The sequence below is a fragment of the Lactobacillus sp. W8174 genome (assembly GCF_016100975.1).
Lineage (GTDB): Bacteria > Bacillota > Bacilli > Lactobacillales > Lactobacillaceae > Lactobacillus > Lactobacillus juensis.
This window is the reverse complement of the sequence record NZ_JACFRN010000002.1, coordinates 197,669-255,339: the sequence shown is the minus strand read 5'-3', so window position 1 is coordinate 255,339 and position 57,671 is coordinate 197,669. Positions and strand designations below refer to the sequence as shown.

The following is a 57,671-nucleotide window of genomic DNA, read 5'->3' as shown; positions in this document are numbered from 1 at the left end:
GTGAAAACATGGGGAATTACTCAGGTACGTTAGTACAGATTGACGGTAAAGCCAATGTCCAAAACGGTGGCTTTGAAATTCAACTGGTTGGTGATGCGGGTACTGGAGCAATTAAACTGGTTGATGTTGCAAAAACTGGTCAACTAATTGTTAATAACCCTACTTCTCTGGTTTTGGACGCTCATTTGAATACAAACGACGCAACCAGCGTTATAGGTGATAACAAAATCACAGTCACCAATGTGCGACAGTTATTAAACCTTAATGATATTTTAGGTCAAACAAATGGAAGTCAGAACAATTTAGTGTTACCCCCTTTTCACGTTCTACAGGTTGAAAAGGCTAATAAAACAATCGCTGTTAATAAACTGGAATTATTAAATGGCATGAGACAATTTGACCTTGAACAAGTTAAAAAGGACAACCCTAAACTTGGTGAAATCCTTAATAAGCTACAAAAAATTAGTAAACTCCTTGCAGATAACAATCATAAAACTTATGATGAGCTCTTTGATGCTGTCATTGAAGCGGCTTTTTCCAATAAGGATAATCCGGGCTACAATAACATCAGATTTATACCGGCTAACCCAAGTGGTTTCTTAGACATAGACCCGGCAAACGTTACAGTAACTGATCAAGAAGATGGTTCGAAAATCATCAAGGGGCAGGTATTAAACTATGTTCCTTCAAATGACGGTCCAGCTAGTGACGGCTTTTTCCAAAGTGTATTACCAGGTGGTACTGAGGCCTATGTTTTAGCCAGTTTCAAGGATAGTGGCGTTTACAAAAATGGTCAGGCTATTATTGATTCAGCAATACCTAACCCTTATGCAGACACTATTGACACATACCGCGGCGAAGCAAATGACTTGGCACTTTTACCGACTAAATTTGCCGCTCAAGTTGCTGCAGATGGCACTTTTACCATTACACTTCCTCCTGAAATTACCACCAAGATGGCTAAAGACGCTACCATTCAGCTAACTCCTCATGCGAACTTTATTGATTATAGTCCATTAGACATTGCTGATGGTATTCGCCCTACTATAGTTAGTCTGGGGATCAAGCCTTTTAGTGAAATACAACAAGAGGCTGCTCAGGCAATTAAAGATGCAATTAGCACAGCTAAAGCCAATAAGCCAAAAAGTTTAACTGAAGATCAGGAAAAAGCATTTACAGATGCAATGAATGAGGCTGCCAAGTATGCTGCCAATATTCGGGATGACAATTATGAGTCTGATAAATCAGTTTACGGAGTACAATCTTCCAAAACTGCGATCAGTGAAGTAAATACCAGGAAAAAGACGGCTTTAGACATAGTGGCAAAGGCTGTACAAGCAGCTAAAGGTCAAGCAGACTTTGAAAAAGCAAAATCTGATGCAATTACGAAGTTAACTCAACAGGCCAATGATCAAATTTCTAAGTTTCCTTCACAAGCACAAACAATAATTAATGCAAAAGATCAAGCCATAAGCAATGTACAAGCACCTGAAACAAATAACACTAATATTGAACAAGTTGTCAATGATGGTATTACTGCTATTAACCAGGCGGGCAAAGATTATCGTGATAATGTTAAAACCGATATTAATCAATCTATTACAAAAGCCGAAAAGGCAATTGATGAAGTCGCTAAAGACGAAAATGTCAAATCGCCTGTTGACGAATTAATTACCGGCTTAAAAGACAGATTAAAAAGACCAAAAGAAATTGTCGCCACTGATGGTGATCTTGATCAAGACGATAATGAAAAAGCCATTGATAACCACCAAAAAGAAGCAAAGGATGCAATTCAAGGTGTACAAGATACTGTTGATGCTATCAAAGCTTTAGAAGAAGCTGCTAAAAAGCAAATAGCTCAACATGCAGATGATAAAGAGGACATCCAAGGTGCTTTAAATCAAGCTATCAAAGATATTATTAACAGCAGTAACCCTAAAGATGACGTTAACAAGGGCCTTGACAATATTAATGGTACACATGCCAACAAGGAAAGAGAAAAGGCAGCAAATGATATTAGTGAAGCTGCTGCTAAAGCGATAGAGCGGATTAAAAACTCTGGTTTATCTGAAAATGAGCAACAGCCATACCTTGATGAAGTAAAGCAAGTGGTTGCTGATGCGACAGCTACCACTGGTGATACCGGTAAATCTATATACGGCACTGATGACGATGAAATTATCAATAAGAGAAAATCTGCTGCTGAGAGTTTAATCAATAAAGCTGCTGCTAAGTCTGAAATTGTTGGTTATACCAAAGGCTATGAAAATATCTTAGGCAAAGTAGAAAAGGCCGAGACAGCTATGAAAGATGCATTAACTGCAATTGATAGAATTGAAGATAATGCTGATAGCAGCCAGAATATTACTCAAACTGTAAAAACGGCAAAGGATAATATTTTAAATGCATTTAAAGAAGGCGCTAAAGCTCAAGTTAAGGCTGATGCAGATACGGCTAAAGGTAATTTAGGAGTTGCCAAAGAAACTAACATTGATAGCGCAGTCACCAATGCTGGTAAAACGATTGATAGTCACAGTTCCGCTACTGACATCAAGCAAGACATTATTGACGGTAAAAAGAATGTTTTAGACGCGTATAAATCTGCTGCTAAGAATCAACTGGAAGCAGCCAAAAAAGCCGTTGTTGATAAAATTCAAAAGAACCCTAATTTAACGGCTAAAAATAAAGATGAAGCTGTAAACAAAGCTAATGACTTGCTTACTGGAGATCAGGGCTATAATGGCCGCATTGATAAGGGAGAAATTCTAGCAGATGTTGATGAATCTACTAAAGAAGGTACTGCTGCATTAAACGATTTACTTAATGAACAGAATCTCAAGGGTCAACGCAATCAGGCTATAACAGATATTCAGAATGCTAAAGACAAAGCCATCTCCACGATTACAAATGATAATAATCTGAGTGCTGAAGACAAGACCAAGTATCAAGATTTAATTAATGCTGCCGCTGATACTGGTATTGCTAATGTTACTCAAGATGATAATGAAACTGCAATTGAAACTGATAAAAACAATGCTATTAGTAATATCACAGACTATCTGGAGAATGCTGCTAATGCTGGTACAAACAATTTAGACCAACAACGCCAAGCAGCAATTACAGAAATTGAAAATGCAGCTAAAGCAGCTAAAAATAAAATTGATAGCTTTGACGATACTGATTTAAGTCCAGAAGCTAAACAACATTATAAAGAAGCTATTGATAAAGACTTTAATAATGCCAAAGCTTTAATTAATGCCGCTAAAGACATCGACGGTGTTAATTCCGCCAAGCAAGCTGCTAAAGACAGTATTAACAAGGATTTGGCTGCTGCACAATTGATAGTTGCAAAATCTCAGGCAAATAAGGCTTTGCAAGCTGAAAGAGAAAAAGACTTAGGTATTATCAACCAAGCTTTTGAAGACAACAAAATTGATGGCGACCAAAAAGATGCTCTAACTAATAAGATTAATGGTTTCTATGAAACAGCCGTAGGCAAAGTCTATAACGACTTCACCACCGAACAGGTAGTCAAAGATAGAGATGACGGTATCGATGCTATGGCCAGTGTTGCTGGAAGTATTGCCGACGAACAAGCAAAGTTCTTAGAACAACAAAAAGATGATGCTTTAACTAACGAAGATACTGGACTTAATGCCCTGGCAGAAAAAATTCGTGCAGCTATCGAAAAGGATCCTAACCTCTCTGGAAAAGAAAAGAATGGCTACTATGACGAAATTGATAATGCCTTAACAACAGCAAAAACTAATATTCAAAATGCTGATACTAAAGAAGAAATTGATTCTGCAGCTAATGCTGGTCGAGAAGCACTAAATAAGATTCGCGATAAAGCAGCATTACAGTCTAACAGAAACGCCGCTCTGAAAGAATTACTGGGTGTTTATAACGAAGTCAACGATAAAATTTCCGGCTTACAGAATGTCAACAGTACGACTAAAGAAGGCCTAATTAAACAGTTAACCAATTACTATGATGATGCAGTTGCCAAAGTAAAGAACGCTGCCATTGATCAAGTTGATACTGAGAAACAAGAAGGCATCGATAATATGCGTAAGGTAATCAGGGATGCCCAAAGCCTTGATACCAATATTAATATTGCCAAAGAAGATATCGATAATCATGCTAAGCAAGCAATTGATGAAATTAATCAGTCTTCAATGTCGGATGCTGACAAGACAGAGACTATCTCAAAAATCAATAATGAAAGAGATAAAGCTAAACAGAATATTGAGTCACAAAAGACTAATGAGGCAGTTGACAAGGCTAAAAAAGATGGTAGAGATGCTATTGATCAAGTCGTAGCAGATGCAACTACTGCCGATTTGGAAGATGCCAAAAATAACAGCGAAGATACTATCAACAGCGCTGCTCAAGAAGCAATTAACAGGCTAAATTCCTCCTATAATTCTCTGAGCGCTGAAGAAAAAGCAGACGCTAAATCACAATATGATAAGGCAATTACGGACATTAATCAGGCTGCTAATAGTGCCATCAGCAAATTACAAAACGTCAAAACCAAAGAGGATGTCAATAAAATCACTACCGATGCTATTACTGCAATCAATAAAGCTGAAGCTAGTGGCAACTTGGCAATTACCAAAGCCCAAGCAAGAAAAGCTATTAAGGATGTCGCAAGCGAAGTCAAGAGCAGTCTAAAAGATAAGGCAGATCAAGAAAGTGTTGACTCAATCGTTGGGACTGCTAATACAGCAATTAATGCCGCCCAAGATAGTGGCACAGTTTTGGGTATTCGGGATACTACTATTAAACAAATAAGGGCTATTAAGGCAACAGCAGAATCCAATGATGCTGACAAAATTAAAAAAGCTAAAGAAGAAGCTATCAATGCACTTACCGATGAACTTAACGGTAAGCATAAAGCAGATGGTTCCCTTGATCCTGATGCCCCCGGAATTTTAAATCAAATTGATCAAATCAAAGGTTTAAGCAAGGAAGAAAAGGACAAGTATCAGAGTCAGGCAACAAACGCATGGAAAGAAGCTGTTAACCAGGTTAACGGTCAGCAAAAGGTTACCGACATAGAATCTGCTACAATAACTGGAATAATTAACATTGATAAAGCTTTGAGCGATGCTCAATTGCAAGCCGCTAAAAATAATGCTAATAAATACCTAGATGATATTGCTAAAACAGCTGCAGATGAAATCAATAAAATAGACCAATCAGCTTTAAGTGATGAAGAAAAAGCGAAACAGATCGATTTAATTAATTCAAATAAAGATACAGCTAGCAAAAATATCAACAAGGCGCAAACTCCAGCTGATGTAGAACAAGCCAAACAGGCTGGCGAAGATGCGATTAAAGGCATTGTGCAAAATGCTAAAGATAATGCTACTTTATTGCAGGAACAAAATGCCGCATACAATGCACTGGTTGAGCAAGCTAAGAAACTGAACCAGCGCTTAAACGATGACCTGTTGCACAATAAACTTGATCAAAATCAGGTTGATGAGTTAAGCAATGCTATTAGCGCAGCTTTAGGCTCAGCTAAAACAAATATTTCTGCTGCTACTGATCAAGATAAAATCAATGCTGCTAGGAGTAAAGGTGAGTCTGCTCTTAACAACATTAGCAGTGACATTGATAAAGAAGAAGCCTTAACCAAAGCTCTAAATGATCTGCAAACTGCTGCCACTAACGCCAAGGCCAAAGCTGATGAAGCTGAAGACAGCGATGCTGCTAACCAAATGAAAACGCAAATAGATCAAGAGCAAAAGAAAGCTGCTGCAAAGATTAATGCCGCTAGAAATAATAAGCAAAACACTATTACGCAAATTCAAACAGCTGCAAATGATGGCATTGCCACAATTAACAAATTGGGTGAAGACTTTGATAAGAAAAATCAAATCGTTAAGGGTTTGAAAGAATATGCCACAAATGCCAAGAATGAGATTGATGGTTTAGGCTTAGCAGGCAGTGATGTCGCTACTGGTTATAAAGATATCGATCAGGCATTAAATGATGGCATTAGTTCAATTTATGGCGGTACAAGTGATAAGCTGTCGCAGTTAGAACAAGAAGCCAAAGCTAATATCGACCAGGCCAAGTTGCCTAGTCAATTAACTGCAGAAAAGAATAAGTTGATTAACAAGTTTAAGGACTATGTTAACAGTAAAGGAAAAATTGAAGATGTTGCAACCAACCTAGAGCAAAATCAAATTGATGCACTTCAAAAGCAACTTGACGAAGCCATCAAGAGAACCATTGATAAAATTGCAGGTGTTAAACTTGAAAATAATTACGAAGATGCACTAGCACAAGCTCAACATGCCGAGAAAGGAACTGCCACAGATGATTTCGGTGAAACAGAAGTCGACCGTATCTTCCAAGTTGCGCAGGAAAGTGCAGACATAGTTAAGGCTAAACAAGATGCAATCTCTCAGGTAGAACAAAAACAAAAAGAAGCTAATGATGCAATAGACAAATCAGGTTTATCGCCAGAGGATCAACAAAAGCAGAAAAAGCAAATTAAAACTATTGTTGACCAAGCGAGAACTGATATTAACTCCATTTCACAATCTGAAGAAAATGCTGAAGAAAAGATAAATAACAGTAAAGAGCAAGCTATTTCCGATATCAATGCTATTAAAGATCAAGCAGCCCTAGCTGGTAAAAAGACAAAAGCTGAAGGTATTCTAAAGGATAAACAAACTAAGGCTCATACCGTAATTGATCAATCTCAATTAACTGCCGAGCAGAAGAAGGCAGCTAAAGCTGCAATTGATGATGCTTATCAACAGAGTTTCCGGGATATAGAAAAGGCTACAGCGATTAGCGACATCCCAGATGAAGCAAATATTGGTCAAAATATTGATCGTCTTTTAACTAAACCTGAAACTGGTACTGAACCAGAATGGTTTGATCATGAACAAAAGAATGCCCTTGAAGGTGCTGAAGGCGTAGATGGCCTTAACAAAGCATACGGCAAATTAAAAGACAGACTGAAAGATAAACTGTCTCAGGAATTGATAGATCGTATTGACAAGCAAATAAAAGCCATTAACGATGCTACTGATATTCCAACTGCTAGTGCAGCTTATGATGAAGCAATGACTATCATCAACAAGGAAAATGCTAAAGCTGACATTGATGAAGAAGCTGATAAAGTTAATAAGGAAATTGATGGGAATGATAAACTATCTACTGAATCAAAAGACAGACTAAAAGAGCAAATCAAAGATGATAGCCAAAAAGCCAAGGATAAAATTGATGCAATCAATGCTCCTAAAGGTGATACATCTGGCAAGAAGGAGCAGATTGATAAAATCACAGAAACCGCTAAAGATGATATTAACAGCGCTGGTAATGCCGCTAAGGATGAATCCAACAATTCGCTTAAAGAAGAGGCAAATAATGAATTAGCAGATAAACACCAAAAAGCAGTCGATGAACTAAAAGACAAATTTGGTGAAAATGCCGATACCAGCAGCGTTGATAAAGCCTACAAAGAACATTCACGTGTCAATGGTAATTCACCTGAAGATATCGCAGCAGATAAGATAGCAGCTGAAAAAGAAATAGCCAAGGGTTCAGTAACTGATACTGCTACCAACGCTAAGAATCAAGTTGATAAATTAAAGCATCAAGATGGCAGCAATTATACTGATACTGAAAAACAAGTAATAAAAGATCGCATTGATCAGGAAGTAGCTAAAGCTAATACTGATAAAACCGGCACAATCGATCAAGCTCAAGACTCAAATGCGGTAGAAACTGCCAGAAAAGATGCAGTTGACAAGATAAGCAGTATAATTGTAGCCGATAGTAAAGAACTTGATGATGTTTTAAACAACAATAGAAAAGTACAAGAAGAAAGACTAAAAGCCGCCTATGATTCCGCTGTTAAAGCTCTTAAAGACAGGTTTAAGGATAAAGCAAACACTACCAGCATTGATAAAGCATACGAAAATGCTAAAGATGCCCTCAGTGATCCTGCCAACGCGGATAAACTTGCCGCAACAGAATTAGCAGGTGAAAAAGAAATAGCTGCTGGAGCACTGACAGAGGCTCAAAACGCTGCAACAAGTGAAATTCAGTCCTCAGACAAATATACTGAGCAGGAAAAAGAGACTGTTATTAAACAAATTTCTATTGATATGACAAAAGCAAAAGATGCTATCAATCAGCCTAAGGTTAATGACAGTAAGACAATTACCAAATTGCGTGATGATGCTATTAATCAGCTTTATCTCGATGCCACTGATCCTGAAATGATTGATCATATTCTTCATGACAATGACAACAGTCAAGATAATGACAATAATCATGGCAATGACAACAACCATGATAATGACAATAATCATGGCAATGATAACAACCATGGCAATGACATTAATACTGGTGGCGGTTCTACCTCTGCTCAAGTTACTCCTAACCCTGTTAATACTGGCGACAAAGAGGAGTCAAAACTTGATTTAAATCACAGCGAAGAATTAGCGTTAATGCATAATGCTTACTTATATGACGAAAGTGGCAAGCGTGCAAACAGGATTGTATTAGGCGCTGGCTCAATCATTACTTCATACGGTACAAAAGAAATTAACGGCAAAAATTATTACGTTCTAGTTGACAAAGGTAATAAGAACAAAGTTTACTATGTCGCTATTGGCAATGTCGTTTCAACCAGTCAGAAATTAAAGCATAATGCCTACGTTTACAATAAGCATGGCAAACGTGTTAAGAAAGCAGGTGTGTTAAGAAAAGGCAACAACATTAATACTTATGGTGATGCAGTAACCATTCGGGGCAAGAAGTACTTTATTATTGCTCAAAACCGTTTTGTTAAAGCTGCAAATATTGTAGTCCAAAAAGCTGCTGTTGCAGCTGTTACCGCAGCCCCGATCAACGAGCCAGTGACTGAAAAGCCACAACCGGTGGTCGAAAAAGCTATTATGCATAATTCATATTTGTATGATGAACAAGGAAAGCGTGCCAATAAGTTAGTCATTCTTGCTGGTTCAAGTATAAATACTGTTAACAAGAAATTGATTAATGGTAGGTCATTTTATGAACTGGAAGATGGTCTATTCATCGCTGCTGCTAATATCGATTCCAAAAAGATCAAATTAAAGCATAACGCTTATATCTATAGTCAGCATGGCAATCGGATTGGTAAAAAAGTTTTAAAGAAACGAAAAGCAGTTAAAACTTATGGCGATCCTGTCAAAATAAACAACAAGAAATATTATATTATTGCTAAAAATAAGTTTGTTAAAAAAGCTAATTTTAAATAATTAAGTTTAGTTTAACTAAATAGCTCCAGAAGTCTGAAACTCTGGAGCTATTTTTTGATTATGCTGTAAACAAAATAAGCTGGAATCATCTTCCAGCTTATTTTAATCTTATTTCCAGTTCGGATTATCAGACAGAGGCAATTTATGCCAATAATCGGGCTTATTTACCTGACGACCACGAGCAATCGCCATTTCATATTTGGCCACATCTTTGGTAATTGTTGAATCTGCTGCCACAAAGGCATGATCAGCAATATTAACGGGTGCAACTAAAGTAGCACCGGAGCCAATAAAAGCACGATCACCTACATTGCTATGATCTTTTTTGACACCATCATAATTAGCAAAAATAGTACCGCAACCAACATTGACATCTTTACCCAAAGTAGCATCCCCAACGTAAGTCAAATGACCTACTTTAGAATTCTCGCCAATTTCAGCATTTTTAATTTCTACGAAGTTACCAATATGGGCGCCTTTTCTAATGATTGCTTTTGGACGTAAATGGGAATTAGGACCAACGTCTGAAAAATCATCCATCTCAGCTTGTTCAACTGTTGAAGAAGTTACAGTAACATTGTTACCAACTTGGGAATCAATAATCCTGGAGCCAGAAGTTATTACACAGTCGCTCCCAATTTCAGTATTGCCTTTAATCACGACATTGCCTTCAATCAGGGTATCACAGCCAATTTTAACATCCGCATCAACATAAGCTGTATCGGGATCAATGAAAGTTACACCATTTGCCATATGCTTTTTATTGATCCTTTTTTGCATAATTTTGGTGGCCTGAGCCAAAGCAGAGCGGTCGTTAACCCCCAAGCTTTCGCTGAAGTCCGGCATTTTATATGCACCAATTCTTTGCCCTTCGTTACGCAAAATTTCCAGAACGTCAGTTAAATAATATTCTCCTTGCGCATTGTGATTATCAACCTTTTTTAATGCACTAAATAACAACTGATTGTCAAAACAAAAAACACCGGTGTTGATTTCGTCGATTTTTAATTCACTTGGTGTGCCGTCTTTTTGTTCAACAATTCTTAAAACATTATCTTGATCGTCTCGAATAATGCGACCATAACCATAAGGATTTGGAGCTTGGGCTGTCAAAACAGTAGCCGCATTGCCTTTGCTTTGGTGGTAATCAAATAATTTTTGAAAAGTTTGGCTTGTAAATAATGGCGTATCACCTGTAATTACTAAAGTAGCGCCCTTTTCTGCTGCTAGCTCATCTGCAGCAGTTAAAACGGCATCACCTGTACCAAGTTGCTTTTTTTGTAAAACAAACTCAGACTTATCGGCAAGAACTTTTTTAACTTCTTCTGCACCATTACCCACAATTGTAACTATTTTGTCTGGCTTTATTGCTTGCGCTGCTTCAACAACGTATTCAACCATTGACTTGCCACATACTTGATGTAAGACCTTGTACAATTTTGATTTCATACGGGTCCCCTTGCCCGCTGCCAGAACAATTACAAACTTTTTCATTAATTTTAGCCTCTTTTATTTTCCTAGATTATTATTATATTTTAGTATATCATTTTATAAACTAAAAGCGGTCAAAATCTGTGTGCGCAATTAACGAACCTGGCTCTGCCACAATGACTTTCTTTTTGTCGTCAATTCTTTTAATTTTTACTAAAGAAAGATGACCTTCAATTAATTTAACATCATCAAAATCTGCTTCACATAAAACGCAAACACCAGCAATGTTACCATTAAATTCTCTAACTAATTGCTGCATTCCTGTTAAAGTGCCGCCTGCCATCATATAGTCATCTATCAGCAAAACATTAGAATTTTCTTTTAACACTCTAGTTGGCAATTCCATTTTAGAAACACGATCAAGTGAAGAAGAAATATAGTTTACTGAAACTGTCGCACCTTCTGTGACTTTTGAACGCTTACGTGCAATGATAAAAGGCACATTTAAATAGCGGGCAACTGCCTGTGCTAAAGCAATACCCTTAGTTTCAATAGTCATTACAACATTAATGTCAGAATATGCATACCTGGTAGCAATTAACTTGCCAATCTTATCCAAGTCTTGTGGATTGCCAATGATATCGGACAGATAAACAAATCCTCCCGCTAAAATACGGTCAGGATCCTCAATGCGATTTGCCAATTCATTTAAATATTTCTGAGCATGCTTTTTACCCCAAAAAGGAATATAGCGCACTCCCCCAGCTGCGCCAGCGACGGTTTCTAAGATACCATCTTGATTATTTGCTAAAGTATGTTTCAAAATCGCAAGATCTTCCGAGATCGAAGACTTTGCTGCACCATATCTTTTTGCAAAAAATGGCAGCGGAATTAAGTCATGTGGTCGTTCCATCAAATATTTAGTCATATCAACTAATCTCTCTGAACGTTTCATAGAATTACCCTCCTATTGTTTGTCTTTTGCCAGTTACTACTATACACTCAACCATAAAAAAAGGCACTAACATTTTACCAAATGTTAATGCCAAAAAGTAATTTCTAGATAATCGCTTTAGTCTTACTGCACAGCGTCATCAAATTTTAATGTGATATTTTTGGTTAACAAATCCGTATAACTATAAGAAACATGTTCAAAATTATTTGAATCTTGATCCAAATCAACTACAAAAACTGCGGGAAAAGTATTCTTTAAAATTCCACGTCTTTTTGTAACTTTCTTACGTCCGGCTCTTGCAACTACAGTCAACGAATCACCCAAATGTGAATCCAGCTTACTCTTAATGGTCATAATAGATGTTGGCAATGAAAACAACTCCTTTGGGTTGAATTATACCACTTTATTATTATTTTTTCAATTCTTTTTAAAAAGTACCACAGAATATTTTCGTCAATTTTTAACTGGCACACTTGCAGCAATTTGGACAAATTGCTTAAGAGTTAGCTGTTCTGGGCGAATTTGAGAATCGACTCCTAATGACTTAATTAAATGTATTCGATCATCATTGTTTGGTATGAGTACTTTCAAATTGTTATTTAATGTTTTCCGCCTTTGTGCAAAGCACATCTTAACTACCCAATTAAAGTGCTGAGGATCAGCTATATCAATTTTATTTTCCGCAGGTAAAGGCTTTAAAACCACGACACTGGAGTCAACTTTTGGTCTGGGAATAAAAGAAGAACTTTTTACAGTCATAAATGACTGAACAGACATTTCTGTTTGAACAGCGATTGTTAAAGGGCCATATTCTTTTGTCCCTGAATGAGCACTCAAACGATCTGCTACTTCTTTTTGCATCATCAGCGTCAAGCTGGCAAATTTTAATTCAGAATTATTAAGGAAGAAAATTATCGGCGTGGTAATGTAATAAGGAAGGTTAGCCACAACTTTGATTGGCTTGCTTAGATCAAAGAAATCACCCAAATCCTGCTTAAAATCAGCTTTTAAGATGTCTTTCATTTTAAGCTTAAACCGGACACTCAGTGGTGCTCCAGCAATTTTTGTCGGTAGTTCGTTGTGCAATATTTCAGGAAGTTTTTCATCTATCTCATAAGCAAAAACCTTCGCTCCTGCCTTCAGCAATTGTTCGGTTAAAGACCCAATTCCAGGGCCAATTTCGATTACCTGGTCATCTTTTTTAATGTCAGCAGCTTGCACAATACCTTGAAGAGCATCCAAGTCTACTAAAAAATTCTGACCCAAACTTTTTTTAGCTTTCATAAAATAGCGATTAATAATTGCCTGAGTTCTAACAGGAGAACCAATAGGAATCTCAGTGTTCATCTTGAACCTCCTCAACAGCTTGCTTAAGTTCAGCAAGTGAAATACCAAAAGTTTGTAAACGGTGATAAAACTGCTTGCCATTGCCATAGCCAATACGGAGTTTATTGCCAACTAATTCACGCAATTTACGAGAATTAGAGCCACTTGCTAGGCCTAGTTTTTGATATTTTGCTTTCGTAAGATCACTTACCGGCTGTTTTTTTTCATGTAAATCACTCAGGGCTTTTGTTAAAGCCTCTTTTGATGCATGTTCAACGCCAAGGGAACCTTTTTTATGCGGCTCTCCCTCTTTTCGAGTAATAAAAGCCTGTTTAGCTGTTGGTACTGCCTGAGTCACTATGCGCCTTATCCGTTCACCATTTAAGTCAGGATCAGTCAAGACGATAATATCTCTTTTGTGAGCTAATTTCTGCAACTGTATCAGCACTGTTTCAGGCACATCGGAGCCGTTAGTTTCAATTGTTTCAATGCCCGGAAAAAACTGCTTAAGCCGAATAGTATCGTCTTTTCCCTCAACAACTACAACAGCATTAAAATGTTTTTTAATTAAGTCCATAGACCCTCATCGTATTTGCATATGTTGCCTGAGCAACTTCTTCTAGCGGAAGACCTTTTAATTCAGCAATTGCCCGGGCCACATAATAAACATTTGCAGGTTCATTTTGCTTGCCTCGATACGGCTTAGGAGTGAGATAAGGTGCGTCCGTTTCAACTAATAAACGCTCCAAAGGAGTTTTTTGAGCCGCTTCATGCACTTCCACCGCTTTAGTAAAAGAAACAACCCCTGAATAAGAAAAATACACATTCAAATCTAAGAACTTCGTCAGCCATGAAATATCGCCATTAAAGCTGTGCAAAATTGCACCATATTCTAAATTGCTGCTTTTTAGTATTTCGTAGCAATCGCTAAAAGCATCCCTAGTGTGAATATCAACTGGCTTTTTTAATTCATGGGCCAGTTCAACCTGCCTGGCAAAAACTTCTCTTTGTTTGTCACGAGGAGATTCATCCCAATAATAATCAAGGCCTACTTCACCTAAGGCAACCACACCAGGCAGTTGTAACTGCTCGATCAATAAATCTTCTGCTTTTTGGTCATAATCTTTAGCAACATCAGGGCAATAGCCAACCATCGCATAAACTTGAGTAAAACGCTGACTTAAATCAATCGCGCGCTTGTTAAAATCAGGATCCTGCCCTGCACAAATTATTTTGGTCACACCCAGTTTTTGTGCCCGGTCAAGATAAAACTCTTCTTTACCGCGAAAGGGCTCATCTTGTAAATGGGTATGGTTATCAATTAACTCCATTAACTTAGTTCTGCCCCGATTTCGTGCTCGTCACCAACCAAGGCTAATTTGACTGCACCATTTTTCTCACTGGACAAAAGCATACCTTGACTCAAATGACCCAGCATCTTACGTGGCTTAAGATTAGTTACGGCCAAAACTTTTCTGCCAAGTAATTCACTGGCATTAGGATAATATTGCCGAATACCACTTAAAATCTGTCTTTCATCGCCATTGCCAAAGTCCATTTGGAACTGCAGCAATTTCTTAGACCCTTGAACAGGCTCAACAGATAAAATTTTGCCAACTTGAATTTTAACCTTAGCGAAATCGTCAATTGAAATTTCTTTATCCTGACCTTGTTCGCTACGGCTTTCCTTCTTAGGTTTAGCTTTTGCCATCTCATCTTTAATGTATTTAATTTCTTCTTCAGGCTTAACTCTTGGGAAAATTGGTTTTGGATCAGAGATGACTTGAGTTTTCCAAGCACAGGCACCAAACTCTAATTTCTTTTGTTCATCATTGTTCCAGTCTAGACCTAATTGTCTGAACATTTCAACTGGGGTTCTGGTCATAATTGGTGCAATTAATAAGGCAATAATTCGCAGGCTCTCTGCCAAGTTTGACATTACACGAGCTAGAGCAGCAGATTTTCCTTCCTTGTTTAAGTTCCAAGGCATAGTTTCATCAATATACTTATTAGCACGATTAATAAACTTCCAAATATCCTCGATTGCCTGAGTAAAGTGCAAAGTATCCATTTCTTTTTTGTAGCTGGCAATAACTTCTGCTGCTGTTTGGGCCAAATCCTTACCTAAGTCATCCTGCTCTTGCGCAACAGGTTCAACTTTTCCATTTTGATACTGATTGATCATGGATACAGTTCTATTGAGCAGGTTGCCTAAGTCGTTTGCTAAGTCATAGTTAACACGCTCAACAAAGTCCTCGGGGGTAAAGACACCGTCAGAGCCAAACGGCAAAGCACGCATCAAGTAGTAGCGTAAAGCATCTACACCGTAGCGATTAATAATAGATTCAGGATAAACTGCGTTACCCTTCGACTTGGACATCTTGCCGTCTTTCATTAATACCCAGCCGTGACCAATGACGTGCTTAGGTAACGGTAATCCCAAAGCCATCAACATAATCGGCCAGTAAATAGTATGGAAGCGCACAATTTCTTTACCTACAAGATGAATGTCTGCAGGCCAATATTTCTTAAATAATGAATCATCATCTGAACCGTACCCCAATGCAGTAATATAGTTAGATAACGCATCAATCCAAACATAAACAACATGTTTAGGATCACTTGGTACTGGAATACCCCAAGAAACAGTAGTTCTAGTAACTGAGAGGTCTTCAAGACCCGGTTTTAAGAAATTGTTGACCATTTCCTTTTCGCGAGAATGAGGCAGGATAAAATCAGGATGATCTTGGTAGTATTGGTAAAGCCTATCAGCATATTTACTCATCTTGAAAAAGTATGAAGGTTCCTTAACAAGCTGCACTTCGTGACCTGATGGGGCCTTACCACCAATCACATTACCATCATCGTCTTTATAAACTTCAGCCAATTGTGATTCTGTGAAGTACTCTTCATCTTCTACTGAATACCAGCCAGTATATTCACCAAGGTAAATATCACCCTGTTTTAACAGTTGTTCAAAAATCTTCTGGACACCTTTTACGTGCTCTTTATCAGTTGTCCGGATAAATTTGTCGTAAGAAATATCAAGGCTTTTCCACAACTTTTTATAAATAACAACCATTTTATCCACAAATTCTTGCGGTTTAACCCCTTGCTTTTCAGCTTTCTGTTCAATTTTTAATCCATGTTCATCAGTACCGGTTAAAAAGAAGGTGTCGTAACCCTGACTACGTTTGTAGCGTGCCATCACATCTGCTGCGATAGTAGTATACGCATTACCAATAGTCAATCGACCAGACGGATAGTAAATTGGTGTTGTAATATAGAAAGTTTTTTTATCAGCCATTTTCATTTTCTCCTTAATTTTTGTTTAATTATATTATATTATACTACACCAACAAAAAAGCGAATTCCTTACGGAGTTCTCTTTTTTAGTAGATATTTAGCATTTTGTGCTTATTTTTAGATTAAAAACTTTTCACCTTTTAAATAAAAATGCTTGATAACTGTAGTCAGTAAAATATATAGAACAAGTATAGCAAATACTACCCACATGAATTCAATTGGCATCTTGCCAAAACCCAGCTTTGTTGCTAGGAATGAAAATGGAATTAAAGTTCCAATTACTCCTGCACCAAATGTAGCCAATGTAACTGCTGGTGCTGCGTGCTGTTTAATAAACGGCAAACGCGGATCACGCAGTGCGTGAATAACCATTTCTTGAGTCCAAAGTGATTCAATAAACCAACCAGTGTGGAAAAGAGCCACAAATGCTACTTTTTGTGTTGCTCCAAGTGCGCTATAATTGCCACCGACTAATTGGGGGCAAATTACAAAGAATAATAGGGCAAATGTCAAAATGTCAAAAACAGATGAAGTTGGACCGAAATAAAACATAAATTTAGGTAGCTTCTTAGTTGACCATGTTCGTGGTTCCTTTAAAAACTTATCAGACATATCATCAAATGGCAGTGCTAGACAACTAGTTCCATAAAGTAAATCGAGAACTAACAGTTGCAATGGCAGCATTGGCAGGAAAGGCAAGAATGAAGAAGCCACCATAATTGACAAGATATTCCCAAAATTGGAAGAAAGAGTAATCTTAATATACTTCATAGTATTGCCAAATACTTTGCGCCCAATTCTTACGCCTTCTTCTAGTACATTCAAATCCTTATGCAGCAAAATAATATCAGCTGATTCCTTGGCGATATCGACAGCTGTATCAACTGAAATTGAAACATCGGCTGCTTTCATCGCTGGCGCGTCATTGATGCCATCACCCATGTAGCCTACTGTATGACCGTTTTTCTTTAGCAGGTTAATGATTTTGGTTTTATCTTCTGGTGATAATTTGACAAAAATGTTGCACTCTTCCACCATTTTAGCTAATTCTTCTGGTTTCTTACCCTCTAAATCTGCACCTGAATAAACTGTATCAACATTTAAACCCACCTGCAGACCCACAGTTCTGGTAACTGCCTCATTGTCACCTGTTAAAATTTTAACGTTGATACCATCATATCTTAGACGTGCCAAAGCATCTTTAGCACTTTCTTTAGGCGGATCAAGAAAGGCCAGATAGCCACATAAAATAAGGTCATTTTCATCTTTAACCGAAAATTCCCCAACAGGAGCAGGATTACGCTTGTATCCCAGCATGATCACGCGCAAGCCGTCATCATTCATGTCATTTACTTTAGCCATTACCTTTTGCTTACGTTCAGGGGTTAAAGGCAGAATCTGACCGTCAACTTCAAGCTTGGTAGCAACAGCCATCATTTCTTCTGAAGCACCCTTTGTTACTAACAGGTGCTCACCATGTTGCTCATCAGAGTTTTCCACCACGACACTCATGCGCCTTCTGGAAAAATCAAAGGGGATTTCATCGATTTTATTGTAATCACGCTGAATTTCATTAATATCCAATTCATCGCCGGCAGCTTCAATAATTGCTTTATCAATCAGATTTTTCATCCCTGTTTGGTAGTTAGAATTAAGGTAGCCTAACTCCAAAATACGCGGATTTTCTCTTAAGTTGAGATCATAATGGCGTTCCAAAACTACTTTATCCTGCGTTAATGTTCCCGTCTTATCCGTACACAAGATATCAGCAGAGCCGAAGTTCTGTATTGAATTCATCTTTTTAACAATGGTGCCCTTTTTTGACATCTCAATTGACCCCTTGACCAGATTGGTGGTCACAATGACTGGCAGCATCTCAGGGGTTAAGCCAACAGCTGTAGCAATTGAGAAAATCAAAGCATTGACCCAGTCACCTTTGGTAATGCCATTAATGATGAAGACCAAAGGAGCAATGATGGCAGTCATGATAATCAATAATTTAGAAACATTTTTGATACCAATGTCAAAGGTAGTATTCTTAACATCATTATGTGAAATATCATGAGCCAATTTGCCGAACATGGTTCTTTCACCAGTAGCAAAGACAATGCCCAACCCCGAACCGGATACGATTGTCGTGCCCTCGTAGAGAATGTTGGGGTAATCAAGATAGTCGCGATCAGCACCAAGCTTAGGTTTTTCTGTAGCAATCTTTTCTACCGGATTTGATTCACCATTTAATGAACTGGATGAACAAAAGAGGTCCTTACTAGTCAAAAGACGCATGTCTGCCGGTACCATGTCACCAGCAGCCAGGCGAATTACATCACCAACAACTACTTCACTAGTATCAATTTCCTGGTCTTTGCCATCACGAATAATATCTGTTGTGACAGAAACCATTTTCAATAGTGAATCTACCGCATTTGAAGACCTAACGTTTTGGACAAAACTGGTAATACCAGAAATTAAAACCATCGTTAGCATAATTGCAACGGTTGTCAGATCTTTTTCACCTGCTGGCACAAAAATATAATCAGTAAACAAAGACAAAGTTGCTAGAACTAGCAATACTAATGTAAAAGGAGTAATAAAAGCTTCAGCTAAAAAACGCAACTTAGAATTATGTTTATTTGAAGCAATAGTATTAGAACCGTATTCCTCCCTATTTTCTTCGGCTTGCTTGCTGGTTAACCCGTTACTGCTCGCATGTAGCCTCGCCAAAGTTTCTGATCTGCTTTCCTTGGCAATTGCCTTTACCAAAGCCAAATCCTTGTTGCTAGTTGTGCCATTTGGTTTTTTCAGCATTATCCCCACTCCTCATCACAGAATTATTCAAACAAACTAAAAAAGGGCCGCCTTTGCTAACCGCTTGGCGTCCCTTTTCAACAGGTATTATTATACTCATCGTTCAGTTTTAACACTACGTGACGTAAGTCTTACAGCTAGCTATCTGGTTTTCGCCTTATATCGACGAAAACTATTTGACCCGTTGGCATCTCTGGATGTTTCCGGGCGATAGCATTTGTTCACGTAGGAGTCTCACCTAACAGTTTATTTGTTGTTTATTTAATTTGCATTGTGAGTGTAATACATAACACATGATAAAGTCAACATTTTTATCTTTTTTTATTTATCTTTTTTTAGGTTCAAATTGTTTTTGAAGAAATAAATCAAACCGCCAATTAATAAAGCAAGCGCCAAGGCTATAGGCAGGGCCAACCTGTGAGGGTGAGAAAGCTGTGCTCGCTCATCACTGGACAAATCATACTTATCCAGTGAATATTGGTAACGTTGATCAATAGTAGTGGCACATGCTCTAAATACAAAACGCAATCCTTCATTAAATTTCTTTTTATTAGTGCTGCGCAATTTATCGGATTGTGAACGAATGATATTGCCGCGCACATCGGCTGAAAATGCGCTGTGCAGGTCTTTACTGGAGTAAATTTGCACATTGCGCTTTTTATTTTTAGTGCCAACAACAATAAAAACCGTCCGCTTATACTTATTTAACTTTGCCGGTGTTAAGTGATCAATCCGATTCACCGTTTTAACAATAATTTGTGGCTGCTCACTAGTCTGAAAATAACGATCATTTTTCGCTAAAATTAATTTACTGGTTTCCCGCTCAAGCAGATTGCTGTTATCTTTAATATTAGGACTTGCAAAACCGGTCATTGTTAGAAAAATACCAATTAAAGCAGTAAATAATGCTAGTTTAGTTTTCAGCGTCTTCCAGTTTATGGGCCAATTGCTCCACATATTGCCGATCGATCTTAATTTGTTCATAAGGAACCCCGCAATCTTTAAAAAGTTTAATCGCAAGTGGGCTGTCATTGTAATCAAAATAATAATTGATTTTTTTAACTCCAGCCTGCACTAACGCTTTAGCACAATTATAACAGGGAAAGTGTGTAACATAAATTTCTGTGTCATCAGTTGAAACGCCGTTACGTGCACATTGGATCAGTGAATTCATTTCAGAATGAATGGTGCGCACACAGTGCCCGTCAACCAGTTGGTGACCAACATCATCGCAATGAGGCTGTCCCGTAACAGAACCGTTATAGCCTGTGCCAATGATCCGATTCTTTTTCACTAAAACACTACCCACTAATGCCCGATCACATGTCGAGCGCTGAGCAATTACTAGGGCCTGCATCATAAAGTACTGCTTCCAGGGAATTCGCTTACGCATTTTTTTACCTCTTAAAATAATTCAAACCGATTGCATCCCTTACCTCCTGTAAGGTCTGGTTTGCGACTTCGTTTGCTTTTTTAGAGCCCTCAATTAACATATCATAGACAGCAGATGTATTCTGTTCGTACTTAGCGCGCCGTTCACGTATTGGAGTCAGTTCTTTTTCCAATACTGTATTTAAATAACGCTTAATTTTGACATCACCCAAGCCGCCTTTTTGGTAATCTTCTTTTAATTGCGCTACCTTATCCTTGTCAGGATCAAAAATATCAAGGTAGGTAAAGACAGTGTTACCCTCAACTTTGCCTGGATCTTCAACATGAATGTGCTGGGGATCAGTATACATTGACATTACCTTTTGTTCAACGGTCTTGGCATCGTCAGAAAGATAAATAGCATTATTTAAGGATTTAGACATTTTGGCATTACCATCTAATCCGGGTAAGCGCCCTTCGCCCTTTTCTGGAAAGTAACCTTTTGGTTCTACTAATACATTGCAGTTATAAACGCGGTTAAAAGTACGCACTATTTCACGCGCCTGCTCTAGCATTGGCTCCTGATCATCACCAACCGGCACCAAAGTTGCTTTAAAGGCTGTGATATCTGCTGCTTGTGACACTGGATAATTTAAAAAGCCAACGGGAATGGAATCATTAAAACCCTTTTGCTTGATTTCAGCTTTAACAGTCGGATTACGTTCCAAACGGCTAACTGTAACTAAATCCATATAATAGGCCGTTAATTCAAACAAGGCAGGTATTTGTGATTGAATAAAAACTGTAGAAATTTCAGGATCGATGCCAACTGCTAAATAGTCCAGCGCTACTTGAATTAAACTTTTTTGGATTTTTTCAGGATTACGCGCATTATCAGTTAATGCTTGTGTATCAGCTATCATGATAAATGGATGATATTCGCCTGAGTTTTGCAATTTAACCCTGTTTTTTAACGAGCCAATATAGTGTCCCACATGCAATTTCCCTGTTGGGCGGTCACCTGTAAGGATAACTTTCTTTTTCATCATACTTTACCTTCCTTAAATAATTAAAATCTTTTTAATGTGATAATTATATTAATTCTACCAAAAATCGTGCAATGATTAAACATGGAGGAAAAAATGTGCAATCAATTTCAACTGCCAAGTTTAGCAGAAATTAAAAAATACTTAGTAAATGACTTAAATTTGCCTCTAGTAGAGCCGGCAAGCAATTTGCCTCAAAATCAGGGCATTTTTCCTAAGGGAATTGCCCCGGTACTAGTCTACACAGATAATCAATTGCAATTGTTGCCTAAATCTTGGGGTTATCCTAGTCCATTTGATCACAAAAAAGTTGTATTTAATGCGCGAATTGAACGCTTTTTTGAAGAAAAACGGTCAATGTGGGATTCTTCTTTTGCCAAATCTCGTTGTATTATTGTTGCCAGCCAATTTTTTGAATCAGGACATAATACTTATTCTGCCGCAAATGGTCATACATACCATGAACGCTTCAGTTTCAAGAATACAAAGGGTGCATTAACACTAATTGCCGGAATTTATCAAAAGGATCATTTTTCAATGGTTACTACTCAGCCAAATAAGACTTACGCTGAAATTCATAACCGGATGCCTTTAGTTCTCCAGGCTGCTGAACTGCGCCAATGGCTATTTCAGAACTTTTCATCCTTAGTTGATCGCAGCCAGTTAAGTCTTGATTCTGTTAAGTTACCACCTAAAAAGTAATAACAATATCTCCAAATTAATTCAAACAGCTTCTCGCTCCTATTTATTATTATGCAAATTGAGACTAGAGCTCTTAAAAAATGACATTACTTTAGGACATTTTTCTTCTCTTAGCAGCTTACTTGTAAAATTTTAAAAAACAAAACTTGGTTTCGAAAACGAAACATGGTAAACTGTTTGAGTAATGCGGGTATAGTTTAATGGTAAAATGTTAGCTTCCCAAGCTGAAGATGCGGGTTCGATTCACGCTATCCGCTTAAATAAAAAGCAATGGCTTTACTAGCTATTGCTTTTTTTGTTTATCAAATTATTAATGTAAGGCTATTATATCTGTTTTGTTTATATAATATTTAAATATACTATAAATATATATTAATTTATTTTGGTATAATTATCAATCATTTAGTGTTAATATAAATTTAGGTATTATTTTTAAAATTAATGTCAGTTTGGTTCTGGTTTTAATTTTGTAAGATCAAAAGGTATAATAATGAATTCAAAATTTAATTTACACGGCAGAGAAAAATTAATATTAACTAGTGTCGCTACAGCAGTTCTAGGTTTAATTGCTATGAATCCTGCTGTCATTAAAGCTGATACTGCAGTAACTAAACCCTTGACTACAAAAAGAGAAGTAATTAATAAGCATAAAAATAAGTACAAAGAGTTTTATCAAAATACTAATAGCTTAAAAAACAAGAATATAGGCAATAATACTAATATTTATGTTGCTAATAATACAGATGTTAACCCATTAAAAAGCAGTGCCACCACTAGCACAAATTCTAGTCCTACTCTTAATACTGCAGACCAACTTCAGCCATCAAGTGTTCAAAACATAAAAGATGCGCAAAAATCCTCAACAGGAACTATGTTAGCTAAGGAAGAGGATCCTGAATCAGTAATGACTGGTGAGTGGGACGGATTAAAAGTAACACTTGATGTTGATGCACGTGTATGCACTATTTCAGGAGGGACTATTACTGATCCTGATCAACTTATTCCCTATATTCCCAATACATTCGGACTCGCTGAAACATTAAAGTTTGATGGTCCGTTGAAAATTATTGGTAAAGCAAACGGGATATTTTCTGACCTTGCTTACACTACTAAAATTGAAGGTTTAGAAAATATTGATACATCTCAAGTTACTAGTATGAGTCAAATGTTTAGTGGATGTGAGAAGTTAAAACAACTTGATTTAAGCAGTTTTGACACCAGAAACGTTAGGAATATGTACGCAATGTTTCAAAATTGTAAAAGTCTTACCAGCTTATCCCTTAAAAATTTTGATACGACCAAAGTTAATGAAATGACTAACATGTTTAATAATTGCACCAATCTATCCAGTTTAGATCTTAGCAGCTTTAATACTTCTCAAGTTAACAGTATGTTTAACATGTTTGGCTATTGTACTAGTCTTTCCAGCCTAGATCTTAAGAATTTTGATACTGCTAAAGTGCTTGAAATGTCAGCTATGTTTAGCAATTGTATTAACTTAAAAACTTTGGATATCAGTAATTTCAATACGCTTTCTGCAAAGAAAAGTTACATGCTAGCCGGAGCTTCTAATTTGAATACTTTAATTTTAGGGCCAAATTGTTCTCTTAAAAATACTGCACTAGATAGACCTGGCTTTTGGCTAAATGTTGGCAGCGGCACTATGGAGCATCCTGAAGGCAGTAAACATTGGACATCCAAGGAATTAATGTCCAAATATACAGGTGCACAAGATCATGATACTTATGTTAGAACAAATTCTGCAGTTATAGAGCACTTTCTGGATGAATCAGGAAAAAGCATAGCTCCGGATAATGCTTTAACTGGAAACAGTGGTGATCCATATTCCAGTAGTGCCAAAGACATTAATGGCTATATTTTAAAAACTAGTCCGGCAAACACCAAAGGAACTTTTTCTGACCAAATTCAAGAGGTTACTTATATTTATGCTAAGAAACCGAAACAAACCGGCTCCCACTATATTGGAGAAGGAGTCGTTACAGTTCATTACCAAGATGAAAATGGCCAGCAGCTTGCTCCTGATCGGGTTCTAACCGGTAACGTCGGAGATGGTTATCTTACGCAAGAAGTAAAATTGACTGGCTATAATTTGACCCAAAGACCAAATAATGCCACTGGTTTCTATACTGATAGGCCGCAAAGTGTCACCTATATTTACTCGCAAAACGTCACAAACCGGACTGCAGTAAGGAGAACAGTTTTTCATAATTCCTACCTGTACGACCAAAATGGTAGCCGTAAAACTGGCGAATACTTTACGGGCAAGACTATTTGGACTTATGGTACTAAAGTTATTCAGGGCAAGAAGTATTACGAATTAGGTCAAAATAACTATATTAAGGCTACTAACGTCTCAGGTGTTAAGCGCAAGCTCAGGCGCAACAGCTACGTTTACAGTAAAGCAGCTAAAAAGTTGCAGCGTAAAGCCTTAAAGAAAGGGCAAAAAGTTAGAACTTATGGCGCAGCCGTTAAGATCCAGCAGAAGTTATATTATATCGTAGGAAAAAAACAATACGTCAAAATGAGTAACTTTTAATAAATATTACAAGTAAAAAAATAAGAGTCAGGAAATTTTTTCTGACTCTTTTTTTAATTTCAATACTTTAAGTCATAATCATTAGGAGGACCCCATTTAAAATTGCTAAATAAATCGGCATCCATAAGGTTTGCGTATAAAGGTATGACCAGGCAAAAAGGGCTCCAAAAATTATATTAATTAGTAATAATGGCAGTGAGCTTTGCCAATTAAGTAAACTAAACAGAAGCCCTGAAGTTAGTATTCCTAGAATTGCAGCTGAAACAGTATTGCTCCTAAAAGCATAATTGAATAAAAAGCCGGTAATTAAAAATTCTTGCAGTATTGGTAAAACGATGCCAATTGCAACTACTAAAAACCAGTAGGTCGCTACTCCTTCATGATGCAAATATGCAATTTGAAAATTATATAATTTAAGTCTGCCATAGGATTGCAACCAGGAAACACTGATACGCAATGCTGTTACCACAGCAGTCAAACTAACGATTAAGCCAAAGTTGCTAAGCCAAGTTCCCGCAAAACTACGGTCAAAAAAGCGTTGTTCCCTATTAAAACGATAAATAAAAAACAGTGAGACCATTAACGAGATAGTTGCAAATAAGATTAGATCCCAAATATGAATTGGTGAATTAGCAGTAACTAACTTAATCACCCCGACAACCATCAAATAGCTAATGAAATAAATAAGATAGCGTATGATGTTGCCTTGCCTTGATGCTGGTGTATTCACAAAAATTACCTCTATACTATTATGTACCTTACAAGTTCCATATTATAGCAAAAAAAGATACCTATATAAAATATCAAGGTAATTTTTCTTAATCTACACTAACATTATTTATATCTTCTAAAGCAATTTTTTGACCGTCAACAATAATGCCGTCTTCACTATAACCATTGACAAAGCCGCAGATATCAGCTGGTAATTGATTATCACTGTTCATAACTTTAACCTGCAGATGGACCATGCGGTGATTGCCATATGCTTTAAGCAGCAGCAAGCTTATGTCTTCTATACTCATAGTATCTTTAGCAGGGTGCTTTACGCTGCGCTTTTGCTTATCTTTATTAATTGCCATAGTATGATCGCTCAAAAAGAAACCCTGCCACTTTTTCATTTTGCGATCTTGGTAGTTTTTAAAAAAATCTTGAACTACTTTATCAAAATCATTCATATGCATTTCCGCCATTGTGTCCACCAACTAGGCTGCTACGCCTTATCGCCGTTGCACCCTTAGACAGACTTGAGGCTTTTACTAAACTGGTAAAACCATATTTTTTCCTAATTTTGTCAACAGTTATATTTATTGTGTGCTTTTTAATTTGCTGCGTCGCGGGAACAAAAAAGGTTAGTTGCTGACAATTATCTGGTGTCAAGCGGCTACAATTAACTCCTAAGGCTCGGACCGTTTCTCCACGCCAGTTTTTACGAAAAAGTGCCAGTATTTCTTCAACCAACAAATCATTATCGTTAGTGGGACAAATTTTTTGCTGCACGTTAAAGCCTTTGCGACTGCCATCTTGTTCATACTTAGAAAAGCCAACAAACAAGCTAATACAGCCTGCTTGCAATCTATGTGCCCTTATTCTGGCACCTACCTGCTCGCCAATTTCACGTAAAACTATTTCAATTTCTCGCTGATTTGTATAATCACGGTTTAAGATCTGAGAATTACCGTAATTTTTCATTATGGGAAAATATTCTTCACTGATAATGCTGCGATCAACTCCCCAGCTAATCGCAAATAACTGTTCGCCAATCACGCCAAACTCATTTTTTAAAATTGCTGGATCGGTGTGTGCCAGTTCATACATATTATTAATATGCAAACGGCGCAAACGGGCAGCTATTCTTTTGCCAATTCCCCAAACTTCTTCCATATCTTTAATTTGCCAAATAGTATCCGGTACATCGATATAATGCCAGTAATCAATCATTGAGCGGCGGTGCTTGGCCGATATGTCCATTGCCAGTTTTGCCAGCAAGGGATTCTCTCCAATCCCGCAAGTAGTATAAAGACCAATCTTATTTTTAATTTCAACTTGTATTTTGCGTGCAACCAGATAAGGATCATCCCCAAACAAACGCCATGATTTAGTCATATCAATCATGCTCTCATCAATTGAATAAACATGGATATCTTCATCGGCTGCATACTTCTGAAAAATCTCCAGTACCTGCATACTACGTTTGATATATAAATTCATATGTGGTTCTGCCAAAATGAGATCCGGTGCATCTTTTTTTGCAGGTAAATCGCGCACCCGCATGACATTGGTTAAGCCATATTTTTTCTTCGCTAAAGGTGAAGCCGCCATAATTAGCCCCGAACCGTAATTTGTATGTGGCTGATGCGAAACAACCGCTAATACAGCTTTCATCGGGTTTAGTCCTAATTGCAATGCCTCACAACTAGCAAAGAATGATTTGTTATCAATCATAAAAATTAAACGATGAGGTTCATAACGATAATCATACATTACTCTCACTTCCTATTGCAAACTTATGTTCGCTAAAATAAATTATACAAACACAAGTTCGAATAATCAAGCAAAAAATTATTTAATCGCTTTAATCGTTACCCGATACTCTCCAGCTGGTGCCACTACTTTCACGGTTTCACCAACTTCTTTTTTCATGATTGCCTGCCCTAACGGTGAATCAAAAGCAATTTTACCGGCTCCAATATCAGCTTCCATACGACCAACAACTTGATAGGTTTCAGTTTCTGGATCATCAGCAAATTTTAAAGTAACAGTTTTACCCAAATCTACTTTGCCATCAGCTGTTTTTTCAATAATTTCTGCATATTTCAACTGTTTTTCTAAGTAGCGCAAACGACTCTGCAGGTGACCTAGATCACGTTTTGCCTCTGTATATTCGGTATTTTCAGACAAGTCACCCAAAGAGCGTGCTTCCTGCAAAATTTTAATTCTTCGAGGTCGGTCCTTTTTCAAATCAGCAATTTCATCTTTAATTTTTTGATAGCCCTGCGGCGTCATTTTCTGATAATAAACCAAAATATTTTCTCCTAATTTTTTATTTTCAATATTATCCACAAGCTATAATTACTGTTATATAGGCTTTAGCTTTTATAAATTAGCACTCCAAAAATAATAGTGCTAATTATTTCCCTTTTATGAATCTGCATACTATAATAATAATTGCAAGGAAGAAATGGAAGTCTTCTGATACAAATATATAAATTTCGAAAGGAAGTTTTTTACTATGGCAAATGATATGATGAATCGGCACAATGATTTATTCGATGCGATGAACGATTGGTTTGATCTTCCAAGAAAATTTTTCGATGATAACGAAGTAGCAAAATTAATGCAATCAGATGTTGTTGAAAACGACAAAGAATATGTAATCAAAGTTGACATGCCCGGAATGGATAAGGATAAAATACACCTAAATTACAATAATGGTATTTTGAGCGTATCCGGTTCAAGAAAGTCATTTAAGGATATGTCTAAGGACAACAGCATTATTCACCGTGAAAGAAGTGAAGGCCACATTTCACGCAGCTTCAGATTACCAAACGTAGTTGCAAGTGACATTCATGCCAAATACGATAACGGTGTATTGACAATTACCCTGCCAAAGCAACAAGCTGGCGCAAGCGATAACTCAATCCAAATTGACTAATTGTCTTCAAATTATCAAAGTATATTAACTCACTGAAATAATAGAAAGTCTATTTAAATTTGTCTGAACTGTTTTTAAAATAAAACTTTTCAGAAACAATAAAATAAACCAACCAGATCACAGTCTGGTTGGTTTATTTTGTTTCTAACTTGTTTAAGGGTTTTTGATCACGCAAAAATAGTATTAAAGTTCTCAGAGACAATTGATCTCTTTTTTAAATAGTTTTAGTCTAATAATAATTTTAATATAGCTGTTCTTGCTGCTTGGTCATTACAAAATACCCAGTCTACTAGAGCAAAGACCACCTCACCTTTTAATCTTTTTCATCCTCAAGATTATTAGCTACTAAATTCAAATAACCAATGGCGCAACAAGTATTTTTCTTAACGATTTAGATAAAACCGCGGCACCAATTTTAGCAGATGCTATTAAAAGCATGTCGCAGAATTATCAACAAAGTGTTCAAAATATTCCAGCATAAAATACAACAGAAAATACTCAAGATATGATTGTAGAATTAAAGCAATTAAATAGTTAGTTGATGAGGAAATAATGACTGAAGAAGAATTTTCGGCTAAGAAAAAACAAGTTTTAGAATTATAAAGCTAAAGCGTGGTCAGCTATTGAACTCGTTTTTCTTTTAGATTAAAATATAAGGTAATTTAAAAATAGATTAAAAAAGGAGAATATATATTATGGCTCACAAACTAACTGTTCAAGAACTAGAAGAGTTTGCGAAAAACTTTAATGAAAAACCGCAAAATCAAGTTGTGGCACGGGCTGCTCAAAAAAGCGGTGTTTTAACAGCATCTTACAATGAACGTGTTCAAGGCGAATTGACCCGCGTATTTTCAACAGAGCTGGATACTGAAAATGTTACTAACCAGCGCCAATCAGGTCGTTGCTGGGAATTTGCCACCTTAAATATTTTACGGCATTATTTTGGCAAAAAATATCACTGCAAGAATTTTACTTTCTCACAAAGTTACAACTTTTTCTGGGATAAAATTGAACGGGCAAATATTTTTTATGACAATATTTTAGCTACTGCCGATGAACCGCTTGATTCCCGTACCGTAAAAGCATATTTAGACAGTGCCGGCGGAGACGGGGGGCAATTCCACATGGGTGCTGCTTTAATTGAAAAATATGGTGTTGTGCCTTCCTATGCAATGCCTGAAAGTTTTAATACCAATAACACTGCCGGTTTAGGTAAAGCTTTGGGCGATAAACTGAAAAAAGACGCTCTGGTTTTACGCAAATTAAAGCAAGACGGTAAAGATGATGAAATAGAAAAAGCCCGTAAGAAGTTCTTAAGTGAAATTTACCAAATAACAGCAATTGCAGTTGGAGAACCACCTAAGAAATTTGACTTGGAATACCGTGATGATGATAAGAAATATCATTTGGACAAAGATTTAACTCCACTAGAATTTTTGCATAAATACATGGGCGATGTTGACTTCAATGATTACGTTGTATTGTCTAATGCACCAGATCATGAATATGATAAGCTATATGGTCTGCCATTTGAGGATAACGTTGAAGGCTCTTATCGCATCAAATTCTTGAATGTCCCAATGGAATACTTGGAAACTGCAGCTGTAAACCAATTAAAAGATGGTGAAGCTGTTTGGTTTGGTAATGATGTTGGTGAACAAAGCGATCGTAAAAAGGGGTATCTTGACAGCGACTTATATCAACTAAGTGATCTCTTTGGTGTTGACCTCAAGATGTCCAAAGCTGACCGCTTACGTACCGGTGCCGGCGCTTCAACTCACGCTATGGCTTTTGTTGGTGTTGATGAAGATGGTGGCCATGTGCGTCAATGGAAAGTTGAAAATTCCTGGGGCGAAAAGAACGGCGACAAGGGTTTCTTTGTTATGAACAATGACTGGTTCAATGACTATGTTTATGAAGTTGTTGTCCACAAAAAGTACTTGACACCAGAACAAGTAGCTATTGCTGAGGGTCCAATTACAGACTTACCAGCTTGGGATTCACTAGCTTAAGTTAATTTATAACTAATAGAAAAAGACGAAATTCAAAAACGAATTTCGTCTTTTTTGTTACAAATATTAATTATTTACTTCGTAGTAATAATTCATCAAATTTTTTAAAGAATAAATCTTTATTTGCTTTAGTTACCAAAGTAATTTCACGTCCATTAGGATCATCTTCCATTCGTCCTGCAGCCAATCCCTGTGTAACCACCTTTACCTTGTGCTTTTCAGAGGCCAAAACGACTTCCGGATAAAGAGCACTAATTGTCGTTAATACATCCCAAAAATAAAGTTGCGAGCTTGGAATTGGGGGATTAACCAGCAAACAATAGCCTTGCGCAACCAAGTCTACAGCTGGATGTTCACGCAAACTGGCCCAATGCATTCTTAATTCATCAGTTAATGGTAATTCTTCACTACTTTCAAGGCCGATAATTTGCATAGGAATATTTGATTTCAGAACCCTATCAACAGCAAACGGATCCCAAAAGGCATTCCATTCTTGCGTACCATCAACATTAACCTGAACAACATTACCATGACCATCAAGAGAACCGCCCATCCAGTATAGCTGCTCAATTTTATCCGCAATTTTGGGATTAGTATCCAGCGCACGAGCCAAGTCGGTTAAAGGTCCCGTCATAACTAACGTGACAGGTTGCTTTGCTGCCAAAATTTTTTTAGCCATGTCTAAATGAGCCGGTTTTTCTGCCATTTTAGTAATCATTTTCCCAGATTCGTTTAATAACGGCAAATAATTAAATGAATATGCCGCTTTACGCCAGGCTTCGGGAAACTGATTGACAGCTCTTGAATCTGATTTGGCAATTTCTAATTGATCGCCTCTTAAGTTAAACCGGTCTGTCATCTTTCGACACACCTCAACAGCCGGGTCAACGTAACCATCCGCATCAATTGCACTGACCCCAATTAATTTAATATCTGGAGCCAATAAAAGTAATAAATATGACACTAAATCATCAATATTACCGTCATGATTAAAATAAATTTCTTTCATTATTTTCCCCTACTTTGACTTAATATAGTTCTGGCCATCTGCTGCTGGAGCAACGGATTTTCCAAAGAACAAAACTAAAACTAAAATGGTAATTACGTAAGGAGCAATCTGCATATAAACAGCAGGAATGTGACTAAAGAATGGTAGTTGATTGCCAATAATACTGATACTTTGAGCAAAGCCAAAGAAAAGCGAAGCTAGCATTGCACCTAATGGGTTCCATTTACCAAAGATCATGGCTGCCAGCGCCATAAAACCTTGTCCAACAATAGTAGAAACTGAAAAATTGCCTGAAATTGCCTCCGCAAAAACTGCTCCGCCAATTCCGCCTAAAAAGCCGGATATGAGCACGCCAGCGTAACGCATACCATAAACATTGATCCCCAAAGTATCTGCTGCTTGCGGATTTTCACCACATGAACGCAGACGTAAGCCAAAACGAGTTTTATACAAAACCCACCATAATAAGATTGATACAATTATTGCCAGCCAGGCAGGTGCAGAAGTGTTTTGAAAGAAAACAGGCCCAATAAAAGGAATATTAGCAAGGCCAGGAAAACTAAAATAACCAAAGCTCTGCGTAATGTTTTCAGTTTGACCTTTGTCATATATAGCTTTGACTAAAAACACTCCTAATGGTGGAGCCATAAGATTGAGGACAGTTCCACTGATGATGTGATCGGCGTGAAAATTAATGGTCGCTACAGCATGGAGCAGTGAAAATAGCAAACCTACAACTCCCCCAACAAGAAGACCAATCCAAGGAGTTGCTTTACCAAAGGTAGAAGCAAAAGTCAGGTTAAACACAATAGCGGAAAAAGCACCCATTGTCATTATTCCTTCAAGACCAATGTTGGTAATACCTGAATTTTCACTATAAACACCGCCTAAAGCGGTAAAAATTAATGGTGCTGAATAGACAAAAGTCGATGACACAATTAACGCTAAAATCGTAACTAAATTCATGAATTTTGTCCTCCTTGAGTCTTTGTGGAACTCACTGTAACGTTATTGGTTTCAGTTTCTTCAGTCACTGTGTCTTTTTGGGTTTCTTTAGCCCTTTTGGTTTTAAACAATAATCCAATTACATATTGAATAGCAACAAAGAAAATGATAGCAGCAATTACTATTGAAACAATTTCATAAGGAATACCGGCAATGGTTTGCATTCCTAGACCGCCAATTTTTAAAATTGAAAATAATAGTGAAGCCAGTAAAATGCCAACGGCTGTCCCACCACCAAGAAGAGCAACGGACAGACCATCCCAGCCGATATCTAAGCTGGTCGTTTGGGTGAAATAGTTTTGATATGTGCCAAGACCTTGAACAACACCGCCTAAACCGGCAAAACCACCAGATAATAACATAGAAAGCATGATATTCTTTTTGGCTGACATTCCTGCATAACGACTCGCCGCCGCATTGGTACCAACTGAACGTATTTCAAAGCCAGTAGTAGTCTTTTTCATTAAATACCAATATAAAAAGACCGCAACCAAAGCAATAAAAATTCCCGCATTAATCCGCGAATCGCCAAACATTGAACTCAGCCAATCAATCTTCAAGCTGCCGTTAGCAGCAATTGTTTTAGTAGTATCAGTATCAATACGCAATTTAGATGACATAACTTGTTGCATTAAATATTGACAGGAATAAAGCACAATATAATTGATCATTATTGTTGTTATGACTTCATTGGTTCCAAATTGTGCACGCAGCCAACCAGCAATACCAGCAACAAGTGCGCCAGCCAGAATGCCTGTTATTACTGCCAAAGGCAGCAAAATTGCCTTAGGCATATTAGGATTAGCCAAAACCACCCAGATAGAAGATAACCAGCCAGCTTGAGCCTGACCAGGCAAGCCAATATTGAAAAAGCCGGCAGTAGAAGCTATAGCAAAACCAATAGCGGTAAAAATCAGCGGGGTAGCTTCACGGATCGTTTCACCTATGCCGTTCATGTTTCCTAACGCACTGGAAAACATTGAAGCATATGCTTGAAACGGATTGTAACTCCAAACCAGCATGATGATTGCTCCGACTAAAAAGCCTGCCAAAATAGAAATGATTGGCACTAAGATTTTCTTGGTTTTTAGTGTAACTTTAAGCAAGTGCATTACCTTCTTTCTTAACGCCGGTCATTAATAAACCTAATTCTTCATCACTAGTATTTTCTGGCTTGACTTCACCAGAAATTTTACCATCGTGAAGCACAATAATTCTGTCTGACAATTGCATAATTTCATCAAGCTCATAAGATATTAACAAAATTGCTTTGCCCTGAGCTCTCTCATTTAAAAGCTGATTATGAATATATTCAATGGCACCAACATCAAGACCACGAGTCGGCTGAAAAGCAATAATTAAATTACTGTCGCGACTTAATTCACGCGCAATAATGACTTTTTGCTGGTTACCTCCAGATAAATCACTTACAGGCATTCTTTCACTAGTAGTTCTGATATCAAATTGCTTAATTAATTTCTTGGCATGTTCATGAATTACATCATAATGCATCACGTTATGGCGAGAAAATGGTTCTTTATAATAAGTTTGTAAAGCCAAATTATCAGAAACTGAAAAAGGCAGAATCAAACCATATTTTTGCCGGTCAGCAGGGATATATGACACGCCCTTTTCGGTTATTTGCCGTACCTTGCGATTAGTCATATCTTCGCCATCAATTGTGATTTTGCCGGAGTCAATATGTTGCAAGCCGGTTAAGGCCCTGACAAGTTCATCCTGACCGTTGCCGTCAATACCAGCGACTCCCAAAATTTCGCCAGCATGTAATTCAAAAGACAAACCTTTAATTACCGCAACATTTTGCTTGCTTTTAACATGTAAGTCTTCAACTTGCAACATTGTGCGTCCAATTTTTTCTGTCGGCTTATTAACCTGCATGTTAACATGGCGACCTACCATCAATTCTGCCAGACGGTTATTATCAACATTAGCAACATTAAATGTGCCCACGCTTTTACCAGCACGAATCACAGTTACACGATCAGCTGCCCGTTCGATTTCTTCCAGTTTATGTGTAATTAAAATGATTGATTTGCCCTCTTTTGCCAGTTCATGCAGTATTTGAATAAATTCTGTAATCTCCTGGGGGGTCAAAACAGCAGTGGGTTCATCGAAAATCATAATGTCTGCTCCGCGATAGAGAACTTTCAAAATTTCTACCCTTTGCTGTTGAGCAACCGTAATCTCACTGACCTTTTTCAGTGGGTCAACATTTAAGTTATAACGCTCAGACAAAGCCATTATTTGCTTTTCTGCTTTTTTAAAATCCAATTTGGGGCCCTTGGTAGTTTCATGACCCAAAATGATATTTTCTAAAACAGTAAAGGACTCCATCAACATAAAATGCTGGTGCACCATGCCTATACCCAAATCTTTTGCGACAGTTGGATTTTTAATATTAACCTTTTTCCCCCGAACCAAAATTGAACCTGCAGTAGGGGTAATTAAGCCAGATAAAATACTCATTAAAGTTGATTTACCTGCACCATTTTCTCCTAAAAGAGCTAATATTTCTCCTTTCCTTAAAGTCAAATTAATATCATTATTGGCTTTAAAGCCATTAAAATCCTTCACAATATGGCGCATCTCTATTACGTTCGTCATATCTTTCATTTTATGTAATTTTCCTTTTTCTAAAAAAACTCTTTGCATAAGCTTACACAAAGAGCTTTAATCATTTATTTACTTTATTTTTCCGCTACTGTTATTTTCCCGGAAACTACTTGCTGTTTAGCTTTCTTTACTGCAAGCCATGCCTTTGACGTAAGATTACCCTTCATAATGGAAACACCGTTATCCTTTAATGAATAAACTAGGTGTTTTCCTCCGGGGAACTTACCTTTGGCTGCATCATCAGCTAAGGATTTAGTCACTACATTTAGACCCTTTAAAACAGAAGTTAAAGTAAAGTTGGCCTTTTTGCCATCTTTAGCTTTGTAGTTGCCTAATTTTGTCTGGTCAACATCAGCACCAATTACCCAAACTTTCTTGCTTTCCGGCTTAGTTTGATTGAGTACTTTAGCTTCTTGGAAAACACCGTTACCAGCATTTCCTGCAGCTTGGAATATTACATCACAGTTGTCAGCGTACATTGATTGTGCAATCGATTTTGCTTTATCAGTTGAAGTAAAGTTGCCGATATATTGGATGCTGACAGTAATCTTTTTATGCTGGGCTTTAGCAGCGTCTTTCACACCTTGCTTGAAACCAGCCTCAAAAGTATCAATGACAGCAGACTTGGCTCCGCCAATAAAACCAACTTTATTAGTTTTAGTTGAATAAGCTGCAGCTACGCCACCCAAATATGATGATTCGTTACTCTTAAAAGTAACAGAAGCTACATTCTTTTCACCAGTTACTACATCATCAACAATTACAAAATTTCTCTTTGGATTTTTCTTAGCGGCAGCCTTAACTGAATCTTTTAGCATATAACCGATACCAAAAATTGTTTGATAGCCAGACTTGGCAGCCTGATTAAAGTTAGGCGTATAATCAGCAGCACTGCTTGATTGAAAATACTGGTAGCCTTTTCCTTGTTTAAAGTTATGTTCTTTACCATAGTCTTTAAAACCAGCCCAAGCATTCTGATTGAATGACTGATCGTTAATACCGTTGCTGTCCGTGATTAATGCAATACTGTCCTTCTTGTTTTGGCTGCCTGTTCCCTGCTTTTTTCCCGAGCAAGCATTCAAAACCAAAGTAAATGAAGCCATTAAAAATCCTAATGACAAAAATTTCGTAAATTTCTTACCCATTATGTTACCCTCCACAAAATACGAACTTTTCATCAATAATATTATAATAAAATACGTATTATTTCAAGCCTATTATTTTTTTAGTGGGATTTAGATAAGAAAATTAGCTTAACTGCGAACTATTTACTTGGGTGAATTGGCACTTTAATATTGCCCTTAATTATTTCATTACGTGCCTGACGTGAATATTGCCAAGCTTTAGCACTTATTTGTCCGCGTTTGATTGAGACACCATTGGTTTTTAGGCCATAAACCAATTGTTGACCACCCGGGAATTTACCTTCATAAGCACGGTTAGAAATATCTCGGGTAGCCACATTGACACCAGTAATCACAGAAGTCAAAACGAAGTTATCTTTTTTACCATCTTTAGTTTTATAGTTGCCTAAATGTGATTGATCAGAGTCAACACCAATAGCCCAAACCTTTTTAGCACCTGTTCTCGTCTGGTTAATTGATTTGGCTTCTTGGAACAAGCCATTGCCAGCTAAGCCGGAAGCATGGAAGATAATATCAGCCTTTTTAGCATACATTGACTGGGCAATAGCTTTTTCTTTGTCGGAACTCTTAAAATCGCCCACATATTGATTTAACAGCGTGATCTTTTTATGCAATTTTTTGGCTTGATCATTAACACCTTTAGTAAAACCGGCATCAAACAAGTCTATAATATTGCCGTGAGCGCCACCAATAAAGCCAATGACGTTGGTCTTTGTTTCCGTTGCTGCTACAACACCTGCTAAGTAAGAAGCTTGCTCACTCTTGAAATTGGCGGAGGCCACATTCTTCTGCCCCTTAATTACTTCGTCAACAATAACGTAGTTCTTTTTAGGATTCTTTTTAGCAGCAGCTTTGACAGCATCTTTTAAGCTATAGCCAATACCAAAAATTGTTTGATAACCAGCTTTGCTTGCTTGATCAAAATTGGGTTCAAAATCTGCAGCACTGCCAGATTGAAAATACTGGTAGCCATTACGTCCCCGGGTAAGATTATGATCCTGACCGTATTCTTTAAATCCTTGCCATGCAGACTGATTGAAAGAATTATCATTAACCCCAGCAGTATCAGTAATTAGCGCAATAGAGTGCTTGGCACTGCTGCTCGAATTACTACTACCTCCCTGCTTTTTACCTGAGCATGCTGTAAGCGCTAATCCTGCAGCAACTGCCACTGCACTAATGGAAAAGAATTTTCTAAATTTCGACTTCATTTTGTGACCTCCTATTTTTTACATTAATTAACATACCACATCTGGTAGTATTGTCAAAAATCCACTACAAGATAAAGTATTGATCTGATAGCATTCCTGTTTTTTCATGAAAACGAAACTAAGCTTTACTCATAATGTTTTGTATACCACAAATAAAAAAGTTGAAATTTTCGTATAGAACTGGTTAAGCTGCTAAATCTTCGGTCAGTTTTAGTGCTAAAATTGCAAACTTCTATTGTTCATGAATCAAGGTATAATAAACAGAAAAGTTAATTTGTTACGGAAGAAATAAAATGAAGCTATATCAAAATTTTTTCGAATCAAAATTAGGAACATTGACTCTTTTGAGTGATGAAAAAAATTTATTAGGATTATGGTTTAACGGGCAAAAATATTTTGGTGCCGGCTATGATTTGAATACTGTGGAAGTTTCTGTAACTAGACCTATTGGGCAAGCTCTAAAATGGCTGACAGACTATTTTGCTGGCCAAACTCCTGATCCATTTGCTGTACCAATTAAACCCAATGTATCTACTTTTAGTCAAAAAGTGCTCAAAGAACTACAAAAAGTACCTTATGGTGAAGTAACCAGTTATAAAGAATTATCTAATCGCGTACAAAAAGGACAAAATAAGATAAATTTGGCGCGCGCTGCGCGCGCTGTTGGCAATGCAGTCAAACATAACCCAATCAGTTTAATTATTCCCTGTCACCGTGTCATTGGCAGTGATGGGTCTTTAACTGGTTATGCTGGTGGCCTTGAACGCAAAAAGGCATTGTTAAAAACGGAAAATCCCCAAATCAAATTTTCTAGGCAACTAGACTTGCTATGATTTTTAATGTTCGTGTTTTTAAAAAGAGCAAAATAAAAAGCCGCATAAGGCTATATGCAGCTTAAACATTCCATTCAGCCATAAATTCTTTAACATAACTACGCATAAATTCCGTTCTTTTTTGCGCTTCTTTTTTACCTCCAGCAGTATTCATTAGATCAGTCAAGTGAAACAGTTTTTCATAAAAATGGTTAATTGTTGTTTCTTTATGCTCACGATACTGATCATGACTTACCAGCTTTTGTGGTTTGATTCTGGGGTCGTATATCACATTGCCATGAGCACCGCCATAGGTAAACGCACGGGCGATGCCAATTGCACCCAAGCTTTCAATGCGATCAGCATCTTGCACATACTCTCCTGATACTGGCAACTGATAATGATGCTCTATATTAGCAGAAAAAGACATATGTTGCATAGTGAATAAAATATCTTTGACTTCTAGGGAAGTAAAACCCACCTTAGGGAGCAGTTCTTTAATGTTGGCAAGAACCTGATCAGGATCAGCACAGATTTTTTCATCAATAGTATCGTGTAAATATCCCGCAGTTTGAATAATAGCCACCATGCGGCTATCTTCATGTGCATCAGGATTATCTTGTAAATACATTTTGCTGGCCAGATGAGCTACTCGCTCTCCATGATAAAAATCATGCCCTGTTTTTTCATTTTTCAGCTGCTCTTTAACAAAATCAGTTACTTTAGTTATATCCAAGTTTATTTCCTTTCTAATTGTAAAATACTTTTTATAAAATTGATCATTTCCATAGAAGCTTTACTTCTATTTAGATAAATTTAAAGTCCTTTAGGCGCCAATATGCTTAATTACTTCTTACTTTGAAAATTGTTATTACTCTTTTATATTAAAAAAAAATAGACATTAAATATAGTAAATCATACTATTAATCTAACAGTCTATCTCATTTTATTAATTTAACCAATTTATTTTCTAACGAGCAAGCAAAGACGTTAAATCATCCCGCTTATCTTTTAACTCGTCATCAAATATTTAGCTTTTTATGGGCGGGCTTGAATTTATGACTCTTAGTAATTGTACCGATGTGATCATAAGTCACTGTTGCACGTTTAAATTGACTTAAATCTTTGGTTTTAATATAACTAACAATCAATTCACCATTTGCGACATAGTTATAAAGGGGATAATAATTTTCGTAAGTATTTGTCCCATCAACTCTGAATTTAATCGGTGTATGCCCAATCCAAAAGCCTTTATGTTTTCCTTTGGCTTGGCCATCTTGCTTCAAAGAAACAGTAAATGTGGCATCTTCCTTATTACTATAAATAATATTTTCTTTAGTTAATGTCTTACCATATTGATGATCAGTTTCACTATAACCATTATAAGCATTGGCCAAAGATCCATTGTAATCGTGAACTACAGCATGTCCTTTTTTAAACTTGTAGCCATAAGGCACCTGACAATATGCTGCTGGTATTATATATTTCTTTTTGCCATCTTTTTCCTTAATATTACTAATAAAGTAGCGTGTGCCGTTGATAGTTCCGGCACCGATAAAGATATCCCAATCATCAACTCCAGGATCGGATCTAGTTTCCAATAGTTTATGTGACGTTAAATGCCGATATGCTTGAACATTGTCGCCAGGGACAAAGCTGGCATACCATTTCCTCTTTTTAATGTAATGGACGCCAGACTTTTTAGAAAGCTTCTGCAGCTTGTTATAATCCTTGGACGTAGCAACTGGCAGAGATTTTGCCAAAATAGGTTGGGCGCTTACGTCTAATGCAGCAAAACCGATAGTTAACATCGTTCCTGCAATTAACATCTTCTTAAATAATTTAATCTTCTTCATAACAAATAAACTTCCTTACTTAAAATCTATGTTAATAATTTTCCTATTATAAAATTTACGCCTTATACTATTAGTTATATAATTAGCCAGTAATTTAGGCAATATCAAAAAGCAAATTAATTAAAGCCACTTCCCAGATTTGAACTGAGGACCTCCTCCTTACCACGGCGGTGCTCTACCTCCTGAGCTAAAGTGGCAAATCAACAATAATAAAAAAGCATTCAACTTTCATAAAGCGAATACTTCAAATAATACTATATCTATTCGTTGTCTGCAATAAATCTTACAGCAGTACCGTAAGCAACCACTGACTGCATGTCGCCACTGATTGAACTAGAGTCAAAACGCATCATTACAATTGCGTCTGCTCCCTTATCCTCTGCAGCTTGACGCAGTCTTTCTAAAGCTTGATTGCGAGAATCTTCCAGCATTTTGGTGTAACTGCGAATTTCACCACCAACTACGGATTTTAATCCTGCACCAAAATTTTTAACAAAGTTTTTGGACTGAGTTGTTAAGCCAAACACTTCACCAATAATTTCATATTTTCTACCAGGAATATTTTCGGTAGTAGTTATTAAAATTTCTCTATGAGCCATTTTACTCTCCTATCTGAACACTCAGATAAATATTTTACTAACATGATAGTATGAAATTACCACATTTTTTTGTCAAATCAGAGTTACTATTTTAGCAGCAATTTCTGGCGGCATTAAATTAATCTTTGGCAGCTCTTTAATGACTACCCATTCTGGTTGATAAACATTATCGCTGCTCGAGCGCTCTTTTTCTTCACCACTGATTTTAGGTGCAGTTATATATGGAATCTCAGTGTAAAAGAATTCTTCATACTCTTTTCCTTCGCATTTAAAAAAATGTATCAGGTCAGCTGACTTTAGGTGAATATTTAATTCTTCAGTTATTTCCCTGATTGCAGTATCTACTGGAGTTTCATTGTTTTCTGCACCACCACCTGGTATTACCCAGTAGTTACGACCATTTTTTAATCTGTGAATCAATAAAACAGCCTTATTTTCTTTATTATAAAGTATTACGCGTGCACGCATTTTACCCTCCTAAATTAAAAAAAGATGTGTTTCTTATTATACTCTCTTAATTGGAGTTAAAAAAGGGCAGTTGCGAAAATAGCAACTGCCTCTTTTAAACTAATCTTTAATTGTAACTAGTGTGTATTTTCTTTTACCTTTTCGAACAATGACATATTTGCCGTCAAAAGCCTTAGAAGGATCAACTTCAAAGTCTACTGACTGCTCACGGTCACCATTTACATAAATTGCTCCATTTGTAACGTCTTCTCGTGCCTGGCGCTTAGAGGGTTCAATTTTGGTGTCAACCAAAAAGTCCACAATATTCTTGATTTGAGATGTTGATTCCGCTGCAGGTGCACTCTTTAAGCCCTGCTTAATCTGCTTAACTGAAAGATTTTTAATATCTCCAGAAAACAAAGCATCTGTAATCATTTCTGCTTCTGCTAAGCCTGTTTCTCCATGAACAAATTTTGTTACTTCTTTAGCTAATGTCTTTTGCGCTGTCCGCTTCCACGGTTCAGCTTTTACTTGCTCCGCCAGATCATCAATTTCTTCATGACTAAGGAAAGTAAAGTACTTCAAGTACTTAACAACGTCACGATCATCCTGATTGATCCAGAATTGGTAAAATTCGTAAGGACTGGTCTTTTCTGGGTCAAGCCAAACCGCACCACCAGCTGATTTACCAAATTTAGTACCATCGGCTTTTAGCATTAATGGAATAGTCAAACCAAAAGCCTGTCTGTCTGACCCCATTAATTTATGGATTAAATCAATTCCTGCTGTGATATTGCCCCATTGATCGCTACCACCAATTTGCATTTGAACACCATAATTTTTATTTAATTGGTAAAAATCAATGGCCTGCAAAATTTGGTAAGAAAACTCGGTAAATGAAATACCATTTTCCAAGCGGCTGGCAACTACGTCTTTATTGATCATATTATTAACTTGGAAGTGCTTGCCGTATTCACGCAAGAACTCGATTAAACTCAATTTATCAAGCCACTCTGCGTTGTTAACAATTTGAAAGTTATCAGTTCCAAATAATTTTTCCATTTGCTTAGTCAGAGCCACTTCGTTTTCATGCAATTTTTCTGCACTAAGGAGTACTCTCTCTGACTTACGTCCAGACGGGTCACCAATTGTTCCTGTACCACCCCCAATAACAATCACAGGGTGATATCCAGCCAGTTGAAATCTTTTCAAAATCATGAAAGGAATAAGATGCCCGATATGTAGCGAATCACCAGTAGGATCAGTGCCGCAATAAAGAGCTAAGTTGTCGTGATCTTGTAAATATTTGGTCAGTCCAGCTTCATCAGTCTGCTGGTTAATCGCTCCACGCCATTTTAAGTCTGCTAAAATATCAAAATTTGCCATCTTTCTTCCTCCAATAAAAAAGTCCCTAGATTCGTTTAGGAATCTAGGGACGACTAAATACTTTTTCAGCCGTGGTACCACCCACGTTCGCACTTTAACGACAAGTGCCTTAATGACGGTCTTTACGGGAACCACCCAACTTGTATTTCGCTACCCTTGACCTGTCTAGCTCACACTAACCGCTAGTTCTCTGAACGCTGAATCAAGCTGCTACTTAAATTTGTTATAAATGATAATACTCATTTTTTCTTAATAAGTCAATACAATTTTGTTACTTATAAAAGCCTTTAATCTTTAAGCCATAGGCCTTCCCAGCTGTCATGTCATATTGAATAGCCTCATAATCGGCTAAAATCTGTTGCTGCTTCTTAGTCAAATATTTTGGATCTATTACTTGCCCTTGCCGACCAATTAACTCGAAGCCTTTATCACCTTTAAAGTTAATAGTAATTGCCGGTAATTTCTTATGAACTTCAGTCAACAGAGCCTGGTAAGGAGTAACTTTCGAATCTGTCTGTTCCAGCATCATTGCAATAAAGTCACTTGAGCTGACGAAATTATTAGCTTTACGTGGCAGTCTCTTTTTAGCACCATGTTGACGGGCGTATTTATTTGAATAGATAAAGTAGCGCGTTGAGTGCATTTGTACCGGGTATTTAGCAGTATAACTTTGAGAAAGGATGCTTGGATAGTGATCGCCGTAAAAGACCAAAGTAATTGGCTTTTTAATTTTATCAATCTGTTCGATAAACTGCTTAACTGCCTTATCAGTATATTGCGTACCCTTTACGTAGGTAGCCATTTGATCACGTACTGCTGGAGATTTGAATAATTCTCCAGAAATCTTGCCCATATATTCGTTATTTGGATACCAATTATTATATGGCATGTGATTTTGAATTGAAATCAAGTTGATGAACTGTCCGCCACCGCGGGAATTGATTTCTTTTAGACCATTAGCATAGGTAGTAAAGTCTGAGTTATAACCACTCTTTCCTAATTTCTTTTGGTCAATAATTTTATATTTCGAACCCAAAAAGATAAACTTGTCAAATTTGAATCTATGATAGTCTTCTTGTCTGGAGTAATACGTTCCAATAAACGGGTGGACTGCAGATTTATAATCAAAATTCATCCCTATTGTAGGATAGAAATCATAATTAGGTACCACTTGAACGTAAGGCGTCAAGGTAGATTTAAACATTCCCATGTTTAATCCAGTTAAAGTTTCCCATTCCATGTTGGCAGTACCACCACCATAACCAGCACTAAGCATGTTGCCGTATGTCGAACGGGACTTCATTGATTGAATAAATTTAACTGGATTTGGAACATCACGGTCAAGCCTAAATGTAGGGAAAGTACTTGGATCAACAAAACTTTCACTCAAATTAAAGACAATAGTTTGATCTTTAAGAGTATTCTTCCGCTTCTTATTTATCTTGGCAGCAACTTTTTCATATTTATTGTTTAACTGCTTGATACTTGTTTCCGAATATCCTTCAGGCTGATCCATAATTTGCAAATCAATATAATTCAAGAAATTAAGTACAGGACCATTTACCTGGATATCACGCTCTGGATTACGGAACCTTTGTTTATTATCAAAGCCGCGATTAATATGATAGATAACACCACCGTCATGGTTAAAGCGCAAAGGTGTGACAAATAATAATAAGCTTAAAAGTGCCCAAATACCACGTCTCTTCCATGATCCGCGCTTTTTAACAGGGAATTTTAACTCTAAGAAAATATCAAGCGCAATAACTACAATAAGTGCAATTAAAATTACAATGACAGTAGTCTTACCGATCATTGGAATTAAGGTTTTCCAATTGACAATTTCGCTGATTTCAGTTGGATAAATTGGTTCACCACGAAGTAAGAGCTTAATCTTATTGGCAACAGCCCAACCAATCGCGATTATGCTGACTAAAATGTTCGAAGTCCAATAACGAGTGGTTACAAAGTAAAAGACAGAGAATAGCGCATCTAAGAAGATGGTAGTCAAAATCATGGCAAAAAACTTGGTGCCCAGAAGATAAACTATCGCATTAATTGTAGAAGCAGTACTAATTTGAATTCTTAAGTTATCAGATTCAATTAGGAAAGAACCAAAACTTAGAATATAAAACCAAGCCCAAGTAAGCAAATTAACCCTGTTAGTAACTACAAACTTAGTAAAGACTGCCCATACTTTTTCGCATACCTTAGCTAAATTAGGTTCGTTATCTAAATAATTAATTATTTTCGCAAACGGATTGATTTGGAATAAATAGCGCTCAAGTAACTGATACCAAGCAATCACAATTAGCAACATAATAATAAGCATTATCAACTTATTAATCATTGATGAGCCAGTAAAATGGAATGCTCTCATAAATCTTGGTGAAATTGGCGCATCCATAATCATAATTACTGGAATAAAGAAACGCATCTGTTTTTTATTAAAAGTCATAATAACTTTTTTAAATAACAAGAAAACAGCTACTACCAGTAAAAACATGAATGGAGACGAAGGATTGTTTAAGAACTCCCTGTTCCAGTCACCACCCCCGTTGCCGGAAATAATTTGTGACCAGTAAACAGCATCGAACCCAGAAACACCGATTATCACAATGAAGAAGGAAAGAAAACCACTAATTAAAGATAGAGTTAACAATTTTTTGCCAATATGGACATTAGCTAAAAACATGCCCCAAGCAAAGAACAAAACCAAGTAAAGACCATATAGCGAATATTGAAATGACAGGTTGCCAGCACTTAAAGCAAAACCGAGTAGGGTTAATAAACTCAACACCAGGAGATTTTGCTTAATTGTCAATTTATGCAAAAAGTCATACAAATGTGGCTGAATTAACAAACAGAAAATCAAACCAGAAAACAAAACAGATGTACTGGTAATGATCGGGAACAGCATCCCCCATACACGCCACATATTAAAACGAGCAGGAACTATAAAGAAAAATAAAATGTAATAGACGATTAAGGTCACACTGGCTAATAACCAGTATTTGAAACTTTCGCTAACACTTTGTTTTTTCTTACTGTAAACAGCACCAAATATCATGGGAATAATCATTAAAGTCGCATTATGCAACATATTTGGCATAAAACGGACAAATGAAAAGTGTGCTCTGGCAGCAATTCCCTTCAAGTTGAACATTTGGACCAGCATGAACAGAGTTGCTACCAGCAGACAGATTATCTGGATGGCTTTTAAAGATTTTTTATTTTTATTCATATTTCTAGTTATTTTCCTCACTAAAAATGATGCTATTAATTATCACGCTTAATACCCAACTTTTTCTTAATTGAGTATAAAACATCCACCCTTTTTGCCTTTCCGGCAAAAAAGTCACGAAGATCATATCTAAATTTATAGACCATAACCATCGTCATAATCAATAATACAATTCCGGCTTCCTTAGTTGTTAAAAATTCATATAAACTGAACAATATTATAAAAATTATTGGTGGAACCGTCAAATTTTGTAATATTATCAACAGGAAAAAGGCAATTAACAAAGTTACTGCGGCTAGCGGTGTATCATATAATGCTGCTACTATCACAGCGACCGTTACACCCTTACCACCATGAAAATGTTCCCAAAAAGGAAAGCAGTGGCCAAGCATTAAGCCCAAGCCTGCATAAAGCAAAGCAATATTATCTGAGAAAAAACAGTGTACTATTAAAAGGCAAATAAGAGTTTTTAGTATATCGCCAATACAAGTTAATATACCCCATTTTTTACCAAACACAGCTCCGACATTTGCAGTTCCCGGATTACCTGAACCCACCTTTGTAGGATCTTGATGCAAGGCAAAGCGACAAATCAAAACCGCAGTAAGAAGGCAGCCAAACCCATATCCAATAATGATTGACCACAAACGCATTATCAATAGTCACCTTCTTCCTGGTAACTTTGATCTTGATAGTCCTCATATATGTGATATTCTTGGCTATCAGGGTTTTTAAAACTGAAGCCATCAATTTTATTACGCTTATTCTGATAAGTTTCATTATTATTTACAGCTGCTTCAGATAAACCAAGTTCTGCTCGTAAGTAATCTGATACTCGTTGTAATTCTTTAGTAGATTGCACCTGATAAGAAGAGCCATCTATTGTGGCATTGTGTCCATGAAGATAATCATTTTTTACGTTTTTAGTAGAATCACGATAATTGAAGGCGATCTGACGCAATGCATCAAAGGGTAAATTAGTTTTAAGATTCCCCGAAACTGACGACAAAACTGAATCAATGCGCGTTAAAGTATTAATTGAAACTGATTTCTTTATGATAGTAGTAATCACTTGACGTTGGCGCTTTTGACGACCATAATCACCTTCTGGATCATCATAACGCATTCGTGAATATGCCAAAGCACCACCACCACCCATGTGAGTCAGCTGATTTTTCTTAAAAATATAACCACCATATTCAAAGCTCAAAGTAGGCCTAATATTAATACCACCAACATCACGGATGAGGCGCATAATGCCCTTCATATTTACTAAAACATAGTACTTAATTGGTACATTGACTAACTTGGACACGCTTTTCATCGACATGGCAGCCCCACCAATGGGATAAGCTGCATTTATTTTTTTAACTTGAAATTGGTCAGCACCGACCATTTGAGCCATAGTGTCTCGCGGAACCGACATTAAGGTATAGCGCTTCTTTTGGGGATTAACAACAGCAATAATAATGGTATCGGTGTTGCCTATCTTGTCTTTACGGTCAAGTGCTCCAGTATCGCTGCCCATTAACAGCACTGCAAATTTTTTCTTACCGTTGAATTCACCATTTTTAATCTGCACACCGTTTTTAGCATCGTATGCACTATCTACTGTATCTTTTGTGCGAAAATAAATATATGCTGAATACACACAGACTGCCAAAGCCAAAAACGCAATAAAACATAATAACCACGCTAAAACACGCCTTTTTTTATGGTAATCTTTTGCATGTAATTCAACCCGACTTTTATCCGGATGATTATCGTTGTGATCCATAACTTTTACTTACCCAAATTTTAATTACAATGAGTACATTATAGCAAAAAAAACAAGCCACTGCCGGTTTGCCTATTGTATCTTATTAAAATCATTAATTTATTTAATTCAAGGCTAGGGTTAATCTTAAATCTTCGTCACTTTCACTAGCCAGCGTAGCTGCATCATATGCAGCACTAATCTGGTCGTTCTCAGCCGTTAACGTAAAGTTAGCAGAAGCTATAGTTAAATTGGTTTTATCTTTACTTAATACAATTTCGTTAGCATTAGTATTCACTTTCCAACCCGAAAAAACTGGTATCACGAATTTAACTGAAAAAGGCATATCTTTATGAGAATTATTTTTCAGATAAAACTTTATGCCAATTCCATTTCCTTCTAACGCGTAGGTTAATACAGCTTCAAAATGAAACGGGAACTTTTTATAACTTGAATTATCATCAATCAAAGCCAAACTAACACGTGAATCTCCCTTGTCTACAACTGTCCAGGGCAGGATATCTGCTAGATTTTCCTCTAGGTCAGCTCCTCTAAAAATAACTTCTAATGCTTTTTGCGCGTCAACATCTTTCAAATAATCAATTTGACTATTCAGGGCAATCAAGTTAACTAACCTGGCACCCTTTTCAGAAACCGCCACGCGCAAAACAGAACTTTCAATTGTTTGCATAATTTACTCCCAAACTTTTTCTCTTTCAAAAATAGCACTCAAATAGTGTTATTGTCAATTTGATCAGAATACAAAATTATTTGCAATTTCAACTTTTTATTTCAATTAAATTATTGAAAAATTATACTTAAATTTTCAAAGCATGATATAATAATGTGCTTTTTGGATAGCATTTTAATTTAAAGTTTATTTTAAAGCATTTTTACCAAAAGAAGCCAAATTTATTAGCAAAATTTATTTAGATATATTATAATTAACTTGTTCCCGAGAATTATAATAAAGTTTTTGGAACAAGTTAATAAAAAGGGCATCCCAAGAAATTGGGGTGCTTTTTTTATATATTATATTTCGTAATTAATGCGATCACGCGAAGCTTCGGTTAGGTCTGCAGAAACTGGTGCAACAAATGAGCCATCATCTGGCAATTCAATATCACTAACCTTGCTGACCTTGGGTAATACTGCTTTATTATAAAGGCGACTGGCAAGAGTGTCAGCTGCCATTTTCATTGACTCACGCAAGCCCTGCCCTTCAGTTATTCCACCTTTAACATCAGGGAAACTAATTACATATATATCATTTTCCAGTGGCTTAAAAATAGCTGGATACGTCACAACTTTATGGTTCATCCTAAACCTCCTCGTTTTGCTCTTTCCTTCTATCATAATATACCCAAATTGCCAAAAAGAAGAAATAATTATTAAAAAATTATTTTTTAAAATAAAAAAGAGTTGGATTTTATAATTTTTGAGATAACTACAAAATCTAAAAAATTTGGAGTCATATCAATTTGCAACACTTTTTTATATTTAATTATTTATTATTTTTAAATAGTCTCCATCCACTCAGAAGAACGGTAATTAAACAAATTATCATTGAAATAATAAAGACCACATGCATGCCATAAATAAAAATTTCAGGTTGTTTAGGCAAATAAGCTGTAACTCTTTCTCCTTTTGCTCTGCTCATTGCAGCAAATAATACCGTAGTAGCACTTGATATCCCAATGACCATTCCTAAATTACGGGAAAGTGAATTAATACTGCCGGCAATGCCTAAATCTTTTTGCTCGACCGAACTCATAACTAAAGAATTATTTGGCGAACTGAATATGCCACTGCCCAATCCCATAATTGCAATACTAATTATGAATAGCCACATAGGTGAGTTCAAGTTGCACAATGTATAACCAATCTGACTGATTAACAATAAAACTAAACCAATAAAAGTAATCAACTTAGGACCAATTTTATCAGAAACAGAACCAGCAACTGGGGCAGCAAACAGTTGGACTACAGGTAGTATCATTAAAATTAAGCCTGTTTTTCCCGGTGACAAGTGACGAGCATTTTCCAAATAAAAAGGAGTAACCACATTAAAGAAAAAGTTAGTAATAAAAATTAATAATGCACAAAGCAGACTAATTGAAAAATCTGGATTTTTGAATAATTTAAATTGCAATAATGGATTTGCTACATGATTTTCAACATAAATAAACCAGATAAAACTGACCAGACCTACTAGCAACATTAATAAAACCGGTAAAGAACTAAACCCTAGCTGTTGCCCTAAAAAAATACCGCCAAACAAAGTAATCATACCTAAAGCAAAGCTGAAAGAACCGGCCTTATCTAAAGCGGATTTAGTAAAAGTAATGTCCTTAGGCAGGAATATAGCACCAATTATTGCAGCTATCAGGCCAACAGGAACATTTAACCAGAAAATATAAGACCATGAAAGATGACTTAAAATTAAGCCACCAAGTCCTGGGCCAGCAATAGAACCCAAAGCAACAAAAGAACCGATTGTACCTAATGCCTTTCCTCTCTCAGTAGCAGGAAAAATTTCAGTAATGATCCCATTATTAGTAGCCATAGTCATAGCTGCACCAAAAGCCTGCAGTGCTCTTGCCACCAATAAAAATATTAAATTAATTCTAATTCCAGATAAAAGCGAACCCCCAATAAAGAATATGGCTCCTAGCCGGAAAACCTTGATTTTACCGTAGATATCACTTAATTTGCCAAAAAACAGAATAAAGCTGCAGACCACAATCAAATAAAGTGAGACCACCCATTCAGATTGACTCATAGGGATGTGCAAGTCTTTACTGATCACTGGCAAAGCAATATTAACAATTGTACCGTCTAAAGTTGACATGAATGTAAACAGACCCACAGCAACTAATATCCACCAGCGATTTTTTTGGACCCTTTGATTAGATTGATAGTTTAACGTTTGTGCCATTTTAATTATCTCCGTTTCAAAATTTAGTTAGGTACCTTAATAGATTGAATTATACTCCTTTTTTTCTATCTGCCAAATAAAAAAGCGACCACTTATTATGTAGTCACTTTCCCTGATTTACAGGTGAATATTTAAGTAATCTAAATTGACAAAAGTAATTTACGAACATCTTGCGGACTATGAGCAGTAAGCAAATGCTTAACATTATCGGGATTTCTAACTATATCAACTAACTGCTCTAAAGCTCTTTCATGTTCTCTTTTTTGTCCTGGTGACAAAATAATCATACAAACGATGGTGGCCTTTTGCTGGCGAATTTGGATACTAAGAGGCTTGTCCAATAAAATTAACGATAGCCCTACTTTTTTATTACTACTGCTTGGTGCAGCATGAGCCAAGAAAATATCGTTTGAAATAAGCATATATGGTCCATACTGCTTAATCAACTTAACAATCTTTCCAAAATAATCATTATCTACTATGTTATTTTTTTCAAGTAATTGACAGCCCATTTTCAAAACTTGCTGCCAATTTAAGGTATTATTATGAACAAATTTAATTCTATCAGCAGGTAATAAATTGCCTAAAGTTGGTAAGCCAAGTTGACGGTTTTCATTAATTGCCGGTGAAATAAACTTATCAAGACTTAACCGCAAACCGTTAACGTCTTTCACATCTGCATATTCGTTGATAATTGATAAAAGATTGCTTACTGTACTTTTATTATGTTCAATTTTCTGCGGAACTTCTTGACGGAAAAAATTTTCAATAATACTTTCATCATGCTTAGTTAGGACTGCTTTAACTTTGATAACCGGAATTGGATAAATCTTTTCCGGCAATATAGCAGTACTAATAATTAATTTTGCCTGATATTCATGTTTAAAAATCAGTGGTAAATCTCGAATTTCGAGTGGCAGTGAAAATTTAATTAAAGGATACATTTTATTGAGTTCATGATAAAGCATTGCCGAGGTGCCAATACCGCTTGTGCAAACAACCAGAACTTCAGCCAGAGAGGCCCTTTTTATTTTATCCTTATTTGATATATCCTGATATCCCTTAGTATTAACTGAACCAAAATAAAGACATATTAGTGCTACTTCTTCACTAGGTAATCTTTTTTGTAAATATTGCTCTAAAGGTGCACAGGCAATTGCAGTAAATTTGACTAGTTCTGGGTATTGACGCTTAATTTCATTAACTTCACTAGAAGAAAATGGTATGTCAAATTTAACTCTAAAAAATGTAGCATATAAATGGTTACATAAAACTTTAGTAAACAATTTGTAAGAAATTTTTTGTTCTGTTAATTGCTCATAGCGAAAAATTATTTCCTGAGCTATTTGATCTAAGTCCTGATATAAAGAATCATTTACACAGTTGACCTCAGTTGCTTGCGAGCACAAAACTATTTTACTTAAAAAAACCACTTCACCTTCAGTGATTTTTTTACTTGTAAGAAGGTAGAGCAGATATTTACAGTTAGCTAAAACATTAGTTGTATTGTTAGCTATCCAATTGTAATCAGCTGTAGTTTTAACATAACGGTCATTTTTAATCCTTGAATAAATAAATACCAAAAGATAAGCCAGTTGTTGAACAGAATTTTCAGAAAAATTCATTTGAAGATTTTGCTGAATACCCTCAACTAGCTCTCTAGATTTAGATACCGGAAACTTCAAGCGTTCTATATACTTATAAACCAATTTATTATGCTGCATCAATAATTCATAAATAGTGATACGAATAGCTGACTCACTACAATTTGTTTTATGTCCCAAGTGTGAGCTAACTATTTCTAGTCTTGGGAAACATTTGTTAACTGCTTTAAAGTCTTTAATAATTGTATTACGAGAGCAATTGAATTTTTGTGCTAATTTATTAATTGAAAGATATTTATTCTGATCTATCAGCAATAAAACAATCATAGTCCGACGATCTAAAGCATCCAAAGGTACTTCCAATTCATGAGTTGACGTTAAATTACCTAGACTAGAACCAGCTATTATACTTTTTTTGGTCTTATCGGTTATCTTATATCCGTAACGTGGCACATTAATTACTTCATCAAGATGATTTTGTTTTAGCGTATTATTGATGGTTTTTAACCAATTAAAAGCTGTTCGACGCGAGATCTTAAACGTTTCCAGAATCTCTTTTAAACTCACAAAATCTGGCGCTTGAAGTAAGTACTTAAAAAGCTTGCTAGCCGGCGTCATGGCATAATTACTTGTTGCCATGTTAATCACCCTTTAAATTTAGTAACATAGCAATTCATCGCAAAAAAACTAAAGACCTAATTTATCTACTACTTCATCAATAACTTTATCAATTCCTACATTAGTTAGAAGTGGCAAGCCATTAATAACTGGGATTTTAACAGCATCATTATCATATTGAGTGGTAGTAATAACTAAATCATATTCAGGGGCTAAAGACTCAATTTGTGCAACTGATGATTGTCCTAAAGAATATTCATCAGTTGAAATGCCACGATTACTTAATTCTTCCTCTAATTTATTCATAGCGGTAGTACTAGTAACAACACCTGCACCGCAAGCAACTAAAATTTTTTTCATTATTTTTCTCCTTGTTCAAACAACTATTTTTCTTTGGTATTTGCTGCCATTTGATTTTCTTCAGCGATAATCTTTTTCCTGTTCCACCAGCAAAGTCCTACGATCAGAATAATGCCAATTGCATAAGCTGCAATCTTATAAGGGGCAACTTGAACGATCAGCCAAGGATACGGGTTGGAACCATAATCAATACTTGAAATCAATGACGAACCTTTTGGTATAGCAAAATGAGCAGCACGAGCACATTTGGTAATAAGTGGTGCCAAATTAGTACCAATCCACAAACCAATGATGACATTAATGGCACCAATAATAAATGATCTGAAAAAGTCACCGTGAGTAATTGAAACTATTAATGGGAACATAAAAACAAAACCTACTAAACCAATAGTTGGCAGGAATTGGTTCCCAGGTAAAATAAACGCAAACAATAGAGCAACAGGAATCATTAGCGTAGCACAAGCCAAAACTACTGGACTACCGATACCGACAGCTGTATCCATTCCGATATAAATTTTTCTTTTACCTGAAAATTTCTTTTGAGTAAATGCCTGAATGGCGTTTGAAACTGGTACAACTCCTTGTAATAATAAAGCTGCCATTTTTGGTGTAATAATCATCACGGCAGAAAGAGTAACGCCCATTAACATGATTTTACCCAGTTTAGTGGCGATAGTCATCCCTGGAATGAAGCCATATGCCAAAATTCCAATAATAATACCAATAGCAAAGCCTAAAAGTGTTGGTTCACCCCACGAACCGAACTTTTTGTTAAAGTCTTTGGCATCCATATGAATTTTATTGACGCCAGGGATTTTATCAATAATCCAGTTAAAAACAATTGCTACTGGTACAAATGAACCAGCGTAACCGTGAGGAATAGAAATTCCTGGTAATCCTAGATATTTTTCAGAAAGTGGTGCGGTTCTGTCAGCAGTAACCATAATTACAATCATGTTCACACTTGCTAAAAACAAGCTGAGTACAATGTCTTTGGTTAAAGCGTATACTAAGGAGCCACTAAACGCGAAATGCCAAAAGTCCCAAATATCAACATCAATAGTTGACGTGGTTTTTGTAATCAGCATTAAAACATTAATTGCTATTCCCAATGGAATCATACTAACTCCGACTGCAGTACCATAAGCAATCGCTGAAGCTGAAGGCCAGCCAACGTCAATTACTTGCAAATTCAGGTGCATTACCTGAATCATGTTTTTAATTGCCGGATTCATAACATCCGTTAGAATTGAAACCGTTGCATTTAAGCCGATAAATCCAATTCCTACCATTAGACCACCGCGCAATGCTTTGGTAAACGGCACTCGTACACACAAGCCAAAGATTAACATAATAATTGGTATTAGGACTGTTGGTCCTAAACCAACTATATACATAATGAAATCAATAACAGGTTTCATAAATAACTCCCTCTCTTTATTTTTAAATATGCTTAGAAACAATTTGATAAAGTTCCTGACTATCAGTCAACTTTTGTAAATCACTTAAAAGCTCTTGGTTTTGAAATAATGTCATTAACTTTTGCAACATCTTAACTTGACTGTGTGGGTCTTTTAAAGCAAGCATCACAACAATCTGAACGTTTAAGATTTTTTTAGTCTCAGCCATATTGTGAAATGGTACTGGCTGATCCAAAGTAGCAAAAGCTATTGCTGCTTCATTAACGTATTGCACATCTGTATGAGGAATGGCAACAGCAATTTTGCCACTGGGCAAACCTGTCGGATGAATTCTTTCCCTTTGCATAACTGCTTTTTCAAAAGTGTTTTTAACCTTACCGCTTATTTGCAGTTTATTTGCTAAAAAATGAAGAACTTCATCCGCTGTATTTACTTTTACATGTGCAAAAACTAATTCTGGAAGTAAAAGCTTCATTTATTCACCTCCTTTATTGGGTAATTTTTAATTGTGAGAAAAAGATTTCGCACTAGTCTGACCGTAGTAAGCATTAGCGCCATGCTTTCTATAATAATGTTTATCAAGCAGGTATTGTGGTAATTCACAATTTTTTCTAGTTAGTTGCAAAGTGTGATAATCCTCTTCTGCGACAACTTCTAAAACCTTGGCATTATATACTGCCTTGTCTGGAGTTGTTCCCCAGCAGAACGGCCCATGCTGACTAACCAAAGCAGCAGGAGTTGCTTCATAATCTAAATGGCGTTCTTTAAATGTACGCACGATTGTCTTACCTGTGTTTCCTTCATAGTCTGCCGCAATTTCTTCTTTGGTCAGTGCATCGGCTGCTGGAACATCAGTGTAGAAGGTATCGGCATGGGTAGTATTAAGTGCCGGAATATCCATTTTTGCTGCCGCAAAAGCTACTGCCCACGGTGAATGAGTATGAACAATGCCACCAATTTTGGAAAAGTGGTTGTATAAATAGGTATGGGTTGGAGTGTCACTTGATGGATTAAGCTTGCCTTCAACCACCTTGCCGGCTAAATCGACTACTACCATATCCGCAGGTGTTAATTTGTCGTATTCAACTCCTGAAGGTTTAATTACAAACAATCCTTGCTCACGGTCGATACCAGAAACATTGCCCCAGGTAAAAGTAACCAAACCTAATTGAGGTAACTGCATATTGGCCTCATAAACTTCTTTTTTTAATTGTTCCAGCATTATTTAGCCTCTTTCTATATGTAATCGTTCTCAACCAATATTCAAGCACGACAACAGAATAAGCAAAAGTCAAGGTTATCTATTATTTCTGGTGCAATTAGTTAACTAGAGATTTGGGCAACAAAAAAGCACATCGATTAGGATGTGCCTATTTACTTTTGTATTTCCTATAATAAAGATTTACGGAATTTCGCCATAATTGCGTCTTGTTCTGATTTTAAATAAACTGCATTTGCACAATTTTGTCGATAACTCGTCCGTAAAAAAAGATGAAAACTTTAGAATTTCGATTACTAATAATTTTTATAACCAGCAGGCGCATAGTAGCCCAGCATTCGTAAACGAGGTCTTGAGTATCTTTGGTTCTTTTTGAGACGCTTAACTTTTATCACTTCACTTCTTCTTTTTGGTAAACTAGCCGTTTTGTATTAAAATTAAACTATTATAAGTATAAGCGCGAAAGAAGAATGAAACATGTGGATTGACAATTTTTAAAAATTAATACTAATAACTTTTATGTACAGAAAGAGAATTAAATGATTGATAATACTCCACGAAAAACAAAAGCATTTATTGCTGGCGCCAATTTAAATGATCCCAATTTTGACTACTACATGAATGAACTGGCCAATTTGACAGAAGCAGCAAACATGGAGGTTGTAGGACAAGCTCGACAAAATGAGGAGCATATAATTGCTGGTACTTATTTTGGTTTGGGAAAAATTAATGAAATTAAGGATATGGCACACGGCTTAAAAGCAAAAGTTCTGATACTTAACGATGAGTTAACTCCAGTGCAAATCCGAAATTTAGAAAAATTAACTAAATTACGGGTAATTGACCGCACCGAATTAATTTTAGAAATTTTTTCAAAAAGAGCACGTACTAAACAAGCAAAACTGCAGGTGCAACTGGCACGCCTGCAGTACGAATTACCACGGTTGCACCCGTCAGAAAATACCTTGGACCAGCAACGCGGTAATGGTGGTTCAACTGGTGGCGGTTTCGCCAACCGTGGTGCTGGAGAATCCAAGCTGGAATTGAACCGCCGCACCATTGGTAAACAAATTTCTATTATAAAAAGAGAATTACAAGCAATTGATAAGCAGGAACAAATCAAGGCCAAAAGGCGTAATCAAAACCATATTCCTAAAGTAGCGCTTGTAGGTTATACCAATGCTGGCAAATCAACCACAATGAATGGGTTGTTAAAAGAATTTTCCAAACATAGTGATAAACAGGTTTTTGTTAAAAATATGTTATTTGCAACTTTAGACACAAATGTGCGCAGAATTGACTTAGAGAATAATTTTAGTTTTATTCTTTCAGACACAGTTGGGTTTATTTCCAAATTGCCCCATAATTTGATTGAGTCTTTTAAAGCAACTTTACAAGAAGTAAAAGATGCTGACTTATTGATAAATGTTGTTGATGCCTCTGATCCCAACATGATCCAAATGATTCGCACTACACAAAATGTGCTCAAAGAAATTGGTGTTAAAAATACCCCGATGATCACTGCCTACAATAAGGCCGACAAGTCGCAGCGAAATTATCCCCAAATTGAAGGCAGTGGCATTTTATACTCGGCTGTTGATACTAAATCGATTGAAACCCTTGCTGACTTAATAACGAAGCGTATTTTTTCCAATTATAAAAAAATTAATTTGCTGTTGCCTTTGTCTGCAGGGAAAATTTTATCTTATTTACACGAAAACGCCCAGGTATTAAAAGAAAGTTATCAAAATGATGGCGTTCATATTGCTGTACGACTGTCACCCAGAGAACAAGCTCAATTTGCCGGTTATATTGTCTAAAAGAATCGCAGCATTAAAAATAACATAAACAAAAAGATTCTCACGTTGCTATGAGAATCTTTTATTTTAATATAAATTGTTATTAGGAAAGCAGATCAAATTAAAGTCAACTTAATCACAAATTTTGCCAGTTAATTACTGAAGAA

The 57,671-nt window shown here is 36.5% G+C and carries 45 protein-coding genes, 2 tRNA genes and 1 riboswitch (2 of these 48 running past the window's edge); of the genes, 8 read left to right on the top strand and 39 right to left on the bottom strand.

Annotation, left to right across the window (positions count from 1 at the left end; translation table 11 throughout):
- On the top strand, positions 1-9,275 hold the 3' portion of the coding sequence (locus H3U49_RS04160; RefSeq protein WP_232347789.1) for an SLAP domain-containing protein. Its footprint begins 1,519 nt before the window's first position; only the last 9,275 of its 10,794 coding nucleotides appear in the window; its start codon lies off the left edge, out of view; the stop codon is at positions 9,273-9,275.
- 108 nt (positions 9,276-9,383) lie between these two features.
- Here H3U49_RS04160 and glmU read toward each other — a convergent pair whose 3' ends face one another.
- The 11 genes from glmU to trpS all read right to left on the bottom strand — a co-directional run bounded on the left by glmU (position 9,384) and on the right by trpS (position 21,518).
- On the bottom strand, positions 9,384-10,769 hold the full coding sequence (gene glmU, locus H3U49_RS04155) for a bifunctional UDP-N-acetylglucosamine diphosphorylase/glucosamine-1-phosphate N-acetyltransferase GlmU (RefSeq protein WP_198179928.1): 1,386 nt from the start codon (positions 10,767-10,769) through the stop codon (positions 9,384-9,386).
- 61 nt (positions 10,770-10,830) lie between these two features.
- A complete protein-coding gene (purR, locus tag H3U49_RS04150; protein WP_198179926.1) occupies positions 10,831-11,661 on the bottom strand; it encodes a pur operon repressor in 831 nt (276 codons plus the stop codon).
- A gap of 123 nt (positions 11,662-11,784) precedes the next feature.
- A complete protein-coding gene (locus tag H3U49_RS04145) occupies positions 11,785-12,030 on the bottom strand; it encodes a Veg family protein (RefSeq protein ID WP_046332563.1) in 246 nt (81 codons plus the stop codon).
- 84 nt (positions 12,031-12,114) lie between these two features.
- Positions 12,115-13,008 carry a 16S rRNA (adenine(1518)-N(6)/adenine(1519)-N(6))-dimethyltransferase RsmA gene (gene rsmA, locus H3U49_RS04140; protein ID WP_198179924.1) on the bottom strand — a complete coding sequence of 298 codons (894 nt, stop codon included), beginning with the start codon at positions 13,006-13,008 and terminating at the stop codon, positions 12,115-12,117.
- Positions 12,998-13,564 (bottom strand): ribonuclease M5, encoded by a 567-nt coding sequence (rnmV, locus tag H3U49_RS04135; protein ID WP_198179922.1) that lies wholly within the window; start codon positions 13,562-13,564, stop codon positions 12,998-13,000. Before rnmV ends, rsmA begins: the two co-directional genes overlap by 11 nt.
- Complete coding sequence (locus H3U49_RS04130) at positions 13,551-14,318, bottom strand: TatD family hydrolase (RefSeq protein WP_198179920.1); 768 nt, start codon at positions 14,316-14,318, stop codon at positions 13,551-13,553. Before H3U49_RS04130 ends, rnmV begins: the two co-directional genes overlap by 14 nt.
- Positions 14,318-16,294, bottom strand: coding sequence for a methionine--tRNA ligase (gene metG, locus H3U49_RS04125; RefSeq protein WP_198179918.1), 1,977 nt, complete (start codon positions 16,292-16,294; stop codon positions 14,318-14,320). The genes H3U49_RS04130 and metG overlap by 1 nt, the downstream gene beginning before the upstream one ends.
- A gap of 116 nt (positions 16,295-16,410) precedes the next feature.
- Entirely contained in the window at positions 16,411-19,101 is a 2,691-nt protein-coding gene (gene mgtA / locus H3U49_RS04120; RefSeq protein ID WP_198179916.1) for a magnesium-translocating P-type ATPase, read from the bottom strand.
- Between the two features lie 87 nt (positions 19,102-19,188).
- Positions 19,189-19,354: riboswitch (M-box (ykoK) riboswitch) on the bottom strand.
- Between the two features lie 68 nt (positions 19,355-19,422).
- Positions 19,423-20,058, bottom strand: a complete 636-nt coding sequence (locus H3U49_RS04115; protein ID WP_370466820.1) for a TPM domain-containing protein — start codon at positions 20,056-20,058, stop codon at positions 19,423-19,425.
- Positions 20,015-20,494 (bottom strand): deaminase, encoded by a 480-nt coding sequence (locus H3U49_RS04110; RefSeq protein WP_045928576.1) that lies wholly within the window; start codon positions 20,492-20,494, stop codon positions 20,015-20,017. Before H3U49_RS04110 ends, H3U49_RS04115 begins: the two co-directional genes overlap by 44 nt.
- A gap of 4 nt (positions 20,495-20,498) precedes the next feature.
- On the bottom strand, positions 20,499-21,518 hold the full coding sequence (gene trpS, locus H3U49_RS04105) for a tryptophan--tRNA ligase (protein ID WP_198180080.1): 1,020 nt from the start codon (positions 21,516-21,518) through the stop codon (positions 20,499-20,501).
- A gap of 96 nt (positions 21,519-21,614) precedes the next feature.
- Between trpS and H3U49_RS04100 the strand changes: the two genes are divergently transcribed.
- The 3 genes from H3U49_RS04100 (at position 21,615) to H3U49_RS04090 (ending at position 24,777) form a co-directional block, all read left to right on the top strand.
- Positions 21,615-22,220, top strand: a complete 606-nt coding sequence (locus H3U49_RS04100; RefSeq protein WP_198179914.1) for an SOS response-associated peptidase family protein — start codon at positions 21,615-21,617, stop codon at positions 22,218-22,220.
- Positions 22,221-22,406: 186 nt separating this feature from the next.
- Positions 22,407-22,477, top strand: a tRNA-Gly gene (locus H3U49_RS04095).
- A gap of 233 nt (positions 22,478-22,710) precedes the next feature.
- Positions 22,711-24,777, top strand: a complete 2,067-nt coding sequence (locus H3U49_RS04090) for a MucBP domain-containing protein (protein WP_198179912.1) — start codon at positions 22,711-22,713, stop codon at positions 24,775-24,777.
- Between the two features lie 67 nt (positions 24,778-24,844).
- On the opposite strand, the gene H3U49_RS04085 is transcribed toward H3U49_RS04090, so the two are convergent.
- From H3U49_RS04085 to greA, 4 genes are all read right to left on the bottom strand, one after another.
- A complete protein-coding gene (locus H3U49_RS04085; protein WP_198179910.1) occupies positions 24,845-25,507 on the bottom strand; it encodes a type II CAAX endopeptidase family protein in 663 nt (220 codons plus the stop codon).
- Between the two features lie 88 nt (positions 25,508-25,595).
- Positions 25,596-25,967, bottom strand: coding sequence for a hypothetical protein (locus H3U49_RS04080; protein ID WP_232347613.1), 372 nt, complete (start codon positions 25,965-25,967; stop codon positions 25,596-25,598).
- On the bottom strand, positions 25,945-27,258 hold the full coding sequence (locus H3U49_RS04075) for a Y-family DNA polymerase (protein ID WP_198179908.1): 1,314 nt from the start codon (positions 27,256-27,258) through the stop codon (positions 25,945-25,947). Before H3U49_RS04075 ends, H3U49_RS04080 begins: the two co-directional genes overlap by 23 nt.
- 78 nt (positions 27,259-27,336) lie before the next feature.
- Positions 27,337-27,798, bottom strand: coding sequence for a transcription elongation factor GreA (greA, locus tag H3U49_RS04070; RefSeq protein WP_198179906.1), 462 nt, complete (start codon positions 27,796-27,798; stop codon positions 27,337-27,339).
- 208 nt (positions 27,799-28,006) lie between these two features.
- Between greA and H3U49_RS04065 the strand changes: the two genes are divergently transcribed.
- Positions 28,007-28,429, top strand: coding sequence for an Hsp20/alpha crystallin family protein (locus tag H3U49_RS04065; protein ID WP_034978036.1), 423 nt, complete (start codon positions 28,007-28,009; stop codon positions 28,427-28,429).
- 695 nt (positions 28,430-29,124) lie between these two features.
- Positions 29,125-30,441 carry a C1 family peptidase gene (locus H3U49_RS04060; protein WP_198179904.1) on the top strand — a complete coding sequence of 439 codons (1,317 nt, stop codon included), beginning with the start codon at positions 29,125-29,127 and terminating at the stop codon, positions 30,439-30,441.
- Positions 30,442-30,511: 70 nt separating this feature from the next.
- On the opposite strand, the gene H3U49_RS04055 is transcribed toward H3U49_RS04060, so the two are convergent.
- The 6 genes from H3U49_RS04055 to H3U49_RS04030 form a co-directional block, all read right to left on the bottom strand.
- Positions 30,512-31,450 carry a nucleoside hydrolase gene (locus H3U49_RS04055; RefSeq protein ID WP_198179902.1) on the bottom strand — a complete coding sequence of 313 codons (939 nt, stop codon included), beginning with the start codon at positions 31,448-31,450 and terminating at the stop codon, positions 30,512-30,514.
- Between the two features lie 9 nt (positions 31,451-31,459).
- Entirely contained in the window at positions 31,460-32,416 is a 957-nt protein-coding gene (locus H3U49_RS04050; RefSeq protein WP_034978041.1) for an ABC transporter permease, read from the bottom strand.
- Positions 32,413-33,567 (bottom strand): ABC transporter permease, encoded by a 1,155-nt coding sequence (locus H3U49_RS04045; RefSeq protein WP_370567289.1) that lies wholly within the window; start codon positions 33,565-33,567, stop codon positions 32,413-32,415. The genes H3U49_RS04050 and H3U49_RS04045 overlap by 4 nt, the downstream gene beginning before the upstream one ends.
- Positions 33,554-35,089, bottom strand: a complete 1,536-nt coding sequence (locus tag H3U49_RS04040) for an ABC transporter ATP-binding protein (RefSeq protein WP_305067088.1) — start codon at positions 35,087-35,089, stop codon at positions 33,554-33,556. The genes H3U49_RS04045 and H3U49_RS04040 overlap by 14 nt, the downstream gene beginning before the upstream one ends.
- Positions 35,090-35,163: 74 nt before the next feature.
- Positions 35,164-36,234: a BMP family protein gene (locus H3U49_RS04035; protein WP_198179898.1), complete on the bottom strand. Its 1,071-nt coding sequence runs from the start codon at positions 36,232-36,234 to the stop codon at positions 35,164-35,166.
- A 119-nt stretch (positions 36,235-36,353) separates the two neighbouring features.
- Positions 36,354-37,445, bottom strand: coding sequence for a BMP family protein (locus H3U49_RS04030; RefSeq protein ID WP_198179896.1), 1,092 nt, complete (start codon positions 37,443-37,445; stop codon positions 36,354-36,356).
- 293 nt (positions 37,446-37,738) lie between these two features.
- On the opposite strand from H3U49_RS04030, the gene H3U49_RS04025 reads away from it, so the two are divergent.
- On the top strand, positions 37,739-38,278 hold the full coding sequence (locus H3U49_RS04025; RefSeq protein WP_198179895.1) for a methylated-DNA--[protein]-cysteine S-methyltransferase: 540 nt from the start codon (positions 37,739-37,741) through the stop codon (positions 38,276-38,278).
- A gap of 61 nt (positions 38,279-38,339) precedes the next feature.
- Here the strand turns inward: H3U49_RS04025 and H3U49_RS04020 are convergent, their stop codons facing one another.
- The 17 genes from H3U49_RS04020 to H3U49_RS03940 all read right to left on the bottom strand — a co-directional run bounded on the left by H3U49_RS04020 (position 38,340) and on the right by H3U49_RS03940 (position 55,708).
- Positions 38,340-38,993, bottom strand: coding sequence for an HD domain-containing protein (locus H3U49_RS04020; protein ID WP_198179893.1), 654 nt, complete (start codon positions 38,991-38,993; stop codon positions 38,340-38,342).
- Between the two features lie 286 nt (positions 38,994-39,279).
- Entirely contained in the window at positions 39,280-40,113 is an 834-nt protein-coding gene (locus H3U49_RS04015) for a hypothetical protein (RefSeq protein WP_198179891.1), read from the bottom strand.
- Positions 40,114-40,237: 124 nt separating this feature from the next.
- Positions 40,238-40,310 (bottom strand) — tRNA-Thr (locus H3U49_RS04010).
- Between the two features lie 63 nt (positions 40,311-40,373).
- Positions 40,374-40,712, bottom strand: a complete 339-nt coding sequence (locus H3U49_RS04005; RefSeq protein WP_198179889.1) for a heavy metal-binding domain-containing protein — start codon at positions 40,710-40,712, stop codon at positions 40,374-40,376.
- Between the two features lie 72 nt (positions 40,713-40,784).
- Positions 40,785-41,180: an NUDIX domain-containing protein gene (locus H3U49_RS04000; protein WP_198179887.1), complete on the bottom strand. Its 396-nt coding sequence runs from the start codon at positions 41,178-41,180 to the stop codon at positions 40,785-40,787.
- Positions 41,181-41,279: 99 nt separating this feature from the next.
- Positions 41,280-42,545, bottom strand: a complete 1,266-nt coding sequence (gene tyrS / locus H3U49_RS03995; RefSeq protein ID WP_198179885.1) for a tyrosine--tRNA ligase — start codon at positions 42,543-42,545, stop codon at positions 41,280-41,282.
- A 271-nt stretch (positions 42,546-42,816) separates the two neighbouring features.
- Positions 42,817-45,789 (bottom strand): LTA synthase family protein, encoded by a 2,973-nt coding sequence (locus H3U49_RS03990; protein ID WP_198179883.1) that lies wholly within the window; start codon positions 45,787-45,789, stop codon positions 42,817-42,819.
- Positions 45,790-45,824: 35 nt separating this feature from the next.
- Entirely contained in the window at positions 45,825-46,445 is a 621-nt protein-coding gene (locus H3U49_RS03985; protein WP_198180077.1) for a glycerol-3-phosphate acyltransferase, read from the bottom strand.
- On the bottom strand, positions 46,445-47,566 hold the full coding sequence (locus H3U49_RS03980) for an LCP family protein (RefSeq protein WP_198179881.1): 1,122 nt from the start codon (positions 47,564-47,566) through the stop codon (positions 46,445-46,447). Before H3U49_RS03980 ends, H3U49_RS03985 begins: the two co-directional genes overlap by 1 nt.
- Before the next feature lie 103 nt (positions 47,567-47,669).
- Entirely contained in the window at positions 47,670-48,236 is a 567-nt protein-coding gene (locus tag H3U49_RS03975; RefSeq protein WP_198179879.1) for an aldose epimerase, read from the bottom strand.
- Between the two features lie 341 nt (positions 48,237-48,577).
- A complete protein-coding gene (locus H3U49_RS03970; protein WP_187153967.1) occupies positions 48,578-48,865 on the bottom strand; it encodes a type II toxin-antitoxin system HicB family antitoxin in 288 nt (95 codons plus the stop codon).
- 184 nt (positions 48,866-49,049) lie between these two features.
- Complete coding sequence (locus H3U49_RS03965) at positions 49,050-50,483, bottom strand: MFS transporter (protein WP_198179877.1); 1,434 nt, start codon at positions 50,481-50,483, stop codon at positions 49,050-49,052.
- A gap of 140 nt (positions 50,484-50,623) precedes the next feature.
- Complete coding sequence (locus H3U49_RS03960; protein ID WP_198179875.1) at positions 50,624-52,726, bottom strand: transcription antiterminator; 2,103 nt, start codon at positions 52,724-52,726, stop codon at positions 50,624-50,626.
- Positions 52,727-52,774: 48 nt separating this feature from the next.
- On the bottom strand, positions 52,775-53,065 hold the full coding sequence (locus tag H3U49_RS03955; RefSeq protein ID WP_198179873.1) for a PTS sugar transporter subunit IIB: 291 nt from the start codon (positions 53,063-53,065) through the stop codon (positions 52,775-52,777).
- Positions 53,066-53,088: 23 nt separating this feature from the next.
- Positions 53,089-54,486, bottom strand: coding sequence for a PTS galactitol transporter subunit IIC (locus tag H3U49_RS03950; protein WP_198179871.1), 1,398 nt, complete (start codon positions 54,484-54,486; stop codon positions 53,089-53,091).
- Positions 54,487-54,508: 22 nt separating this feature from the next.
- Complete coding sequence (locus H3U49_RS03945) at positions 54,509-54,961, bottom strand: PTS sugar transporter subunit IIA (protein WP_198179869.1); 453 nt, start codon at positions 54,959-54,961, stop codon at positions 54,509-54,511.
- Between the two features lie 27 nt (positions 54,962-54,988).
- Positions 54,989-55,708 carry an L-ribulose-5-phosphate 4-epimerase gene (locus H3U49_RS03940; RefSeq protein ID WP_198179867.1) on the bottom strand — a complete coding sequence of 240 codons (720 nt, stop codon included), beginning with the start codon at positions 55,706-55,708 and terminating at the stop codon, positions 54,989-54,991.
- A gap of 536 nt (positions 55,709-56,244) precedes the next feature.
- On the opposite strand from H3U49_RS03940, the gene hflX reads away from it, so the two are divergent.
- On the top strand, positions 56,245-57,525 hold the full coding sequence (hflX, locus tag H3U49_RS03935) for a GTPase HflX (protein ID WP_198179865.1): 1,281 nt from the start codon (positions 56,245-56,247) through the stop codon (positions 57,523-57,525).
- Between the two features lie 135 nt (positions 57,526-57,660).
- Here the strand turns inward: hflX and H3U49_RS03930 are convergent, their stop codons facing one another.
- Positions 57,661-57,671: the final stretch of a C40 family peptidase gene (locus tag H3U49_RS03930; RefSeq protein WP_198179863.1), read on the bottom strand. It continues 892 nt past the right edge of the window; the window shows 11 of its 903 coding nt (coding positions 893-903); the start codon falls outside the window, past its right edge — the gene reads right to left on this strand; its stop codon occupies positions 57,661-57,663.

Bases quoted from the DNA above. Each gene is read 5' to 3' on its own strand.
- H3U49_RS04130 (WP_198179920.1), bottom strand. From the start codon at position 14,318: ATGGAGTTAATTGATAACCATACCCATTTACAAGATGAGCCCTTTCGC.
- H3U49_RS03960 (WP_198179875.1), bottom strand. From the start codon at position 52,726: ATGGCAACAAGTAATTATGCCATGACGCCGGCTAGCAAGCTTTTTAAG.
- H3U49_RS04035 (WP_198179898.1), bottom strand. From the start codon at position 36,234: ATGGGTAAGAAATTTACGAAATTTTTGTCATTAGGATTTTTAATGGCT.
- H3U49_RS04005 (WP_198179889.1), bottom strand. From the start codon at position 40,712: ATGGCTCATAGAGAAATTTTAATAACTACTACCGAAAATATTCCTGGT.
- H3U49_RS04110 (WP_045928576.1), bottom strand. From the start codon at position 20,494: ATGCGTAAGCGAATTCCCTGGAAGCAGTACTTTATGATGCAGGCCCTA.
- H3U49_RS04080 (WP_232347613.1), bottom strand. From the start codon at position 25,967: ATGGCGGAAATGCATATGAATGATTTTGATAAAGTAGTTCAAGATTTT.
- metG (WP_198179918.1), bottom strand. From the start codon at position 16,294: ATGGCTGATAAAAAAACTTTCTATATTACAACACCAATTTACTATCCG.
- H3U49_RS03940 (WP_198179867.1), bottom strand. From the start codon at position 55,708: ATGCTGGAACAATTAAAAAAAGAAGTTTATGAGGCCAATATGCAGTTA.
- H3U49_RS04030 (WP_198179896.1), bottom strand. From the start codon at position 37,445: ATGAAGTCGAAATTTAGAAAATTCTTTTCCATTAGTGCAGTGGCAGTT.
- H3U49_RS04055 (WP_198179902.1), bottom strand. From the start codon at position 31,450: ATGAAAGAAATTTATTTTAATCATGACGGTAATATTGATGATTTAGTG.
- hflX (WP_198179865.1), top strand. From the start codon at position 56,245: ATGATTGATAATACTCCACGAAAAACAAAAGCATTTATTGCTGGCGCC.
- H3U49_RS04000 (WP_198179887.1), bottom strand. From the start codon at position 41,180: ATGCGTGCACGCGTAATACTTTATAATAAAGAAAATAAGGCTGTTTTA.
- H3U49_RS03945 (WP_198179869.1), bottom strand. From the start codon at position 54,961: ATGAAGCTTTTACTTCCAGAATTAGTTTTTGCACATGTAAAAGTAAAT.
- H3U49_RS03965 (WP_198179877.1), bottom strand. From the start codon at position 50,483: ATGGCACAAACGTTAAACTATCAATCTAATCAAAGGGTCCAAAAAAAT.
- H3U49_RS04015 (WP_198179891.1), bottom strand. From the start codon at position 40,113: ATGAAGAAGATTAAATTATTTAAGAAGATGTTAATTGCAGGAACGATG.
- H3U49_RS03975 (WP_198179879.1), bottom strand. From the start codon at position 48,236: ATGCAAACAATTGAAAGTTCTGTTTTGCGCGTGGCGGTTTCTGAAAAG.
- H3U49_RS04025 (WP_198179895.1), top strand. From the start codon at position 37,739: ATGAAGCTATATCAAAATTTTTTCGAATCAAAATTAGGAACATTGACT.
- H3U49_RS04040 (WP_305067088.1), bottom strand. From the start codon at position 35,089: ATGAAAGATATGACGAACGTAATAGAGATGCGCCATATTGTGAAGGAT.
- H3U49_RS04075 (WP_198179908.1), bottom strand. From the start codon at position 27,258: ATGTATGATTATCGTTATGAACCTCATCGTTTAATTTTTATGATTGAT.
- rsmA (WP_198179924.1), bottom strand. From the start codon at position 13,008: ATGAACACTGAGATTCCTATTGGTTCTCCTGTTAGAACTCAGGCAATT.
- trpS (WP_198180080.1), bottom strand. From the start codon at position 21,518: ATGAAAAAGAAAGTTATCCTTACAGGTGACCGCCCAACAGGGAAATTG.
- H3U49_RS04065 (WP_034978036.1), top strand. From the start codon at position 28,007: ATGGCAAATGATATGATGAATCGGCACAATGATTTATTCGATGCGATG.
- H3U49_RS03955 (WP_198179873.1), bottom strand. From the start codon at position 53,065: ATGAAAAAAATTTTAGTTGCTTGCGGTGCAGGTGTTGTTACTAGTACT.
- H3U49_RS03980 (WP_198179881.1), bottom strand. From the start codon at position 47,566: ATGGATCACAACGATAATCATCCGGATAAAAGTCGGGTTGAATTACAT.
- H3U49_RS03990 (WP_198179883.1), bottom strand. From the start codon at position 45,789: ATGAATAAAAATAAAAAATCTTTAAAAGCCATCCAGATAATCTGTCTG.
- H3U49_RS04045 (WP_370567289.1), bottom strand. From the start codon at position 33,567: ATGCACTTGCTTAAAGTTACACTAAAAACCAAGAAAATCTTAGTGCCA.
- H3U49_RS04090 (WP_198179912.1), top strand. From the start codon at position 22,711: ATGAATTCAAAATTTAATTTACACGGCAGAGAAAAATTAATATTAACT.
- mgtA (WP_198179916.1), bottom strand. From the start codon at position 19,101: ATGCTGAAAAAACCAAATGGCACAACTAGCAACAAGGATTTGGCTTTG.
- H3U49_RS04115 (WP_370466820.1), bottom strand. From the start codon at position 20,058: ATGTGGAGCAATTGGCCCATAAACTGGAAGACGCTGAAAACTAAACTA.
- tyrS (WP_198179885.1), bottom strand. From the start codon at position 42,545: ATGGCAAATTTTGATATTTTAGCAGACTTAAAATGGCGTGGAGCGATT.
- H3U49_RS03950 (WP_198179871.1), bottom strand. From the start codon at position 54,486: ATGAAACCTGTTATTGATTTCATTATGTATATAGTTGGTTTAGGACCA.
- glmU (WP_198179928.1), bottom strand. From the start codon at position 10,769: ATGAAAAAGTTTGTAATTGTTCTGGCAGCGGGCAAGGGGACCCGTATG.
- purR (WP_198179926.1), bottom strand. From the start codon at position 11,661: ATGAAACGTTCAGAGAGATTAGTTGATATGACTAAATATTTGATGGAA.
- H3U49_RS04050 (WP_034978041.1), bottom strand. From the start codon at position 32,416: ATGAATTTAGTTACGATTTTAGCGTTAATTGTGTCATCGACTTTTGTC.
- H3U49_RS03970 (WP_187153967.1), bottom strand. From the start codon at position 48,865: ATGAACCATAAAGTTGTGACGTATCCAGCTATTTTTAAGCCACTGGAA.
- rnmV (WP_198179922.1), bottom strand. From the start codon at position 13,564: ATGGACTTAATTAAAAAACATTTTAATGCTGTTGTAGTTGTTGAGGGA.
- H3U49_RS04060 (WP_198179904.1), top strand. From the start codon at position 29,125: ATGGCTCACAAACTAACTGTTCAAGAACTAGAAGAGTTTGCGAAAAAC.
- H3U49_RS04100 (WP_198179914.1), top strand. From the start codon at position 21,615: ATGTGCAATCAATTTCAACTGCCAAGTTTAGCAGAAATTAAAAAATAC.